Genomic DNA, 56,988 nt, shown 5'->3' with positions numbered 1-56,988 from the left:
CAGACCGCGGGCGCCGCCCGCCGGGACGACGGTGGTCTGCTGGACGGTCCAGCCGGGGGCGAGGGTGCCGGTCGCGGTGCCGGTGAGGGCGGGCGCGGCGGGGCCGTTCGCCTCGGCGGTGACGGGCTTGCCGGGGGCGGTGACGGTGGCCGGGACCTTGGGGGCCTTGGGCGTCTTGCCGCCCTTGGGGGCGCCGCCGGAGGTCGTCGTGTTCGCGGCGGCGCGGAGCTCGGCGGTGGGCCGGTCGGCCCGGCCGGGAGCGCCGGTCGCCGTGCCCGTGCCCGTCGGGGTGTACGAGGTGTAGAGGGTTTCGGCCACCTCGGAGGTGCTCGGTACCGGGCAGGCCAGGCCCGCCCGCTCGATCGGCAGGCGGGTGGGTGCCTTGGCGGCGGGGGCGGCGGGGCCGTCCGTGGTGGTGAGGGACGCGAAGCCGGTGACGGCGGCGAGCGCCGTCGCGACCGCGATCAGGGAGAGGGTCGTGCGCTTCACTGGTTGCTGCTCCCGTCGGGACGCTGCTCGGTCTCGTGACCCTGGGGGTGGGGGGAGCCGTAGCCGTACGGGTCGTACTGCTGCTGCTCGTACTGCTGCTGCGGGTCGTACTGCTGCTGGTCGTACTGCGGCTGCTGGTACTGCTGCGGGTCGTACTGCCGCTGCGACGGGTCGTACTGCTGCGGCTGCTGCTCGTAGCCCTGTTCGGTGTAGGGCTGCTGCTGGTCGTAGCCCTGCTGGGGGTACGCGTACGGCTGCTGCTGGTACGGGTCGGCCGCGTACTCCTGGTAGTAGCCCTGCTCGGCGTACGCCTGGGTCTGGGGCTGCTCCTGGGGCTGCTCCCGCGCCTCGGCGTACGCCGGGTCGTGGCCGCCGTCCCAGTCCTGGGGCTCGTACTGCTGCTGCGCCGGGACGGCGACGGGCTCCGGTCCGGTCCCGGCGGCCTCCGCGGCCTCGGACTCCGCCTCGGCGGCGGCGCGCAGACGGCGGGCCCGCCGGCCGTCGCCCTCGGTCGCCTGGGCGGGGATCGCGAGCTCCTCCTCGGGCAGGTCGTCGTCGATCTCGCGGCGCCTCCCGGGCAGGGCGAGGACGAGCAGGACGACGGCCATGCCGACCTGGGCCCAGATCCACACGGTGTGGGTGAACGGCTGGTCGTACGTGACGTCGAGGCGGCCGCCCTGGGCGGGGAGTTCGAAGCCCTGGGCCCAGCCGTCGACGGTGGTGCGGGTCAGGTCCTTGCCGTCGAGGGTGGCGGTCCAGCCCTCGTCGGCGCGGTCGGCGAGGCGCAGGACGCGGCCCGCGGGGCCGGCCGGGATGTCGGTGTGGGCCTCGACGGGGCCGGCGGCGACGGCGACCGGGGCCGGCCCCTCCGCGGCGTCCGCCGGCTTCTGCGCCGACCCGTCCGTCGTCCCGTCCGTCGTCCCCTCCGCCGTCTTCGCGGCCGGCGGGACGATCATGACGCGGGCGATCTCGCGGTCCACGCGCCAGAGCGCGCTGCCGTCGAGCTGGCTGAGGCGGCTGAGGCCGGGGGTGGAGTCGAGGACGCGGTGCATCTGGCGCGGGGCCCCGTCCCGTACCAGGACGTAGCGGATCGCGTAGCCGCTGAGCTCCTGGGTCTGGTCGGCGCCGGAGCCCGCGACCAGGTGGGCGACGACGTCGTCGAGACGCGGGTCGTCCTCGGCGCCTGCGGTCAGTTCGGCGTCGCCGAGGCGGGCGCCGGAGCCGCGGACCAGGGTGTAGGCGACGTCGCCGGGCGAGCTGCCGCCGAGGACGAGGGTGCGGGGCTGGTCGCGGGTGCCGCTCTCCTCGGCGACGAAGGCCGGGACCTGGACCGGGTCGCGCCGGGTCAGCGGGCCGTCGGCGCCGCCGATCATCCAGCCGACGGCGGCGACGGCGGGGCCGAGGGCGCAGGCGAGGGCGATGAGGGCGGCGACGGGCTGGCGCCAGCCGAAGCCGTGGGCGGCGACGCGGGTGCGGCCGCCCTCCGCGCCGATCATTCCGGCGGCGATGAGGGCGGCGCCGTAGACGAGGGTGGCGGGTCCGGCCCAGCCGGTGCCGCCCGCGCCGTTGGAGAGGACCGCGAGGAGGAGGCCGGCGAGGGCCGCGGCCCAGGCGGCGCCGACGGCGAGCTGCCGCTCCTCGCGCAGCAGTCCGGCCAGGGCGGCGAGGACGAGACCGGCCAGGAGGAGGCCGCCGGCGGTGCCGGGGCCGCCCGGGCTGGTGCCGAGCAGGTCGAGGGCGGTGGCCGTGCCCGTCCGGATGTCGAGGCCGGCCTCGCGCAGGAACGCGCCGGGGTCGGTGAGCAGCGTCAGCGACCAGGGGGCGAGGACGAGCAGCGGGGTGCCGACGACGGCGACGAAGCGCAGTCCGTACGCCGTGATGTCGGAGCGGCGGACGACGAGCACACCGAGTCCGAGGAGGACGGCGAGCGGCCAGACGACCGGGGTGAACGCGGTCGTGAAGGTGAGCAGGAAGGTGTACGCCCAGGTGGCGCGCCAGCTGCCCCGGTCGGGCCGGTTGAAGCCGTGCGCGGCGACGGCGGCGCGGGCCGCCAGCGGGAGCAGGATCGCGAGGACGGCGGTGCCGAGCCGGCCGGTGGCGAGCGCCCCGGTGACGGCGGGCAGGAAGGCGTACGCGATGGCGCCCCAGGCGCGCAGGAGGCGGGACTCGACGATGCCGCGGGCGGCGAAGTAGGCGGTGAAGCCGGCGAGCGGGACCGAGCAGACGAGCAGCACGGTCAGCGCGGTGGAGGTGGAGCCGAGGAAGAGCGCGGAGAGCGCGGCCAGGACGGCCAGGTAGGGCGGGGCGGTCTGGGTGCCGCCGGTGCCGAGGGCGTGCCAGGAGTCGGCGTACCGCGACCAGAGTTCGGAGACGGTGTCGGGCGCGGGCAGCAGGGCGCCGCCGGCGAGGGAGCCGCCGGCGAAGAGGTTGCGGCAGGCGACCAGGGAGATGAGGAGCAGGAGGCCGAAGAGGACCGGGCCGGGCTTGCGGGCGATCTTCTTGAGCCGGGCGAACTGCTCGATCTCCAGGTAGTCGGCGTCGTCGCCGCCGGGCCCGGATTCGACGACGCCGTGGCGGGAGCCGCCGGAGTCGGCCTCGTTGCCGCCGAAGTTGGCGGTGAACTGCTCGGCGGCGGCGCGGACGGTGGCGCCGGGCGGCGGGAACAGCGGGCGGAGTTCGCTCGCGGGGACGGCGGGGTTCTTGCGCCGCTTGCGGGCGGCGAGGATCTTCTCGGGGCGCAGCAGGGTGGCGAGGAGGCCCATGACCTCGTCGACGGCCTGGCCGGGGACCTTGCCGACGAGGTAGGCGAGGGTGCGGAGCAGGGTGCTGACCACCAGCCGTACGAGGACGTACGGGAGGGCGGCGCCGCGGGTGTTGGCCAGGAGGGTGTAGACGGCGCCGGCCTTGTCGACGCGATGCGGGTTGGCGGCGGTGCGGCCCGCGCAGTCGACGGTGCGGCGCTCGCGGGCGGAGGCCTCGGCGTGCCGCAGGACGGCGTCGGGGGCGATGAGGACGCGGTGGCCGGCGGAGTGGGCGCGCCAGCACAGGTCGACGTCGTCGCGCATCAGCGGCAGGCGCCGGTCGAAGCCGCCGAGCTCCTCGAAGACGTCGCGCCGGACGAGCATGCCGGCGGTGGAGACGGAGAGGACGGAGCGGACCTGGTCGTGCTGTCCCTGGTCCTGCTCGCGGCGGTCGAGTCCGGTCCAGCGGCGGCCGCTGCGGGCGATGGAGACGCCGGTCTCCAGGAGCTGCTTCCTGTCGTACCAGCCGCGCAGCTTGGGGCCGATGACGGCGGCGTCCGCGTCGGAGTCGGCGACGCGCAGGAGTTCGGCGAGGGCGCCGGGCTCGGGGGCGCAGTCGTCGTGGAGGAGCCAGAGCCACTGGACCGGTTCGCCGTGCGGCAGTTCGGGCAGGTCGTAGGCGTCGTCGTCCCAGGTCCGGCTGACGGGGTCCCAGCCGCTGGGGCGCTTCAGGTAGGGCAGGTCCTCGGGTCCGAGCTCGGGCGCGGTGCGGGACGCCTCCTCGACGGCGGCGCCGAAGCCGGTGCGGCGCGCGAGGTGCAGGACGCGGTCGGCGCCGATGGCGTCGGCGAGGAGCTGCGCCGAGTCGTCGGCGCTGCCGGTGTCGGCCGCGACCACGTTCTGCACGGGGCGTTCCTGGGCGAGCAGCCCGGCGAGGGCGTCCGGCAGCCAGCGGGCGCCGTCGTGGGTGACGAGCACGGCGGTGACGACGTGTCGCGGAAACTCAGGAGTTGAGGACATCGAGCTACGGGCCCTCCGGCCGGGGTCGCCCGCGGGGGGGCGTGGGGAGCGTCTCGGACGGAGGCCCACACTAACGGCTGCACGCGGAGCGGTCCGCCGCCCTGTGGACAGAGCGGGAGGAAGGGTTTCCGTACAAAGCAAGCAGAACGGTCCGCCGCCTGTGGCTGGAGCACAGGTGGCGGACCGTCCGCTGGTACCGGCTGTGGTGCTGCCTGTCTTGCCGCGTGTTCCGGTGGGCGCGCCCGCGGTGGGCGGGGCCCGGCAGGCCTCGCGCGGTTCAGACGGCGGCCTTCTTCAGGCGACGTCGCTCGCGCTCGGAGAGACCGCCCCAGATGCCGAACCGCTCGTCGTTCTGCAGCGCGTATTCGAGGCATTCGGAGCGGACCTCGCAGGCGAGGCAGACCTTCTTGGCCTCGCGGGTCGAGCCGCCCTTCTCGGGAAAGAAGGACTCGGGATCGGTCTGGGCGCACAGCGCGCGCTCCTGCCAGCCGAGTTCTTCGTCCGCGTCCTCGACCAGCAGTTCCTGGAACAACTCGGTCATGTGCGCCCCTCGTCTGTTCTGTGCGTCCCCGTGGTGTTGCCGTTGCGAACCCGGCCTGACGACACGAGTGAAATTACAAGTTTGTGCTCTGCGCGAGTCAAGCCGAGATCTGCTATTGGGCCTCGTATTCACTCTGCGGAACCAAGCGTATGCGGAAAGTGTTCAAATCACCAAAAACCGAGACACATGCCACCGGCCTGGGTGCACCGTGCGCCCCTCACAGGAAGGACGTCCGAGACTTGGATCTTGTTGCGATCCAGCCATGGAAGCGATCCGGATCACAGTCCGATCACGGACCGGCCGGAGCCAGGCAGTGACAGAGCGTGGTCGATCTCGCGGGCGCCGCCATGTTTACGGGCACGACTGAAGCGCCATCTGTCCTGGTCCGCGCCTGAGCAAACCTTTCTCCGCGCACGGTAACCGGATGAGGTGAAACATTACCCCCAAATCGGGCATTGAGTTGACAGTCGGGTGCCCTTCCGGCCACCTTTGGTGGCATGCCAGCGACCGCAGCGCTCTCCGCGACCCACAGCCGTGGGTTCCGCAGCGCTGTCCAGGCGCGCTGTTGCTGTTGCTGTCCCAGCTGTTGATGCCGTAGAGCTCCAGCTTTCTCCCAGCGTCACCCTGCGTCACTTGTGTCACCTCTTCTCCGTGACCCCCCACCGCTTCTGTTTCTGCTGAGGAACCTCCCCACCCATGAACATGGACAGCGACCTTCAGATCGCCGGCGACATCCTCGAGGTCCCGCACCTCCTTCAGCCCGAGCGCGCCCACCCCGTCACCGTGGCCGAGTTCGCCGGCCTCGCGCGCGCGATCGCCGACGACCGCTCCCAGTGGGCCCCGTACGTCGAGTACGACGCCACCACCCGCTGGTACCACCGGCTCCGCACCGGCCCCGGCTACGAGGTGTGGCTGCTCTCCTGGGTGCCCGGCCAGGGCAGCGGGCTCCACGACCACGGGGTCTCCTCCGGCGTACTGACCGTCCTGGAGGGCGAACTGACGGAGCGTACGGACCGGGGCGCGCGGACGCTCGCGCCGGGCGCGGAGCGGGTCTTCGCGCCGGGGTACGTCCACGAGGTCGCCAACGACTCCCTCGAACCGGCCGTCAGCCTGCACGTCTACTTCCCCGGCCTCACCGAGATGCCGATGCACGAGTCGCTCCAGGCGCAGTGCGCCCCACTCGCCCCGGGTGTCGCAGTGGCCTGAGAGACTGATGTGCATGCGCATTGTGGTTCTGGCCGGCGGCATCGGTGGTGCCCGTTTCCTTCGCGGCCTCAAGCAGGCCGCGCCTGACGCGGAGATCACGGTCATCGGCAACACCGGTGACGACATCCATCTCTTCGGGCTGAAGGTCTGTCCCGACCTGGACACGGTGATGTACACCCTCGGCGGTGGCATCAACGAGGAGCAGGGCTGGGGCCGCCGCGACGAGTCCTTCACCGTCAAGGAGGAGCTCGCGGCGTACGGCGTGGGGCCCGAGTGGTTCGGCCTCGGCGACCGGGACTTCGCGACCCACATCGTCCGGACCCAGATGCTCGGCGTGGGCTACCCGCTGAGCGCCGTCACCGAGGCGCTCTGCGACCGCTGGCAGCCGGGCGTGCGGCTCCTCCCCATGTCCGACGACCGCGTCGAGACGCATGTGGCGATCGAGGTCGACGGCGAGCGGCGCGCGGTCCACTTCCAGGAGTACTGGGTGAAGCTGCGCGCCTCCGTGGACGCGAAGGCGATCGTGCCGGTCGGGGCGGAGGCCGCGAAGCCCGCGCCCGGCGTCCTGGAGGCCATCGCCGGGGCGGACGTCATCCTCTTCCCGCCGTCCAACCCCGTCGTGAGCGTCGGGACGATCCTGGCCGTGCCCGGCATCCGGGACGCGATCGTCGCGGCCGAGGTGCCCGTCGTCGGCCTCTCCCCCATCGTCGGGGACGCGCCCGTGCGCGGCATGGCCGACAAGGTGCTCGCGGCCGTGGGCGTGGAATCCACGGCGGCGGCGGTCGCCCGGAACTACGGCTCCGAACTCGTCGACGGCTGGCTCGTCGACACCGTCGACGCGGGCGCGGTCGCGGACGTCGAGGCGGCGGGCATCCGCTGCCGGGCGGTCCCGCTGATGATGACCGACGTCGAGGCGACGGCCGCGATGGCACGGGAGGCCCTGGCGCTCGCGGAGGAGCTGCGGTGAGCGTGGCGTCCGTGGGGCCGGGGGCGCCGGAGGATGCCGGGAGTCCCTCGTACCGGGTCTGGGCGCTGCCCGGGCTTCCCGAGGTGACCGCCGGGGACGACCTGGCGAAGCTCATCGCCTCCGTCTCACCCGATCTCGTCGACGGGGACGTCCTCCTCGTCACCTCCAAGATCGTGAGCAAGGCCGAGGGGCGGGTGATCGCCGCCGACGACCGCGAGGAGGCCATCGACGCCGAGACGGTACGGGTGGTGGCGCGGCGCGGCGCCCTGCGGATCGTCGAGAACCGGCAGGGGCTCGTGATGGCCGCCGCCGGGGTCGACGCGTCCAACACCCCCGCCGGGACGGTGCTGCTGCTGCCCGAGGACCCCGACGCCTCGGCCCGGCGGATCCGTACGGGGCTGCGCGAGGCGCTCGGCGTCGACGTGGGCGTCGTCGTCACGGACACCTTCGGCCGGCCCTGGCGCAGCGGGCTCACCGACGTGGCGATCGGGGCGGCGGGGGTGCGGGTCCTGGACGACCTGCGCGGCGGGACCGACGCGTTCGGCAATCCGCTGAGCGCGACCGTGGTCGCCACCGCCGACGAACTCGCCGCCGCGGGCGACCTGGTCAAGGGCAAGGCGGCGGGTCTCCCCGTCGCCGTCGTCCGGGGCCTGCCGCACGTGGTGGCCGGGGACGAGGAGCCGGGGGCGCGGGCGCTGGTGCGCGGCGCCGCCGACGACATGTTCCGGCTCGGCACGTCGGAGGCCGTGCGGGAGGCGGTGACGCTGCGGCGGACCGTACGGGAGTTCGCCTCCGACCCGGTCGACCCGGGGGCGGTACGGCGGGCGGTCGCCGCGGCCGTGACGGCGCCGGCCCCGCACCACACCACGCCGTGGCGGTTCGTGCTCCTGGAGTCGGCCCGGTCGCGGGTGCGGCTGCTCGACGCGATGCGGGACGCCTGGATCGCGGACCTGCGGCGGGACGGCAAGTCCGAGGAGTCCATCGCCAAGCGGGTCCGGCGCGGGGACGTCCTGCGTCACGCGCCCTACCTCGCGGTGCCCTGCCTCGTCATGGACGGCGCCCACCACTACGGCGACCCGCGCCGGGACGCGGCGGAGCGCGAGATGTTCGTGGTGGCGGCGGGCGCGGGCGTCCAGAACTTCCTGGTGGCCCTCGCCGGTGAGCGGCTGGGCTCGGCATGGGTGTCCTCGACGATGTTCTGCCGGGACGTCGTACGGGAGGTCCTCGACCTGCCGGCCGGGTGGGACCCGCTGGGCGCGGTCGCGATCGGACATCCGGCGGGGGCGCCGAAGGAGCGGGCGGCGCGGTTGGCCTCGGAGTTCGTCGAGGTGCGCTGAGGGGGCGGGGCGGGTGTCTGGTGCTCGCCTTTCGTGCTCGCCTTTCGTGCTCGCCTTTCGTGCGGGCCGGCGGGGGGCTGTGGTGCGGGCCGGACGGCGGGCCTCGGGCCGTGGGCCCGGGCGCGGTGGGTCCCGCTAGAGCGCCGTGATGTCGCCCGGGGTCATCCGGGGCGCCCGGCGCGGGGGTACGCGGCCACTGAGGAGGATCAGGCGGGCCGCGCGGTGGCGTTGGCCCGCGTAGGGGGCCAGGAGCTCCAGCATCGCCTCGTCGTCGGTCGTGCGGTCCCCCGCCAGGGCCCAGCCGACGATGCCGGGCAGATGGAGGTCGCCGGTCGTGACCTCGTCGGGGGCGCCGTTGCTGCGCTGGACCGTCTCGGCGCTCGTCCACGGGCCGATGCCCGGGACCAGCTCCAGCCTCCGTCGGGCCGCCGCGGGATCCATGAGCGCGGCCTCCTCCAGGCGGGCCGCGACCCCGGCCGCGCGGACGATCGTGGCCGAGCGCTTGCCGTCGACGTTCGCGAGGTGCCACTCCCAGGACGGGATCCGCGTCCACGTCCGCGCCTCCGGCATCACGTGCATGCCCTCGGGGGCCGGGCCCGGCGCGGGCTCGCCGTACTTCCGTACGAGCAGCCGCCAGGACCGGTAGGCCTCGACCGCCGTCACCTTCTGCTCCAGGACCGACGGGATCAGCGACTCCAGGACCAGGCCCGTACGGGTCAGACGCAGGCCCACGCGGCGGCGGTGGGTCGCGAGGACCAGTTTGTGGCGGGGTACGAAGGCGGCCGGGTCGTCCTCGGCGCCGAGCAGCGCCGGGAGGCGGTCCAGGAGCCAGGTCGCGCCCGCGCCCCAGGCGTCGGCCGCGACCCGGCCGTCGCGGACGGCGACGCGGAGGGTGCCGGGGCCGTCGGGGGTACGGCTGGCCCGCCAGAAGGAGCCGTCCGGGGTGACGCGGAAGGTGGGGTCGGCGGGGCCGCGGCGGAGGGGGCCGAGGGTGAGGCCGAGGTCGACGGTGGGGTCCAGGCCTACGGCCGGGCCGGCAGCTGGGTCCAGGCCTGGTGCCTGGTCCGCTGCGTGGTCCGCTGCCGGGTGCGTCGCCGGGTGCGTGGACAGGTCCGCTGCCGGGTCCAGGGGGCTCTCCCGCCGGGGGACAGGGGTGTGGCCGCCGCGGACTGTGGTGCGGGTGGGGTTCGTGGGGGGTGTGAAGCGGCCGGCCATGGCTACGAGCGTAGCCGGGGCGCGGTGGGGGGTGCGGGCCGGTTACGAGCGTAGCCGGGGCTCGGCCGGGGGTGCGGGCCGCCGAGAGTGCGGGGCCTCGGGGTGGGCGTTTCGGGGAGCGGGCGGCGCCCTAAGGGGGTTGTGCCCACCCGTTCCGCCCTTGGCGGACGTATGCCCACAACCGGGGGGACCGCGTCGGCGGGCGTATGCCCGCGACCGGGGGGACGGGGTCGGCGGGCGGAGGCCACGGCCTGGGCGGCGGAGCCGCTGGTGGAGGCCCGGCGGGCGTATGCCCGCGACCGGGGGGACGGGGTCGGCGGGCGGAGGCCACGGTCCGGGGCGGCTGAGCGCTGGTGGAGGCCCGGCGGGCTTATGCCCGCGACTGGGGGACGGACGGAGGCGGCGGGCGGGTCCCAGGGGGCCGCCCGCCGGTGGGGTTACTGGTCCGAGGAGAAGCGGACCGTGCCTGCGGGGAGGGTCGCCTCGCACCAGATTCTGATGCCGTCCCGCAGTTCGTTGTCCGCGCCCACCTGCGCGCCGTCGCCGATGACCGCGCCGCTGAGGACCGTACGAGCGCCGATGCGGGCGCCCGCGCCGATCAGGGAGTCGGTGATCACCGCGCCCGGTTCGACGACCGCGCCCGCCAGGAGCGCGGAGCCCGAGATGCGGGCGCCCTCGCCGACCACCGCGTCCGCGCCGACGACCGTGCCGCCGGTCAGCTTGGCGTCCGGGGCGACGCGCGCCGACGGCAGCACCAGGCGGTCGCCGCAGCGGCCCGGTACGGCCGGGGACGGCGCGCGGCCGAGGACCAGGTCGGCGGAGCCGCGGACGAAGGCCTGCGGGGTGCCGAGATCCAGCCAGTAGGTGGAGTCGACCATGCCCTGGAGGTGGGCGCCGGACGCGAGGAGCTCCGGGAACGTCTCCCGCTCGACCGAGACCGGGCGGCCGGCCGGGATCGTGTCGATGACCGAGCGCCGGAACACGTACGCGCCGGCGTTGATCTGGTCGGTGACGATCTCCTCGGGTGTCTGCGGCTTCTCCAGGAAGGCCGTGACGCGGCCGGTGGCGTCCGTGGGGACCAGGCCGAAGGCGCGCGGGTCCTCGACCCGGGTGAGGTGGAGCGAGACGTCCGCGCCGGAGGAGGAGTGGGTGGCGACGAGGGCCTGGATGTCGAGGCCCGTGAGTATGTCCCCGTTGAAGATGAGGACCGGGTCGTCGGGCCCCGAGTGCAGCCGCGAGGCGACGTTGCGTATCGCGCCGCCGGTGCCCAGCGGCTCCTCCTCGGTCACGTACTCCAGGCTCAGGCCGAGCGCCGAGCCGTCACCGAAGTGCGGCTCGAAGACCTCGGCGAGATAGGAGGTGGCGAGCACGATGTGCTCGACGCCGGCGGCGCGGGCGCGGGCCAGCTGATGCGTCAGGAAGGGGACGCCCGCCGCCGGGACCATGGGCTTGGGCGTGTTGACCGTGAGGGGTCGCAGCCTCGTTCCCTTGCCACCGACCAGGAGGATCGCTTCTGTCACCTTGTCGTCTCTGCTTCCTGTTCGGGGCCCGTCAGCACGCCCGTCTCGGCCGTCCGTGCGATATGACCGGTCAGTTTAGGCCGATGGTTGCCCCGATGACCCCATCAGCTCCTTCCCTGGTACTTCGCCGAGCTCGTACGGGCCGTTCCGAGCTTCCCGTACAGCCGTGCTCCGGGGCACTCCGTCGCGAATCCGTCCCGGTGTCCGGCGATGGCGTTGAACTTGACGTTCTTGCCCTTCGCGTACAGGTTTCCGCCACCGGAGACCAGGGTCGCCGTTCCCTTCGGGTTCACCCCGTGCAGCCCGAGTTTCCAGGCCGTCAGCTTGGCGACGGCGGTCACCGCGGCGGCCGGCGGGTCGCTCTTGGTGAACGTACCGAGGACGGCGATGCCCATGCTGTTGGTGTTGAACCCGAGAGTGTGCGCGCCGAGGACGGGCTTGGCCACGCCCCCCGCACGGCCTTCGTAGATGTTTCCGCACTTGTCGACGGCGAAGTTGTAGCCGAAGTCCCGCCATCCACTGCTCTTGACGTGGTAGCGGTAGATACCGCGGAGGACGGACGGGGCCTGGGCGCAGGTGTAGTTGTTTCCGGTCACGCTGTGGTGCACGAAGGCGGCCTTGATGCTCTTGGTGTAGACGAAGCCCTTCTCGCGGATCGACTCGTCCGCGCCCCAGCCCTTACGGGTGATGATCTTCGGCTGGGGGCCGATGTACGGCTTCGCGGCCGCGGGTGCGGCGGGTGCCGCCGGGGCGGGGGCCAGGGCGGCCGGGGCGGCTTGGGCCGCCACCGGGGGCCGCACCTCCTCCGGCCTCGGCAGGTACGGGAGCGTGAGCTCCGTCGCAGCCTTCGACAGCGCCGGGATCCAGGCCGCTCCGAACGGGGCGAGCTGGGCGTTGACCCCGCTGGCCGCCGCCTCCGCCGCGCTCAGGCCGAGGAGGCCGAGGGCCCCGAACGCGCCGAGCGCTCCGAACGAGCCGGTGGGGACGAGTGAGGCGCCCGGGGCGGGCGGGGACGCTGCCGTGCGCGTCAGGGCGGCGGGTGCCGCACCCGGGCTCTCGGGCCGGGTCGCCCCTTCCAGGGGCGTACGCCGGGACACCGGCTCCAGAGCGGCGTCGGGGTCCGTTCCCGGGGCCTCGTCGGGGATCGTCTCGGCAGACCCGTCAGGGGCGGATTCCGGGGCCGTCTCGGGGGCCGTGTCCGGAACATCCGGAACGGCCTCGGGGGACGTCTCCGGGGTTGTCTCGGCGGACCCGTCCGGGGCCGATTCCGGCCTCTCCTCCGGTGTCTCCCCCGGAGTCGTCTCCGGCGTCGTCTCCGGAGTCGTCTCCAGCGCCCCGTCCGGGGTCGGCGGCGCCTCGCCCGGGTCGACGAGTTCCAGGCGCAGGCCTTCGGGGAGCGTCTCCTCCCCTCGTACCCGGATCTCCACGCCGTCCGAGTCACCCACCCACAGCGGGGCGGTGGAGCCCTTGAGCGCCCGTCCCGAGCCCTCCGCGGTGTCCGGGTCGGCGCCGTGTTCCTCGTTGTGGGTCTCGATGTCCTGCCACTCCGACCAGGCACCGCCGTCGGTGGCCCGGGTGCGGACCTGCACGGTGCCGTGGAGGACGGCCGTCGGGTCGTCCCACACGACGCCGACGAGCGAGAAGGGCCTGACGTCGCGACGGGCGAGGCCCTGCGCGGCGGAGTCGTCCGTCCCGCCGCCCCACGAGCGGTCGGCGCCGCTCAGTGGCTCCAGTGGCAGGGACTGGGTGGCGCCCGGCAGTTCGGGCGAGGGTGGCTGTGCGGTGGCCGCCGGTGGCAGTCCGAGCGCCGAGGGCACGTCCGCCGCCGCGGGTGCGGCGAGGGAGACCGGCAGGGCGAGGACCGCCGCACAGGTAACGGCGATCGAGGAGGCGAGTGAGGCACGCATAGGCCGATCGTGCGTAGCCCATGGCCGCTCCGCGCGTCGGGAACCGGCCCGGAAACTGACGTCGTGTCGGTCCGACCGGTGGACGGCGTCACCGGTACGGCGGACCCCGGGCGGGCGCCCGCGTACGCTGTCCGGCGTGAACGCCAGCGACCGCACCCCCGCCGACCTGCTGCGATCCGCGCTCGCCGCGGACCCCGCCCGCCCCTTGGTCACCTTCTACGACGACGCCACCGGTGAGCGGGTGGAATTGTCCGTCGCCACCTTCGCCAATTGGGTGGCCAAGACGGCGAACCTGCTCCAGGGCGAGTTGTCCGCCGCGCCCGGTGACCGGCTCGCGCTGCTGCTGCCCGCGCACTGGCAGACGGCGGTCTGGCTGCTCGCCTGTTCTTCCGTCGGGGTGACCGCGGAGGTCGGTGGCGACCCCGCGGACGCGGACCTCGTGGTCGCGGGGCCGGACACGTTGGAGGCGGGGCTCGCCTGTTCCGGGGAGCGGATCGCGCTCTCCCTCGCCCCGTTGGGCCGCCGGTTCGCGGCGGTGCCCGCCGGATACGCGGACTACGCGGTCGAGGTGCCGAGCCAGGGCGACCGGTTCGCCCCGTTCGTGCCGGTCGACCCGGAGGCGCCGGCGCTCGCCGTCGGCGGTACGGAGCGCAGCGGCGCGCGGCTCGTGGCGGAGGCCCGCGCCGACGCGGCCGCCCTCGGCCTCGCGCCCGGCGCCCGGCTGCTCTCCGGGCTCGGTTACGAGGGGTGGCAGGGGCTCTCCGCGGGTCTGTACGCGCCCCTGGCGGCCGGCGGCTCCGTGGTGCTCTGCCGGAACCTGGACCAGTTGTCCCCCGAGTCCCTCGCGAAGCGGGTGGAGAGCGAGCGGGTGACCGTCACCGCCGCCGTCTGAACCGCTCGGGAACCCGTTCGGCCCAGCACCGCGCCGAGTCCCCGGGCCCGCACGCCCCCGTCGGTACATGATCGGCCGGGGGGAGTCGACTCCTTCCGCACAACCATGCGTCGGGTTCGGCCGTCTCCTTCTACGACCGGCGGCCGCCCGGCGTGCCGCCGACGCCATGAAGGACGGACTCAGACGTGACGGACCGTGCGGGCACGCCCGCCGAACCGGATCCCCCGGCAACGGAGGGCGCGGCTCCCGGGGCTCCGGAGGGGCCGCGCCGACGCCACTGGCTGCGGTGGACGGCGCTCGGCGTCTCGATCGTGGTGCTGGTCGCGGCCGGGGTCGGCTGGTGGTTCTACCGCAAGCTGGACGGCAACATCACGACGGACACCACCGCCGCCGCCGAGCTCCAGGAGTACGAGAAGGAGCGTCCGGCGGCGGTCGTCTCGGCCGCCCGGAACATCCTGCTCATCGGCTCCGACACCCGGGCCGGCGCGGGGAACCGCGAGTACGGCAAGGACAAGGGCACCCAGCGCTCCGACACGACGATCCTGCTGCACCTGTCGGCGGGGAAGCGGAGCGCGATCGCCGTCTCCGTGCCCCGCGACCTGGTGGTGACGATCCCGAGCTGCCGCAAGCCGGACGGGACCCGCACCCGTGAGCAGTTCGCGCAGTTCAACTGGGCCTTCGAGTTCGGCGGCACGGCGTGCACGATCCGTACCGTCGAGAAGCTGACCGGGATCCGGGTGGACCACCACATGGTGATCGACTTCCGGGGCTTCAAGAAGATGGTGGACGCGGTCGACGGCGTGGAGGTCTGCCTCAAGGAGCCGGTGAACGACCCCGACGCGAAGCTGAAGCTGCCCGCGGGGCGCCAGACGCTCCACGGGGAGCAGGCCCTCGGTTTCGTACGCGCCCGGAAGTCGATCGGCAACGGCAGCGACACGGACCGCATCGACCGCCAGCAGCAGTTCCTCGGTGCCCTCGTCAACAAGGTCCAGAGCGACGGGGTGTTGCTGAACCCGACGAAGCTCTATCCGGTCCTGGACGCGGCCACCAAGGCGATCACGACGGACCCGGGGCTCGACTCGCTGCGGGACCTGTACGACCTGGCGCGCTCGCTGCGGGCCGTCCCGACGGAGAAGGTGCAGTTCCTCACGGTGCCGCGCCGCTCGTACCGATACGACGCGAACCGGGACGAACTGGTACAGCCGGCGGCGAGTCAACTCTTCAAGCAGCTACGGGAGGACCGGCCCGTCGTGGTCGCGCCGGACGAGGAGAAGGAGTCGGGGGCGGACGGGAAGCCCGACGACGCGGACACCCCGGCCCCCTCCGCGACCCCCACCTTCACGGGGCGGAACGCCGCGGAAGGGATGTGCTCCTGAAAGGGCCGTGGGGACGGTGAGTAAAGGGCACACCAAGGGGAGGGCGGAGAGCGATGAGGTTTGAGCAAATTGCCCGGTTGTAAGGGGCGTGGAATTTGTCACGCACGTCGCCCCACGCTGAACTGGGCGGATACTGTGACGCGATCCGGTGCACCCCGACCGCGTGGTCGCACTCACCAAGGATCGAACGACCGAGAGAGCGGCGCCCTGTGGGGGAGGCGCCTCGCGTGGCACCGACGGAGGACTCGAGTAACCGTGGACGCGCACAGCCGTGGACGGGCGGACGAGATCGACCCCGCCGACCAGTGGGTGCTCAACCCGCAGACGGGCAACTACGAACTGCGACTGGACCACTCCGCTGGGCAGTCACCGCAGAGGACGTCCGCGCCCCGTAGAGCCACCGTTCCCGCGCCCGCGCCCGCCGACACCCCCGTCGAGGCACCCGTCCCCGGCCAGCGCCGCAGGCGGGTCACCGAGGCGGGGGGCGACAAGCAGCAGCCGCCCGCGAGCCGCCGCAAGCGCAAGCAGGGCGCGTCGCGCAAGAAGAAGGTCCTGCTGTGGACCGGCGGCACGATGGCGTTCGTCCTCGTCGGGGGGGTGACCGGCGCGTACATGCTCTACAAGGAGCTCGACGGCAACATCGACGTCGTCGACGTCGCCGGCGCCGAGAGCAAGGGCTTCCGCAAGGGCGAGGCCTTCAACATCCTGATCATCGGCACCGACAAGCGGACCGGTGAGGGCAACAGCGGCTACGGCGACAAGAACAGCCCCGGCCACGCGGACACCACGATCCTCTTCCACGTCTCCGCGGACCGGACGAACGCCACGGCGGTCTCCATCCCGCGCGACCTGGTGACGACGATCCCCGAGTGCCAGACGAAGCAGCCCGGCGGCTCGCTCCTGACCATCCCCGGGCAGCAGAAGGCCCGCTTCAACGTGAGCCTCGGCCAGGACGGCCGCGACGCCGGCTGCACCATGCGCACGGTCAAGGAGCTGACCGGCCTGACCGTCGACCACTTCATGATGGTCGACTTCAACGCCGTCAAGGAGCTGACCACGGCCGTCGGCGGCGTGAAGGTCTGCGTCGAGAAGCCGGTGAACGACCGCAAGTCGCACCTGAAGCTGCCCGCCGGCGAGTCGGTCATCGCGGGGGAGCAGGCGCTCGCCTTCGTCCGTACCCGATCCAGCTTCGGCAACAAGAGCGACCTCGACCGGATCAAGATCCAGCAGCAGTTCCTGGGTTCCATGATCCGGGAGATGAAGTCGGACGAGACGCTCACCAGCCCGACGAAGCTGCTCGACCTCGCGAAGGCGGCGACGAACGCGCTCACCGTCGACAAGGGCATAGGGTCCCTCTCCAAGCTCCAGGACCTGGCCAAGGAGCTGTCCGGGATCGACACGAAGAACATCTCGTTCGCGACCCTCCCGGTCATCGACAACCCGGACGAGCCGAAGCCGATCACCGTGGTGCCGCACCCGACGCAGGCACCGCAGCTCTTCGCCGCGCTGCAGGCCGACACCTCGCTCACCGCGGTGAAGAAGAAGACGCAGGACGCCAAGAACGCCCAGGCGCAGGCCCAGGCCAAGCTTCTCCAGGGCGCCCGGGCCGAGGCCGCCGACGTGCGCGTCGACGTGTTCAACGGCAGCGGCATCACGGGCGCGGCCCAGTCGACCATCGTCTGGCTGCAGAACGACCAGGGCGTGAGCCGCTCCACCAACAAGAGCAACGCCCCCGAGAAGGCGGCGAAGACGACGCTCACCTACGCACCGAACCAGGCCGATCAGGCCCGCACGCTCGCGGACATGATGGGTCTGGCCGCCACGGCTCTCAAGCCGGGCACGCAGGACGCCGGGGAACGCGAGCCCATGACGCTCGTCCTCGGTGCCGACTTCAAGGGCGCGGGGGTGCCCATCAACGGTCCGACGAAGGCGCCGGACGTCGAGAAGGTAGAAGCTGACAAGCAGGTGTGCGCCAAGTAACCCCGGAAAAACGGGACTTGGCGCGCTCCTGACTGACGAGGGGACCTGGGGTGGGACAGAACAGCGTGCGTGGGGAGGGAACGCGGGGAAGCGTTCCGCGCGCCCGTCAACTGGGCTGGGACGACGACCTGTACGACGCCGGTGAGGCGACCGGCGCCGGGGCGGACGACGCTCCCGAGGGGACGGGGGCCGCCGAGGCCACGACCCGCGCCGAGCGCCGGCGCGGCGCCGGGAACAGCGGGGGCGGCGGCGGTGACGGCGCCTCCGACGGGCCGTCCGGCAGCCGCCGGGGCGGCTCGCGCCGCCGCGCCAAGAAGGCGGGCAAGCGCAAGGTGCTCCGCTGGGTCGCGATCACGATGTCGGTCCTGATACTCGGCACGGCCGGCGCCGGATACCTGTACTACGAGCACCTCAACGGCAACATCCGCAGCGGCGGGCGCGCGGGCGGCGAGAGCGGCGTGAAGAAGGCCCCGCCGAACGCGCTGGGCGACACCCCGCTGAACATCCTGCTGATCGGCTCCGACAGCCGGGAGGACGAGAAGAACATCGCCCTGGGCGGCGGCCGGAACGACAAGGACCGCAAGCCGCTCGCCGACGTGCAGATGCTGCTGCACGTCTCGGCGGACCGCGAGAACGCCTCGATCATCTCCATCCCGCGCGACACGGTCGTCCCCATCCCCGCGTGCAAGGACAAGGACGGCACGTCGTACGCGGCCACGGCCAACCGGCCGATCAACGAGAGCCTCCAGCGCGGCGGCCCCGGCTGCACCCTCACCACCTGGGAGAGCCTCACCGGCGTCTACATCGACCATTGGCTGATGGTCGACTTCGCCGGTGTCGTGTCGATGGCCGACGAGGTCGGCGGCGTCCCCGTCTGCGTCAAGACCGGTGTGTGGGACAGGTCGAACGGCATCGTCAAGGGCGGCTCCGGCCTGAAGCTGAAGGCCGGCACCACCGAGATCCAGGGCGAGCAGGCCCTCCAGTGGCTGCGCACCCGGCACGCGTTCGGCAGCGACCAGAACCGCGCCAAGGCCCAGCACATGTACATGAACGGGATGATGGAGAAGCTCCAGAGCCAGAACGCCTGGACCGACACCGGACGGCTCACGGGTCTGGCCGAGACGGCCACGAAGGCCCTCCAGGTCTCGGACGAGCTGAAGACGGTGGCGAAGCTCTTCGACCTGTCGATGCAGCTGAAGAACGTCAAGCTGGACCGCCTCACGACGGCCACGGTCCCGACCAGCCCGTACGCGCCGAACCCCAAGGCCTGGCTCCAGCTGGTCCCGTCCGCCGCCGACAAGATGTGGTCGATGCTCCGGGACGACGTCGCCTTCGACAAGAACGGCGACAAGGCCGGCACCAAGCCGAAGCCCTCCGCGAAGCCGAAGACGCCCGCCGAGGCACCCGGTTCCTTCGCCGTGACGGTCGTCAACGGCACCGACGGCGGCGGCGAGCCGCCCGTCGAGGGCCGTGCCGGCACGGTGGTCGAGACACTCAAGGGCAAGGGCTTCACCCAGGCCGGTTCCTCCAAGGAGGGCGGCGGCCGCAAGGACACCATCGTGGCCTACCCCAAGGCGGACGGCGACCAGGGCAAGGCGAACGCCCAGTCCGTGGCGAAGTCGCTCGGTCTGCCCGACTCGGCCGTCCGGGCCGATGCCAAGGCGGAGAACATCACCCTCGTCGTCGGCGCGGACTGGCGCGAGGGCACCGTCTACAAGAGGCCGACGGCGATCGCGGGCGATCTGCCCGAGGGCGCCGACGACAAGGCGACCTGCATGGACGTCTACTCCGTCTACAAGTGGGACGGGAAGAGCTGACCCCCTCCCCCGCCTACGAGAACGGCGGCCGGGCCCCGAAAGGGGCCCGGCCGCCGTTCTCGTAGGGGACGTGTCAGACCGTCTCGGACTCGCCCGCCCGCACGGCCGGGCGGCGGCTCGCGATGACCTTCTTCGCCAGGGAGCGGGGGCTGGTGAGGAAGCCGTACCCCCACGACATGTGCATCGTCGCCAGGGCCACCGGGATCTGGAGGCGGGCCTTGAGCGGCAGGCCCTTGCCCGCCGGGACCGAGCCGGCCGCGATCGCGGCGAGGTAGCCGGCCGGGATCACGAAGCCGAGGGGGGTGAGGACCGCGCCCACGACCACACCGGCGGCGATGGCGCAGACGGCGGTCGGCGGGGCCAGGTAGCGGAGGTTGATGGAGCCGGGGTGGTAGCGGGCCACCACGTGGCGCCAACGGCCGTAGTCCTTGTACTGCTTGGCGAGCGCCCGGACGCTGGGCCGCGGGCGGTACTGGACGCGCAGCTCCGGCGAGAACCAGATCTGGCCGCCGGCCTCGCGGATGCGGAAGTTCAGCTCCCAGTCCTGGGCGCGGATGAACTCCACGTTGTAGCCGTCCTGCTGCTCCAGCGCCTCGCGGCGGAAGACACCCAGGTACACGGTCTCGGCCGGGCCCGCCTCGCCGCCCGTGTGGAAGGCCGCGTTGCCGACGCCGATCTTCGAGGTCATCGCGGCGGCGACCGCGTCCTCCCAGGCGTTCTCGCCCTCGGCGTGCATGACACCGCCGACGTTCTGCGCGCCGGTCTCCTCAAGGAGCCGAACGGCGGTGGCGATGTAGTTCGGGGAGAGCATGCCGTGGCCGTCGACGCGCACCACGATCGGGTGGCGTGAGGCCTTGATCGCCGCGTTGAGGGCGGCGGGCGTGCGGCCCGTGGGGTTCGGCACGGTCTTGACGCGAGCACGAGGAGAGGAAGCGGTCTCACGGACGAGCTCGGCGGCGATCTCGTCGGTGCGGTCCGTGGACGGGCCGAGCGCGATCACCACCTCCATCTCGCCGTCGTACTCCTGCTCCAGGATGTGACGAACCGAGGTGCGCAGATACCGCTCCTCGTTGAGGACCGGCATGATCACGGAGACGGGGGGCGTGGCGTTCATTGCCCGCCACGTTACCGCGAATGGGGGACAGCGGTGCGCGCCGCACGGGTGGTGCACCCTTGCGCTGATCGTATGGGCCTACCGTGCTCACGGTTCCCTTTGTCACACCCGCGGAGGTGTCCGTCCGTGCCCACACCGCCCCGCACGCCCCGTCCCCGGCCCGTCGCCCGAGCCGCGCCGGTCCGCCGGCGGCGCAGGCGCCCCCGGTGGGGGATGCGGATGGCGACGGCGCTCTCCGTGACCGTCCTGGCGGCGGGCGGGATCGGGCACGCCGTGGTGACCGGCCTCGACACCGGCATCACCCGCGTCGACCCCTTCAAGGACATGAAGAACCGGCCGCAGGCCGGCAACGGCATGAACGTCCTCGTCGTCGGCACCGACGGCCGGGACCGGATCACCCCCGAGGAGAAGGCCAAATACCGGCTGGGCGGCGCGCCCTGCCGCTGCACCGACACGGTGATGCTCGTCCACATCTCGGAGGACCGGGAGCGGGCGAGCGTGGTGAGCCTGCCCCGGGACTCGTACGCCGAGATGCCCGAGCACACCGACCTCGTCAGCGGCAAGAGGCACCAGGCGCACCCGGTGAAGCTGAACGCGGCGTACGCCGAGGGCGGGCCCTCGCTGACCGTACGCACCGTCGAGTCGATGACCGGCGTCAAGATCGACCACTACCTGGAGGTCGACTTCACCAGCTTCATGCGGACCGTCGACGCGGTCGGCGGGGTGCAGATCTGTACGACCCGGCCCGTGAAGGACACGTACACCGGGCTCGACCTGCCGGCCGGCACCCATGAGCTCGACGGTGGCCAGGCCCTCCAGTACGTCCGTTCCCGGCACATCGACGGGGCCGCCGACCTCGGGCGGATGCAGCGGCAGCAGCGGTTCCTCGCGGCGCTGATCGAGCGGATGACGAGCGGCGGGGTGCTGTTCAACCCGGTGCGGTTCCGTGAGGTCGCGACGACGATGCTGAGCTCCGTCCGGGCCGACGAGGACTTCGGTACGGATCAGCTGCTCGCCCTCTCGAAGGCGATGCGGGGCTTCACGCCGGCGTCGTCGGAGTTCGTGTCCGTGCCCATCGGGGACATGAGCTTCCCCGTGAAGGGGATCGGGTCGACGGTGAAGTGGGACGCGGCGAAGGCGCAGAAGCTGTTCAAGGCGCTGCGGGAGGACCGGCCGCTGGCACCGCCGCGGGCCGCCGCCTCGTCGGCGAAGGCCCCGAAGGCCGTGGTCGTGGACGTGCCGCCGCGCACGGTGCGGGTGCAGGTCTACAACGGGACCCGGACCGACGGGCTGGGCCGGAGGGTCGACGACGCGCTGCGCGGGACCGGCTTCGACACCACCCGGGCGCCGAAGACCGGGACCGGGAAGGAGCAGGCGCGGACGGTCGTGGAGTACGACCCGCGCTGGGACCGCTCGGCCAGGACCCTCGCGGCGGCGCTGCCGGGGGCGGAGCTGCGGGCGGTCGCGAAGCGGGGCGGGGTGATGCGGGTGATCGCGGGGGCGGACTACAAGGGCGTCACGGCGGTCCGGGGCGAGGACGCGGGACGGGCGGGGCCGTTCGTGGCGGTGACCGGGGACCGGGTGGTGTGCCCTTAGGCCGTGTCCGGGCGTCGCGGGCCCCGGGCCCCTCGGTGGGGGCCCGGGTCGGTCAGTCCTGGTAGCCCTCCGCCACCCGGCGTTCGCGGAGTTCCTTGATGGCCTGGCGGCGGGCCAGGCGGTGGGTGCGGCGGATCTGGGCCTCCTGGTGGCGGCGCTTGTCCTTCTCCGTCTCCGGGACGACCTGCGGGACCGGGCGCGGCTTGCCGTCCGCGTCGACGGCCGCGAAGACCAGGTACGCGGAGCCGACCTGTGTCGCGGGCGTGGACTCGTTCCAGCGCTCCGCCATGACCCGTACGCCGACCTCCATGGAGGACCGGCCGGTCCAGTTGACCTGGGCCTTCACGTGCAGCAGGTCCCCGACCCTGACCGGCTCCAGGAAGACCATCTCGTCCATCGAGGCGGTGACCGCCGGGCCGCCCGAGTGCCGGCCCGCGACGGCGCCGGCCGCGTCGTCGACCAGCTTCATGATCACGCCGCCGTGCACCGTACCCAGGAGGTTGGTGTCGTGGCTGGTCATGATGTGGCTGAGGGTGGTGCGGGAGGCGGAGGTGGGCTTTCCCGGGATATCGCCCTGATCTGTCATGCCCTCCACCATATGCCGGGTCCTGTCGCCGTCGCCGTTCGGTCCGCTTTGCATCAGCTTGGCAACAGCACCGGTCCGATGTTCCACCCGGACTGTCGCCCGTAAAGCCCTGCCCGGCACACTGGTCCGCATGAATGACTGGCCCGAAGACGGCGGCTACGGCCGTGGCAACGCGAACCCCCGGCCCGAGGGTCCTCGCCGGATGAGCCATGTGCAGCGCCCGCAGGTTCCGCAGCAGCCGCCCCGCCAGGCGCAGGGCCAGGGCTACAACCCGGACTTCACGCAGGCACAGGGGTCGGGTTACGACTCCGGTTACAGCTCGGGCCAGGTCTACGGCGGCCCTCAGGGCGGCGGGAACGGCACCGTGCCGCCGCAGTACTCCCCGGGCCCCGGCTCCGGCGGCCCCGGCCGTCCCGCCCCGGACTGGCGCAAGCGGATCAAGGTCGGCTCGATCGTCCTCGTCGTCGGCGTCCTCGCCTGGGGCATCGGCACCTACGCCTGGGCGAGCTCCCAGATGCGCAACGAGGTCGACCTCTCCAAGGTCATCGAGCGGCCGGCCGAGGGCGACTGCACGACGTACCTGATCGTCGGCTCGGACAGCCGTGAGGGCATGTCCGCCGAGGAGAAGAAGAAGCTGCACACGGGCTCCGCCGAGGGCAAGCGGACCGACTCGATGATGATCCTCGCGGCCTGCTCCAGCGGGAACACGATGGTCTCGCTCCCCCGTGACTCCTGGGTGACGATCCCGAGCTTCGTCGGCTCCGAGTCGGGCAAGTCGTACCCGGCCCGTGGCGGCTCCAAGCTGAACGCGGCGTACGCGATGGACGGTCCCGAGCTGCTCGTGCGGACCGTGGAGTTCAACACCGGGCTGCGCATCGACCACTACGCGGAGATCGGCTTCGCCGGCTTCGCGAACATCGTGGACGCGCTCGGCGGCGTCGAGCTGAAGATCGACAAGGGCTTCAAGGACAAGAAGTCCGGCGCCGACTTCCAGGCCGGCACGCAGACCCTCGACGGCGAGCAGGCCCTGGCCTTCGTCCGGACCCGGTACGCCTTCGCCGAGTCGGACCTGGCGCGGACGAAGAACCAGCAGAAGTTCCTCTCCGCCCTGGCCAACCAGGCGGCGACGCCGGGCACGATCCTCAACCCGTTCGCGCTGTACCCGACGCTGGGCGCCGGTCTGGACACGCTGGTCGTGGACAAGGACATGTCGCTGTACGACCTCGGGAAGATGTTCTTCGCCATGAAGGGCATCAGCGGCGGCGACGGCAAGTCCATGAACATCCCGATCGCGGGCAAGGCGCCGCAGAACTCGCTGAAGTGGGACATGCCGAAGGTGAAGCAGCTGGTCGAGCAGATCAAGAACGACGAGAAGGTCACCGTCGAGTCGCGCTGACCGCCGGACGTACGGACGAGAGGGCGCCTTCCCGGTGGGGAGGGCGCCCTCTCTCCTGTACGAGGAAGGGGGCGCGGGCCCTGTGTCCTACGGGAGGTTGCGGGCCATGACGATGCGCTGGACCTGGTTGGTGCCTTCGTAGATCTGGGTGATCTTGGCGTCGCGCATCATGCGCTCGACGGGGTAGTCGCGGGTGTAGCCGTAGCCGCCGAGGAGCTGGACGGCGTCGACGGTGACCTCCATGGCGATGTCGGAGGCGAAGCACTTGGCGGCGGCGCCGAAGAAGGTGAGGTCCTGCTTGTCGGCTCCGGCGGAGACGCGTTCGGAGCGGGCGGCGGCGGCGTAGGTGAGCTGGCGGGCGGCTTCGAGCTTCATGGCCATGTCGGCGAGCATGAACTGGACGCCCTGGAAGTCGGCGATGGGCTTGCCGAACTGCTTGCGTTCCTGGACGTAGCCCTTGGCGTAGTCGAGGGCGCCCTGGGCGATGCCGACGGCCTGGGCGGCGATGGTGACGCGGGTGTGGTCGAGGGTCTTCATGGCGGTGGCGAAGCCGGTGCCCTCGGCGCCGATCATGCGGCTCGCGGGGATGCGGACGTTGTCGAGGTAGACCTCGCGGGTGGGGGAGCCCTTGATGCCGAGCTTCTTCTCCGGGGCGCCGAAGGAGACGCCTTCGTCGGACTTCTCCACGACGAAGGCGGAGATGCCCCGGGAGCGCTTGTCGGGGTCGGTGACGGCCATCACGGTGTAGTACTCCGAGACGCCGGCGTTGGTGATCCAGCGCTTGACGCCGTTGAGGACCCAGAAGTCGCCGTCGCGCACCGCGCGGGTCTTCATGCCGGCGGCGTCGGAGCCGGCGTCGGGCTCGGACAGGGCGTAGGAGAACATCGCGTCGCCCTTGGCGAGCGGGCCGAGGTAGCGGTGCTTGAGCTCCTCGGAGCCGGACAGGATCACCGGGAGCGAGCCCAGCTTGTTGACGGCGGGGATCAGCGAGGAGGAGCCGCACGCGCGGGCGACCTCCTCGATCACGATCACCGTCGCGAGGGCGTCCGCGCCCGCGCCGCCGTAGGCCTCGGGGACGTGCACGGCGTGCAGGTCGTTGGCGACCAGCGCGTCCAGGGCCTCCTGCGGGAAACGGCCCTCCTCGTCCACCGCCGCGGCGAACGGCGCGATCTTCGCCTCCGCGAGAGCACGGACCGACTCCCGGAGCATGTCGTGCTCCTCGGAGGGCCGGTACAGGTCGAAATCAGCAGATGTCTCGTTCTTCGTCGACGCCACCGTCAGTCACTCCCACGCTTGCTAACTACCGTTAAGTAACCCAAAGGGTAGGGCGTGCCCCAGCCTCCGACCAGTGCACGACTATGCTCGGGCGGGCATTCCGCCCGACGTTCACTGGAGACCCGCATGGCCCTGAAGATCACCGTGATCGGTACCGGCTACCTCGGCGCCACCCACGCCGCGGCCATGGCGGAACTCGGCTTCGAGGTCCTGGGGCTCGACGTCGTCCCCGAGAAGATCGAGTTGCTGTCCTCCGGCCGGGTCCCGATGTACGAACCGGGCCTGGAGGAACTCCTCGCGAAGCACGTCGCCGGCATCGAGGGATCGAGCGGGCGGCTGCGCTTCACGACCTCCTGGGAGGAGGTCGGCGCCTTCGGCGACGTCCACTTCGTCTGCGTGAACACCCCGCAGAAGCACGGCGAGTACGCCTGTGACATGAGCTACGTGGACGCCGCCTTCACCTCCCTCGCCGGGGTCGTACGCGAAGGGGCCCTGGTCGTCGGCAAGTCGACCGTGCCCGTCGGTTCGGCCGAGCGGCTCGCTGGCGTGCTGCCGGAGGGCGTCGAGCTCGCCTGGAACCCCGAGTTCCTGCGGGAGGGCTTCGCCGTGCGGGACACCCTGAGCCCGGACCGGATCGTCGTCGGCGTCCGGGGCGAGCGGGCCGAGAAGATGCTGCGCGAGGTGTACGCCGTCCCGGTCGGCGCGGGCTCGCCGTTCGTGGTGACCGACTTCCCGACGGCCGAGCTGGTCAAGACGGCCGCGAACTCCTTCCTCGCCACGAAGATCTCCTTCATCAACGCGATGGCCGAGGTCTGCGAGGCCGCCGGCGGCGACGTCGCCAAGCTGGCCGAGGCCATCGGCCACGACGACCGGATCGGCGCCAAGTTCCTGCGGGCCGGCATCGGCTTCGGCGGCGGCTGCCTGCCCAAGGACATCCGCGCCTTCATGGCCCGCGCCGGTGAGCTGGGCGCCGACCAGGCTCTGACCTTCCTGCGCGAGATCGACTCGATCAACATGCGGCGGCGCGGCCAGATGGTGGAGATGACACGGGAGGTCCTCGGCGGGAACTCCTTCCTCGGCCGCCGGGTCGCCGTCCTCGGCGCCACCTTCAAGCCCGACTCGGACGACGTCCGCGACTCCCCCGCCCTGAACGTGGCCGGCCAGATACACCTCCAGGGCGGCCAGGTGACCGTCTACGACCCGAAGGGCATGGACAACGCCCGGCGCGTCTTCCCGACCCTGGGATACGCGGACTCGGCGCGCGAGGCGCTGCGCGGCGCGGACGTGGTGCTGCACCTGACCGAGTGGCGCGAGTTCCGTGAGCTCGACCCGGCGGAGCTCGCCGAGGTGGTCTCCTCGCCGGTGATCCTCGACGGCCGCAACGCGCTGGACGCGGAGCGCTGGCGGGCGGCCGGCTGGACGTACCGGGCGATGGGAAGGCCGCGTGCCTGAGCCGCGGGCGTAGGGGGCAGGGGGCGCCTTCCGGCGCCCCCTGGTGGTCAGGCCGCCGCCGGCCTGATGCGGTTCGTCCGCGCCAGGAACTCCGTCTCCCGCAGCGCCCGCGTCAGGTTGCCGTGCGCGAGGCCGACCAGCTCCTGGGCCGGCCAGTCCCGGCGGAGCAGCTCCGCGAAGAGCGGGACGTGGCCGAGGGCCGGGGCGGTGGTGTGGGAGACGCCGACACAGTGCGGGCCGGCCTCCGCCCGCACCCGGTCGAGGACGTCGGCGACGGCGGCCGGGTCGTCGGTCACCGTGACCATGAGGACGGCGCCGTTCTCCCCGAGGAGGCCGAGGACGTCGTCGGGGAGGCCCTCCGGGGCCGCCCGGGTCAGCAGGGCGGGGGCGCGGGTGACCGCGAGGGTGCGGCGGACCGTGTCCTGGTCGGCGCCGGAGAGGTCCACGGCCAGGCCGATGCGGTTCATCTCCCGTACCGCCTCGCGGGCGAAGCGGTCGAAGCGGGTGAGGTTCACGGCCCGTACGCCCAGGGCGTGGTAGGCCCGCAGGGTGGCGGCGCTGCCGCCGAGCGCGGTCCAGCTGACCGGGCCGAGCAGAGCGGCGACGCGGCCGCAGTTGCGGGCGTGGGCCATCTCGGAGGTGGTGTGCGCGAGGCGCAGGTCCTCCGGGCAGGCGGCGACGAGCGCGCGGACGGCGTCGATGCGCCGCAGGGTCCCGACGACCCCCTCGTCGGTGTCGACGTGGAGCGACCAGAACTGGGCTCCGGCCTCCGCAGCCCGGACGGGCGGGAGGTCCTCGGGGTCGAGGGACCGGGGCAGTTCGGTGTGTCCCTCGGTGACGGGCTGGGCGGCCAGGATGGCGCGGGCGCGGGAGGTCTCGTCGAGCGGCGGGGGCGGCTCGGGAGGGACTGGCTCGCCGGTGGCGGCAGCGGGGACGGTGGAGAGGTGGGGATGGTCGTCTAGCAGGTCCGCCATGGTCTTACTCCAACTCGGTGATGCAGTACCGCCCCGCGAATGCGGCGGGGCAGTACCGTCCACCGTGCCACCGGCCCCGTGCGGGGGCGCGGCGGGCTACGCCGTCCGGGTGAGGCGCGCGGCCCCGTGCGGGGCGCGGCGGAGTACGCCGTCCGGTGCGGCGCGCGCGGGCCCGTACGGGTCTTCAGGCCCCCGGGGAGACCGGGGAGTCCAGCGTCTCGATCGTCGCGTTCGACGGCGCCGTACGGCCCGTCAGATCGCGCGAGACCGCCTCCGCGTCGCGGAGCGCGCGGACCGCGTTGGACCAGGTCAGCTTGGCGAGGTCCGGGTGCGACCAGCCGCGGTGCAGGAGCTCCGCGATCAGGTTGGGGTAGCCGGCGACGTCGTCGAGCCCGGCCGGGGTGAAGGCCGTGCCGTCGTAGTCCCCGCCGATGCCGATGTGGTCGATGCCGGCGGCCTCGCGCATGTGGTCGAGGTGGTCGGCGACCGTGGCCGCGGTGGCGATCGGGCGCGGGTTCTCCGCCTCGAAGGCCCGGTGCAGCTTCATCGCCTCGGCGGTGGTGTCGAGGTGGTGGAAGCCGTGCGCCCGCAGGTTCTCGTCGGCCCGCGCGGTCCAGTCGACGGCGGCGGGGAGGATGAACTTGGGCACGAAGGTGGCCATGGCGACGCCGCCGTTGGCGGGGAGCCGCTCCAGGACGTCGTCCGGCACGTTCCTCGGGTGGTCGCAGACCGCCAGGGCCGAGGAGTGCGAGAAGATCACCGGCGCCGCGGAGGCGTCGAGCGCGTCCCGCATGGTGGTGGCGGCGACGTGCGAGAGGTCCACCAGCATGCCGCAGCGGTTCATCTCGCGGACGACCTGCCGGCCGAAGGCGGAGAGCCCGCCGACGCCGGGCGCGTCGGTCGCCGAGTCCGCCCAGTCGTTGTTGTCGTTGTGGGTGAGCGTCATGTAGCGCACGCCGAGGGTGTGCAGGGCGCGCAGGGTGGCGAGGGAGTTGTTGATCGAGTGGCCGCCCTCTGCGCCCTTGAGGGAGGCGATGCGGCCCTCCGCGCGGGCCGCCTCCATGGCGTCCGCCGTCAGGGCGGGGGCGAGGTCGCCCGCGTACCGCGCCAGGAGCTGGTCGACGATGTCGATCTGCTCCAGGGTGGCGCTGACCGCGTTGTCGCCGGTCAGCTCGCAGGGCACGTACACCGACCAGAACTGGGCGCCGACGCCGCCCGCCCGCAGCCGGGCGAGGTCGGTGTGGAGCGCGCCGGTCTGGTCCGCGCCGATGTCCATGCGGTCCAGGTCGTAGCGGACGTGCTCGCGCAGCGCCCACGGCAGGTCGTTGTGACCGTCCACGACGGGGTGGGCGGCGAGCAGGTCGCGTGCCTCGGCGAGACGCTCGGCGGCGCTCACCTGGCGAAGCCGAAGGACTCGGCGCCCTCGACCTTGGCCCGCAGCCGCTGGCCCTTCTCGGTCGCCTGGTCGTTCAGCTCCTGCTGGAACCCACGCATCCGGCCGAGCAGCTCGGGGTCGTGCGCGGCGAGGATCCGGGCCGCGAGGAGGCCCGCGTTGCGGGCGCCGCCGACGGAGACCGTGGCGACGGGCACACCGGCGGGCATCTGCACGATGGAGAGCAGCGAGTCCATGCCGTCGAGGTACTTCAGCGGCACCGGCACGCCGATGACGGGGAGCGGCGTGACGGAGGCGAGCATGCCGGGCAGGTGGGCGGCGCCGCCCGCGCCCGCGATGATCGTCCTGAGGCCGCGGCCCGCGGCCTCCTCGCCGTACGCGATCATCTCGCGGGGCATCCGGTGGGCGGAGACGACGTCGACCTCGTACGGGATCCCGAACTCGTCCAGGGCCTGCGCGGCGGCCTCCATGACGGGCCAGTCGGAGTCGGATCCCATGACGATGCCGACGACGGGGGCGGTGGCGGTGGCGGGGCTCGTGCTGCTCACTCGGTGATCGTTCCTCGCAGGTAGCCGGCGGCGTGACGGGCGCGCTCCAGCACGTCGTCCAGGTCGTCGCCGTAGGTGTTGACGTGTCCCACCTTGCGGCCGGGCTTCACGTCCTTGCCGTACATGTGGATCTTGAGCTGGGGGTCCCTGGCCATGCAGTGCAGGTACGCGGAGTACATGTCCGGGTAGTCGCCGCCCAGGACGTTGCACATCACGGTCCACGGCGCGCGCGGGCGCGGGTCGCCGAGGGGCAGGTCGAGGACCGCGCGGACGTGGTTGGCGAACTGCGAGGTGATCGCGCCGTCCTGGGTCCAGTGGCCGGAGTTGTGCGGGCGCATCGCCAGTTCGTTGACGAGGATGCGGCCGTCCGTGGTCTGGAAGAGCTCGACGGCGAGGTGGCCGACGACCCCCAGCTCCTTGGCGATCCGCAGCGCCAGCTCCTGCGCCTGGCCGGCGAGCTCGTCGTCGAGGTCCGGCGCGGGCGCGATCACCGTGTCGCAGACCCCGTCGACCTGACGGGACTCGACCACCGGGTAGGCGACGGCCTGGCCGTGCGGGGAGCGGACGATGTTCGCGGCGAGCTCGCGCGCGAAGTCGACCTTCTCCTCGGCGAGGACCGGGACGCCGGCGCGGAAGGGGTCGCGGGCGTCCTCGGGCGTACGGACGAACCAGACGCCCTTGCCGTCGTAGCCGCCGCGCACGGTCTTGAGGATGATCGGGTAGCCCCCGACCTCGGCGGCGAAGGCCGCCGCGTCCTCGGGGTCCGCCACGATGCGGTGCCGGGGGCTCGGCACGCCGATCTCGTCGAGCTTCGCGCGCATCACCCCCTTGTCCTGGGCGTGCACCAGCGCGTCGGGCCCCGGGCGGACGGGGATGCCGTCCGCTTCCAGGGCCCGCAGATGCTCGGTGGGGACGTGCTCGTGATCGAAGGTGATCACGTCACATCCGCGCGCGAAGTCACGCAGCGTAGCCAGGTCGCGATAGTCGCCGATGACGACCTCGCTCACCACCTGGGCCGCCGAGTCCTGCGGGGTGTCACTGAGGAGCTTGAACCTGATGCCGAGGGGGATGCCCGCCTCGTGGGTCATACGGGCGAGCTGACCGCCACCGACCATGCCGACTACCGGAAACGTCACCCTCTTAGGGTATCCGCACCATCCGGGAACACTCGTCCGGCTGTCGTTTGCCACAAGGACACCGCAGGTGGGGGCCGGGTTCTCGGATGGTTTACGTGCTACCCGGGCGGGTGACAGGTCGCCTGGTTAGCATGGTTGGGTTGACGTCGCCCGGACGTCATCCGGACGGACGGGACAGAGCCATCACCATGAGTGAACCCGGCGCGCTGCGCACGCGACTCGACCGGCTCGTCCGGGAGGTCGCCAAGTTCGGGGTAGTGGGCGGTCTGGGCGTCCTGGTCAACCTCGGCGTCTTCAACCTGGTCCGCGGCACCACGGACATCCCGATGGTCCGGGCCAGCCTGATCGCCACGGTGGTCGCGATCGCCTTCAACTACGTGGGGTTCCGTTACTTCACGTACAGCGACCGGGACAAGTCCGGCCGCACGAAGGAGATGTCGCTCTTCCTGCTGTTCAGCATCGTCGGCATGATCATCGAGAACGGCATCCTCTACGCGGCGACGTACGGCTTCGGCTGGGACGGCCCGCTGGCCAGCAACGTCTTCAAGTTCTTCGGGATCGGGGTCGGGACGCTGTTCCGCTTCTGGTCCTACCGCAGCTGGGTCTTCCGCACGCTCCCCGCGAAGGAGGCGGTGCAGACCGCCGAATCGTTCCTGGAGCAGGCCCCGCGGCAGGCGACCCGCCGCCAGCCCGACCGCGTCTGAGTTCGGGGCCGCTTCCGGCCCCCGTCCGTGCCAGAGCCCCCGGCCCCGCCGGGGGCTCTGGCACGTCCCGGGGCTCTGGCACGTCCTGGGGCTCTGGCACGTCCTGGGGCTCTGGCACGTCCTGGGGCCGTAGTGCGTCACCGTACGGGGCGCTCCGACCGGGGCGGGCGCGTCACCGTACGGGGCGCTCCGACGGCTCGTCCGAGAGGCTCCTGACCTCGCGGCTCAGGAAGAGCGCGAAGACCGGCGGCTGCTGCTGGAGCAGCTCCAGGCGGCCGCCGTCCGCCTCCGCGAGGTCGCGGGCGACCGCGAGGCCGATGCCCGTGGAGCTGCGGCCGCTGACCGCCCGCTCGAAGATCCGCGCGCCGAGGTCGGCCGGGACGCCCGGGCCCTCGTCGGTGACCTCGATCACCGACTGGTTGCCGGTGACCCGGGTCCGCAGGGCGACCGTGCCGCCGCCGTGCATGAGCGAGTTCTCGATCAGGGCCGCGAGGACCTGGGCGACCGCGCCCGGGGTGCCGACGGCCCGCATCCCCTGCTTGCCCGAGTGGACGATGGCCCGCCCCGCGCTGCGGTAGGCCGGCCGCCACTCCTCGATCTGCTGCTTGACGACCTCGTCGAGGTCGAAGGCGACGGCGGAGCCGGTCCGGGGGTCGCGGGAGTTCGTCAGCAGCCGCTCGACGACGTCGGTGAGCCGCTCGACCTGGGTGAGCGCGATCGTCGCCTCCTCCCTGACCGAGTCCAGGTCGTCGGCGAGGGCGACCTCCTCCAGCCGCATGGAGAGGGCCGTGAGGGGCGTACGGAGCTGGTGCGAGGCGTCGGCCGCGAGCCGGCGCTCGGCGGTGAGCATCCGGGCGATCCGCTCGGCGGAGGCGTCCAGGACGTCGGCGACCCGGTCCAGCTCGGGGACCCCGTACCGCTTGTGCCGGGGGCGCGGGTCGCCGGAGCCGAGGCGCTCGGCGGTCTCGGCGAGGTCGGTGAGCGGGGACGTGAGCTTGTTGGCCTGCCGTACGGCGAGGAGGACGGCGGCGATGACGGCGAGCAGCGCCACCGCGCCGATGATCATCAGGGTGCGGCCGACCTCGGCGGTGACGGCCGAGCGGGACTCCTCCACGACGACGGTCTCGCCGCGCTCGCCCTCGGCGACGCCGCGGGTGACGTTCCCCTCGGGGCGGGTGCCGATCTCGATCGTGTCGCGGCCGGGGATGTGGATCTGCGCGTACCGCTTGGCGCCGCTCTGCTGGGAGAGGATGTCCGGGTTGACCGGTTCACCGCCGATGAGACGGCTGTCGACGATGGAGACGATCCGCAGCGCCTCCAGGTCCACGCTCTCCTGGGCGCTGCTGGAGATCGTGCGGGTCTCGACGATGACGAGGGAGACGCCGAAGACGGCGATGACGACGAGCACCACGGCGAGCGTGGAGTTGATGAGACGGCGGCGCACGGTGACTCTCGTTCTCTCCTGGGGCCGGCTCTGCCCGAAGCGGCCGCGTGGGCTCTGCCCGGGGGACCCGCGTCGGCTCTGCCCGAAGCGGCCGCGTCAGCTCTTCTCGAAGCGGAAGCCGACGCCTCGGACGGTGGCGATGTAGCGCGGGTTCGCCGCGTCGTCACCGAGCTTCTTGCGCAGCCAGGAGATGTGCATGTCGAGGGTCTTGGTGGAGGACCACCAGGTGGTGTCCCAGACCTCGCGCATCAGCTGGTCGCGGGTGACGACCCGGCCGGCGTCCCGGACCAGGACGCGGAGGAGGTCGAACTCCTTCGCCGTGAGCTGGAGCTCCTCGTCGCCCATCCAGGCGCGGTGCGACTCGACGTCGATCCGCACGCCGTGGGTCGAGGGGGCGACGGCGGGCTCGGTGGAGCCGCGCCGGAGCAGGGCCCGGACCCGGGCGAGGAGTTCGGCGAGCCGGAAGGGCTTGGTGACGTAGTCGTCGGCGCCCGCGTCGAGTCCGACGACGGTGTCGACCTCGTCGGCCCGCGCGGTGAGCACCAGGATCGGGACCGCGTGGCCCTCGGCGCGCAGCCGCCGGGCGACCTCGAGGCCGTCCATGCCGGGCAGGCCCAGGTCGAGCACGACCAGGTCCACTCCGCCCTGGAGTCCGGCGTCGAGGGCGGTGGGGCCGTCCTCGCGGACCTCGACCTCGTACCCCTCTCTCCGCAGGGCGCGGGCCAGCGGTTCCGAGATGGAGGCGTCGTCCTCGGCGAGCAGTACACGGGTCATGGGGTGATGGTAGTCCGCACGGGTGGGCGACCGGGGCATGATCCGAGTGCATGGAGTGACCCCTGGGGATCTTGCGGGTATCGCGCGCATGACCTTCGAATACGCTTCCGTGGTTGCAATTTCACCTGTGATCCATCTCTCAAGTCCTTCCATATCCGCCACTGTCGTGTCGTATGGTGGCGAGACGTCTGACGCGGTAATCGGGGACCTTTGGCCAGCTTCGCGGGCCAAGGTCCTCTTTCTGCGTGAGGTCGGCCCAGCCGACCCTTGAGGACAGTGAATGACCTGTGGGCCGGGTTCCGGGACGCGAAGACGCGTATCCCGGGGCGTGGATCCCGGCGGGCTCCGACCAAGGATCCGCCGGTGCCGGCCTCCCCCACCGGGCGCTCCACGCTCACAAGGCGCGCGTCCCGACAGAGCAAGGATCGACATGGCGTCCAGCCTGACGACGGCTTCCGCCGGAACCCCCGGTTCCGAGAAGACGTTCTTCGGCCACCCCCGCGGCCTGGCCACCCTCTTCATGACCGAGATGTGGGAGCGCTTCTCCTACTACGGCATGCGGGCACTTCTCGTTCTGTACCTGGTCTCCGGCGGCGCGGACGCCGCGACCGGCAGCCAGGGTGGCGGCCTCGCCATGACCGCGGCGACGGCGACGGCGATCTACTCCGTCTACGTGTCGATGGTCTACCTGATGGCCATGCCGGGCGGCTGGTTCGGCGACCGCGTCTGGGGCGCCCGCAAGACCGTCACCATCGCCGCCTTCGTGATCATGGCGGGCCACGCCTCGCTCGCGCTCCCCGGCCAGGCGATGTTCTTCGTCGGCCTGGCGCTGGTCGCCGCCGGCTCGGGTCTCCTCAAGGCCAACATCTCCACGATGGTCGGCCACCTCTACGACGGCCCGGACGACCCGCGCCGTGACGGTGGCTTCACCCTCTTCTACGTCGGCATCAACCTCGGTGCCTTCGTGGCGCCGTTCGTGGTCGGCACCGTCGGCGAGAAGGTCAACTGGCACCTCGGCTTCGCGCTCGCCGCGCTGGGCATGGGTCTGGGCCTGGTCCAGTTCCTCATGGGCACCAAGAGCCTCAGCCCGAAGAGCAACATCGTCCCGAACCCGCTCTCCCCCGAGGAGCGCAAGGGCATCCTGGTCAAGGCCACCCTGGTCACCGTCCTCGTCGCCGCCTTCTACGGCGTCGTGGTGGCCCTGGGCATGTACACCCTGAACTGGGCGCTGGTCCCGATCACCCTCGCGGGTCTGATCATCCCGGTCGCCGTCCTGGTCCGCATCAAGCGCGACAAGGACCTCGACAAGACCGAGCAGTCGAAGATGACCGGCTACATCTGGTTCTTCGTCGCCGCCGCCGTCTTCTGGATGATCTACGACCAGGGTGGCTCGACGCTGTCGCTCTTCGCGGACGACAAGACCGCGGACACCGTCTTCGGCTTCGGCTTCCCGGCCACCTGGTACCAGTCGCTGAACCCGCTCTTCGTGATGGCGCTCGCCCCGGTCTTCGCGTGGCTGTGGCTGTGGCTGGCCCGCAAGAACCAGGAGCCGAACACCATCGTGAAGTTCGCGATGGGTCTGGTCCTCGTCGGCGCGTCCTTCTTCGTCTTCATCGTCCCGATGAACATGGCGGGCGGCGGCGACAAGGTCTCCCCGATGTGGCTGGTCTCGATCTACATGATCCAGACCATCGGTGAGCTCTGCCTCTCCCCGGTCGGCCTCTCCGTCACGACGAAGATGGCGCCGCAGAAGTACGCGTCCCAGATGATGGGTGTCTGGTTCCTCGCCGTCACCGCGGGCGACTGCACCACGGGTCTGCTCTCGCTGGCCGGTGTCGACCTCAACGGCACGGGGATCATCGCCATGGAGGCCTCGTTGGCCGTCCTGGCCGGCTTCGCGATCTACATGTACCGCAAGAAGGTCCAGGGGCTCATGGGCGGCGTCCACTGACCCCTGCACCACGGGCCTGCCTCACGGGCCTGGCGTACGCACGGAGGGCCGCCGCACCGCATCGGTGCGGCGGCCCTCCGCCGTCTCCCGGAGCGTCAGCGCCTCAGCCGCGCCCACGGGGTGAAGGTGAACACAGCGCCGCCGAGGAGGATCACCGTTCCCGCGACGAGGGCGAGGGCGCGCAGGGCGCCGTCGGCCTCGGCGCCGGTCTCGGCGAGGTTCCCGCCGTCGGAGCCGCCGGAACCGCTCGCGCCGCCGGAGCCCGTCGTGCCCGTGCCGCCGTCGGAGCCGCCCGACGCGCCCCCGGCCTGCTTGCTCGTGTCCAGTTCGAGGGAGACGTCGGCAGCGCCCTTGACCTGGCACGGGATCTGCATCTCGGAGCTGCCGAGCGTCACCGTGATGGTGAGCGTCCCGGGGCTGAGGGTCGACTTGCCGGTCGCGCCGGGCTTGTACGTGCCCTTCATGTCCGGCAGGTTCACCGGGTCGCCCAGCTTCAGGTCGGTGGGGTTCGGAGGGCCGGTGACCTTCACCGTGCCGCTGTCGGCTCCGCCGATCCTCACGGCCATGGAGCCCTTGAGCGCCCCCTTGGGAAGGGCCGCGGGGCTGTTCATGACGCCCTTGGCGGTCTTCACGGTGAGCTCGTAGGAGGCGCCGTTCTTCTTGGCGTCGATGGTCACCTTGCCGTTGATGGCGTCGGGGCCGGGGGCCTGGCAGCCGAAGGCGACCGCCACCTCCTTGCCCGGGAAGTCGGTCCGGCCGCCCGAGCCGCCGCCGGAGCCGGAGGATCCGCCCGAGGCGGAGCCGGAGCCCGAACCGGAGGATCCTCCGGTGCCGCCGGAGGAGGAGGTCGCGGAGCCGCCGGTGTTGTTCGAGCCTCCGCCGGTGGCGCCCCCGGTGGCCGTGGAACCGCCGGACGACGCCGTACCGCCGGAGGTCGTGGTCGTACCGCCCGACGTCGTGGTCGTACCACCGGACGTCGTCGTACCGCCGGAGGTCGTGGTCGTACCGCCGGAGCTCGTGCCTCCCTCCGCCGTCACCTTGATCGTCGCGGCGACCGGCACCGTCTCCTTGGGCGCGCACTTCGTGTCCGTCGACAGCGGCTTGGACACGTTGATCGTGTACTTGTCGGGCGTGAGGGTGATCTCGCCCGCCTTGTCCAGCTTCAGCTTCCCCTTCATCTCGGGCAGCGGCATCGGACTGTTCTTGGGGACCGGCGGGTTCTGCCGCGGTCCCTCCATCGCGACGGTGCCGGTCGCCGCGCCGCCCAGGGTGAGGACGCCGGTCGGCTTGACCGTGTTCGCTCCGAGGTCGAGCACGTCGGGGTTCTTCGACGCGGCCTGGACCGTCTTCCACACGATCTCGACCTCGTCGCCGACCGTGGCCTCCGCCGGTGCGGTGATCAGCACCTTCGTCGTGCCCTGCACGGGCGGAAGTCCGGAGATGGACGGCGGGATGCACTCCGTCCTGTACGAGACCTCGGCGGCCTGGGCGGGGCCGGCGGAAATCAGGATCCCCGCGCCGCCGAGCATCAGCGCGACTCCGGCCGCGCTCATCCTCCGTTGCGTACTCACGCATGTCCCTTCGTCGTCGGGCTGCTCTCTGGGGCTGACGGTGCGGAGTCAGGACTGAACCACGGCAGGACCGCGGTCGGTTCGTCGTCCCCCGGGTCCCGCCGGGCGGGCTCGGGGGCACGGGTGCGCAGACGGGCCAGGGGGCGGGGCCGCGGCCCCGGTGCCGGTCCCCGTCGGGGTCCTCGTCCGGCGGGGCCCGTCGCCGGGCGGGTGCGGTCCACCACGGCCATGCCGATCCGGAAGAGCGCCGCCGGCACGACGATCGCTAGCAGCAGCCAGAAGAGCGTCACGCCCCACGGCCGGCCGACCCCCCACGGCTGCTCGACCAGGACCTTGCCCGCGTACCGCACGGAGACCTGGTAGTCGCCGTGCGCGCCCGCGCTGAGTTCGACGGGAAGCCGGACGAGGGCCTTCCCGCCGGGTTGGACGGTGCCGCGCCACCGGCGCTCCTCGTACCGCGGCGCGAAGACGCCGTGGCTGGTGCCGACCTGGAAGACGGGGTCCTTGACGGGGCCCGAGCCGAGGTTGCCGACGGTGAAGACGATCTCCCGGGAGGGCGGTGCCCCGAACCAGGTCAGCAGCGAGCCGGAGCCGTCGAGGCGTACGGCGGCGAGGACGGCGAGCCGTCCGTCGCCGGAGGCCTCGGGGAGCGGGGCGGTGGGGTGGCCGGCGACGGTGAACTCCCGGTCCACGGCGTCCTGCTGACCGGTGACCCCGGCCACGTGCACGACGCAGGGGCAGGGCTTGGGCGGCTCGGCGACCGGGAGCTTCGCGCTGAACCCGCCCCTGGCGTCGACGGTGGCGGCCCTGCCCTCGGTGTTGGCGCAGGAGTTGGTGCCGCCGATGACGCCCTTGCCGGGGGCGGCCTGGCCGCAGATCAGGAGCATGAGCAGCGCGCCCGGTTTCCAGCCACTGCCGCTGACGGTGATCTCGCCGCCCTTGCCGCCCTCCGCCCGCGAGAGTTCGACGGCGGGGCCGGGGGCCGCCGCCGTGGGGGCGGCGGGCAGCAGGCCGAGGGCGAGCGCGCAGAGCAGGGCCGCGGCCGCGCGCGCCCACCTCGTCGTCCCGTGTCGTGTCATGGTGTCGCTCCCCCCGGGGCTCGCTGCGTACGGGACCTCGCGCGCCACCGCAGCGCGTGTCCGCAGCCGGCCGCCGCCGCCAGGAGCAGGCCGGCCGCCGCGGTGAGCGCCGGGCCGGAGGCGAAGGAGGCCTCGGCCCGGCCGGTGGCGGGTGCGGCGCCCGGAGCGGTGGCGGTGAGCCGGACGGTGACGGAGTCGAGGGCGGGCGGGTCGGGCCAGGGTTCGGTCCGGGTGGCCCGCTCGCCGGGCCCGAGGGTGAGCGGCAGGGGGCGGCCCGGCCGGTCGAGGAGGGTGCCGAGGACCCCCTCGGCGTGGACCGCGAGGTGCGGGGCGAGGACCGTGGTGCCCCGGTTGACCAGGGTGTACCTGAGGGCGCCGGTCGCGGTGTCGAGGTGGACGTCCTCGACGGTGAGGGCGGCGAGCCTCGGGCCGCTGACCCTGAGTCGCAGGTCGACGCGGACCTCGCGGCCGGCCGCCGTGGCCCGTACCGCTCCCCGGTGTTCGCCGGGCGGGGTGTCGGCGGTGAGGGTCACGGCGAAGGGCACGTCCGCCCGGGTCCTGGCGGGCACGGTCACGGTTGGCGCGGCGAAGGAGACGGGCGCGCCCTGTCCGCTGAGCCGCACGGTGAGCGGCTTCGTTCCCGGGTTGGTGACCGACAGGGTGTCCTGGAGGACGCTGCCCGCGGGGCCCTCCAGATAGGCGTACGGCCGTCCGGCGGCGGGCGCCGCCGTCCAGCCCTGGGCGCCGGGGGGCGCCGCCGCGACCGCGCCGAGGAGGGCGGTCGCGGCGGCCAGGAGCCCGGTGCGCGCCGCCGCCCGCATCAGCGTGCCGTGCGCCGCGTGAGCCAGAGGACTCCGGCGGCGCCGGTCAGCAGGACGGTGCCGCCGAGGGTGCCGAGGGCGACGGCGGAGTCGAGCGGGCCGGTCCTGGGCAGTTCGGCGGGCGGGGTCTCCTCGCCGCCGGAGGACGGCGGCGGGGTGTCGGAGCCGCCGGAGACGCCGGTCACCTCCAGCGCGAGGGCGGGCCCGGGGTTGTTCTTCGGGGTGCAGACGGCCGCGTCCATGCCGAGGGCGTGGACGGTGAGCGTTCCCGCCGTGAAGGTGACCTTGCCGTTCTTCTTCGGGGTGTACGTGCCGGTGAGGGTGCCGATCTTGATGGGGGTGTCGGGCGGGATGGCGGCCGTGTTCGGGGTCCCCTTGACCTTGACGGTGCCCGAGTCGGCGCCGCCGAGGACGAGTTCGGCGCGCGGGGTCATGACGCCCTTGGGGAGTTCGACGGGGCTGTCGGAGACCCCCTTCTCGAACGACATGGTGATCGTGTACGCGCTGCCGTCCCTGACGGCCTTGATGTCGACGGGCGAGACGGCGCCCTTGGGGCCGATCTTCGTCTCGCAGGCGTAGTTCACGTCGACGACGGCCGCCTGGGCGGCCGGGGCGGCGGCCAGGACGACCGCGCCCGTCACCGCGGCCGCGAGCGCGGCGGCCGTTCTCCTCCGGTCGGTCACCTTGGACACCCCGAACACCCCTCACCGCGACATAACTGACGGTCTTTCAGATTGGGCGTCAAGGTACGCCTGAGCCCTTGCGGAGGGAAGAAGAGGGACGGTGAAAGTCCTGGGACGACTCCGGCACCGCCCCGCGCGGGCGCGGCGAGCGGGGCGCGAGGGCGCGGAGAAGCGGCGGCGAGGGCGCGGCGAGCGGGCCTCGAAGGTGAGGGTCAGCGGGCCGCGAGGGCGCGGCGAGCGGGCCGCGAACGTGCGGCGAGCGCTTCTACGCGTGCGCGTGCGCGGTGACGCGGGTTACGAAGGTGCGGCAAGCGGCCCTCCGCGTGCGCGGCCTACGCGTGCGCGGCCTACACGTACACGGCGAGCGGCCTACGCGTGCGCGGCGAGCGCTCTACGCGGGTGAGGCGAGTTCGGCCCAGACCGTCTTGCCCGGGGCGCCGGGGGTGCGCTCGATGCCCCAGTCGAGGCAGAGCCGCTGGACGATGAACATGCCGTGGCCGCCGGGGCGGCCGGAGCGGTGCGGGGTGCGGGGCGCGGGGGCGCCGGCGCCCCGGTCGGTGACTTCGAGGCGCAGGACCTTGGGCAGGCGCAGGACGCGGAGGCGCTCGGCGCCCTCGGCGTGCAGACAGGCGTTGGTGACGAGTTCGGAGACGACGAGCAGGACGTCCTCCGCGGCGGCCCTGCGGTCGGCGGTGGCGGCCGGCAGCCAGCCCCAGTCGTGGAGCGCGGAGCGCGTGAAGTCGCGGGCGAGCGGCACCGTACCGCTGCTCTCGCCGAGGGCGAGCATACGGACGTCGGAAGCTTGGTCCATCAGCGCTTCACCTCACCGATCGACGGGACAGGGGCAGGACGTGCGGGCGGTGCGGTGGCCCCGGGCCGGGAGCCGGGGCCGGGCGGGGCTCAGCCGGGAAGGGCTGTGGCGAGTGTCTCGTGCACGGTGAAGACGGCCTCCGCGCCCGTGATGTGGAACACCCGGGCCACGGCGGGCCGCATCGCCACCAGATGGACCCCGCCGCCGACGGCGTCCGCCCGCAGCCGGGCACCGAGGAGCACGTTGAGTCCGGTCGAGTCGCAGAACTCCAGGCCGGAGCAGTCGACGACCAGCCGTGACCGGCCCGCGTCGAGCGCGTCGTCCAGGGGGGTGCGGAGCAGTTCGGCGGTGTGGTGATCGAGCTCACCCACCGGCGCGAGGAGTTCACTCTCCTCCACGGTCCGCACCTCGACCCGCAGCCGCGCGGGCGGCGCGCTGCCGATGTTCTCGCGGTCCATGGCCGTGCCTCTTTCGCTCTCGCGTGCCGACTGACGTGCCTGGAACCCTACAAGCGAGGGGGCCTCCCGCGCACATATGGCTTACCCCGTAACGGGACAAAACGGATTGTCGATACTTGCGAGCCCCGGTGCCGACCAGGTAGGGCTAGGAGGGAACACCCGATACGACCGGCTTCGGAGGCGCCGCAAACCGCAGCGGAAGCACCACGAAGGAGACCCATGTCACCCCGGCTCGACGCCCCGCGTACCCCCGACGCGCCGTCGGCAGCAGTCCCCCTCGACCATCTGCCCACCCAACCCGCCGGCCATGCCACCCGACTTCCGGGCGAGCTCGCCGACCAGCTCACCGGCCGGCCCCTCGACCGCATCGGACCGGTCGACGCACGGGCCCTGTCGAAGCAGCTCTTCGCCCGCCTCGCGGAGCTCGAAGAGGGCACCCACGACCACGCGTACGTCCGTAACACCCTCGTCGAGCTCAACCTGGCCCTCGTCAGGTTCGCCGCCGCCCGCTTCGGCACGCGCAGCGAACCGATGGAGGACATCGTCCAGGTCGGCACCATCGGCCTCATCAAGGCCATCGACCGCTTCGAGCTCGCCCGCGGCGTCGAGTTCCCCACGTTCGCGATGCCCACGATCATCGGCGAGATCAAGCGGTTCTTCCGCGACACCTCGTGGTCGGTACACGTGCCCCGCCGGCTCCAGGAGCTGCGGCTCGACCTGGCCAGGGCCGGTGACGCGCTCGCCCAGCGCCTCGACCGCGCCCCGACCGTCGCCGAGCTCGCCGAGGAGCTCGGCATCGCCCCGGAGGAGGTCGTCGAGGGCATGGCGGCGAGCAACGCGTACACCGCGAGCTCGCTCGACGCGCAGCCCGACGAGGAGGAGGGCGGCGAGACCGCGCTCGCCGACCGGCTGGGCTACGAGGACCACGGCCTGACCGGCATCGAGTACATCGCCTCCCTGAAGCCGATGATCGCCTCGCTGCCCTCCCGCGAGCGGCACATCCTCTCCCTCCGCTTCGTCTCCGGCATGACCCAGTCGGAGATCGGCACGGAGCTCGGCATCTCGCAGATGCACGTGTCCCGGCTGCTCGGCCGGACGCTCGCCAGGCTGCGCCGGGGCCTGACTCTGGAGGAATGACCTCCACCACCTCCCCCGAGCCGACAAAATGGCTGCGGAAAGGGCCCGTTCACGGTCTTCGGACCCGGGACGGGCCCTTCCGCACGACCGGAGGGCCTTGTTGACGCGCCGTCCGGATTGGGCCACATTGGCCCGGGGGTTCAGGGGGGAATTTCACATGGTCTCTGCGTACGCGGAACTGGAAGAGCGCATGCGCGGCAGGCTCGGGGGCAGGGAGTGCCTCTACGTGCCGTCGTGCCGCTTCGGTCTCTATCTCGCGCTGCGCCACTGGTGCGTACCCGGCGGCCGGGTGCTGATGTCCCCGGTCAACGACGACGTCATCTTCTTCGTCGTCCTCGCCGCCGGGCTCCGCCCCGTGCAGGCACCGCTCGACCCCCGCGACGGGTCGATCGACACGGCCGCCGTGCCCGAGTCCGTCTGGCAGGGGCTCTCCGCCGTCCTCACGACCAATCTGTACGGCAACCCCGACCCGGCACCGGAGCTCCGGGCCCACTGCGACCGGCTCGGCATCCCGCTGATCGAGGACGCGGCCCACGCGATCGGCTCCACCGTCGACGGACGCCCGGTCGGCACGTACGGCGAGGCGTCCGTCTTCAGCCTCTCGAAGCACACCGCCGCCAAGACGGGCGGCTTCCTCGCCCTCGCCGATCCGGCGCTGCGCGACGAACTCGCCGCCGCCCGGGACGCGCTGCTGCACCCGACCCGCGCCACCGCCGAACTCGCCTACCTGGTCAGGCCGTACGCCGAGGCCACCGCCCGCCGGCTGCGCCTGGTCGGGGCCGCGCGCGCCGCCGTACGGCTGCTCGGCCTGGAGGAACGGGAGGAGATACGGATGCCGCTCCGCGCCGACGCGCTGGAGCGGGCCCTCCCGGCGGCGCCCGCGCTCGAACCCTTCCACTCCTGGGTCCGCGTCGACATGCACGACTACCGGCTGCGGCCCGGCACCGGCAGGCTCCGCCGCACCACCCGCAGATTCGCCCGGCTCGACGGCGTCCTCGACGCCCACCGGGCCGGCACCGCCCGGCTGTCGGCGGCGGAGTACGGCACGCCGAAGGTCACGGCGACCTCCCCCGAGCCGGTCCAGCCGCTCTTCCGGGTGCCGCTGCTCGTCACGGACCGGGACGCGGCCGCCGCCGCCCTCGCCCGGCGCGGAATCACCACCGGCTACCTCTACGACCCGCCGCTCGACAGCTACGCGGGCGGGGTCTTCACCGACCTCTCCCCCGCGCCGGAGCCGGCCGCCTGGTTCGCCCGGCACGCCCTGCCCGTGGACCCGCGCCGCGCGGACGAGGTCCTCGCCGTCCTGCGCGGCGCCGGCATCCGCCCGGCGCAGCCCTCGGAGGCCCTCGGTGGCGCCCGGTGACCGACACCGTACGGCTGCGCGGGCAGGAGCGGGGTCCGGAGGCGGACCCCGCGGCAGGCGGGACGCCCGCGCCCACGGAGGCGAGGAACGGCGGCGGGGACGACGGCGAGGGCTCCGGCGCGAAGGACCGTGACAGCGGCGGCTCCGGCGACGGCCACGGTTCCGGACCCGCCTCCGGCCACGCCGCCGACTCCGGGTCCGACCCGGGGTCAGACTCTGGGCCAGACTCCGGGTCCGACCCCGGCGAGAACTCCATGTTCCGCAACGCCTACGCCCTGATGCTCTCCACCGGCGTCTCCGCCGCCCTCGGCCTCGGCTTCTGGCTGATCGCCGCCCGCTACTACTCGGAGGAGGCCGTCGGCCAGGGCTCCGCCGCCATCGCCGCCCAGCGCCTGCTCGCCTCCCTCACCGCCACCACCATGATCGGCGCGGTCGTCCGGTACGTACCCCGGGCAGGCCGCGCCACCGGGCCGCTCGTCCTGCGCATGTACCTGGTCAGCACCGTGGTGGTCGCCGTCGCCTGCGGCGTCTTCCTGCTCACCATCGACTGGTGGGGGCCCTCGTACGCCCCGCTCGGCACCCTGTCCGCCGGGATCTTCTTCACCGCCTCCTGCGTCGGCTGGGCGCTGCTCACCCTCCAGGACGGCGTCCTCACCGGACTGAGACGGGCCATCTGGGTCCCCGTCGGCAACGCGGTCTTCTCGCTCGGCAAGCTCGTCCTGCTCGTGCTGCTCGCCGCCGCCCTGCCGGTGCTCGGCGTCTTCGTCTCCTGGTCGGCGGCGATCGCCCTCTCCGTGATCCCGCTCGCCTGGCTCGTCTTCCGGCGGCTCATCCCCCGCCAGGCCCGCGCCGACCGGGACCGCGAACCGCCCAGCCTGCGCGAGATCGGCCGGTTCATGGCCGGCGACTCCGTCGGCGCGCTCTTCAGCCTCGCCATGATCAACCTGCTGCCGGTGATGGTCGCCGTCCGCTTCGACGCCGCCCACAACGCCTTCTTCTACACGGCCTACACCGTCGGCGGCACGATGGAGTTCATGGCCATCAACATGGCCTCCTCGCTCACCGCCCACGCCTCCCACAGCCCCGAGTCCCTCGCCGAGGGGGTCAGGGGCGCGCTGCGCCGCATGGCGCTGCTGCTCGTCCCGGTCGTCCTCGTCCTCGTCGTGCTCGCACCGGTGATCCTGGCGCCGTTCGGCCCGGAGTACGCCGAGCACGGCACGACCGTACTCCGGCTGCTCGCCGCCGCCGCGCTCCCCCGGGTCGCGGTGGAGCTGTACATCGGCGTGCTGCGCGTCCAGGGGCGTACGGGCGTGCTCGCCGTCCTCCAGGGCGCGATGTGCGTCCTGGTCCTGGGCAGCGCGGCCCTGCTCCTCGGGCCCGTGGGGATCTCGGGCGCCGGATTCGCCGTCCTCGCCTCGATGACGCTGATGGCGGCGGTGTCGGCGCCGGGTCTGCGGGCCGCGCTCAAGGGGCGCGCACCGGTGGAGCGGCCCCGGGCGGCCGAGCGGGCGAAGCCGCGCGCGGAGGACGGGTACGGCACCAACTGGGCGCGGGAGAGCGCCTATCTGCGCGGGGCGCACGAATCGATGACGCCGGCCTTCGGCATCCCCGTCTTCGTACCCAGGGAACCGGGTGACGGCCCCGCGGGCCGGCCGGCGCCCCCGCCCGCCACGGCCGCGGCGGCGTCGGCCGCACGGCCGGGGGCGACGGACGGCGCGGACGGCTCGGACCGGTGGACGACCTGGCTGTGGCTGCTGCTCGGCCTGGCGGCCGGGCTCTTCTGGTTCCCGCTCGCCCACTCCGGCGAGCTGGACGTGGCCCGGCTCTCCGGGACCGGTCTGCTCGCCGCCCTGCCGCCGGTCACGCTCCTCGCCGGGCTGCTGCTCGTCGCCCTCCAGGGCGCCGCCGTCGGGCTCCGCGTCTTCCGGCCCGCGTTCGCCGGGACGGTGGTGCTGGCCACCTTCCTCGCGCTGCACACGGCGCCGCCGCTGCTCGGCCTGCGGCCGGCCGAGGCGGCCGGTCCCGGCGCCGCGCTCCTGGGCGAAGGGGTGGAGCGGGCCGTGGCGCCCGTCGCGCTCCAGGCGCTGTGTCTGCTGCTCGCGGCCGTGCTGCTGCGGGTGGTCGGGGTGGGCGCGCGGGTCACGGCCGGTGTGGTGTGGGTGCTGGTCTGGGCGGGATGGGCGGGGCAGCAGGCCTTCGCCACCGCCCCGCTGCCGCTCTTCCTGGGCCTGGCCGGGGGGACGATGGCGGTGTGCGCCTTCCGCGGCCTGACGTCGGGCCGCGGAAGGCCCTGAGCCGCGCCGGACGGGTCAGCGGTTCGGTACGTCCTGCCGGAAGTACGGGTCCTGGCCCGCGGTGCGGTAGCCCTCCAGACCGGGACCGGAGTCGATGGTCAGGTCGCAGCCGGGGCCGGGGACCGCGCGGTTCCAGTGCACGTACGCCTTCGCCTTCGGCAGGGTCGGTGCCACCTTCGGGATCGCGGTGTACCAGTCGCGCTGCCGTTCCGGCTTCTTCGGGTCGGGTGCGGTGGAGAACTCGGAGAGCATGATCGGCTTGTCGGCGGAGATGTTCTTCCGCATCCAGTCGTAGCTGGGGCGCTGGCTCTTGTCGAAGTCGAGCCAGTTCGGCGACTTGTGGCAGAGGTAGTAGTTGTACTGGTCCATGCCGATCCAGTCGACGTACGAGTCGCCGGGGTAGAGCCGCTTCATCAGGTCGGCGTTGCCGAGGTAGCCGGAGACCGTCCACACCCACACCACGTTGGTGACGCCCAGTTTCTCGAACCGCTCGCGGACGTGGCGGTAGGCGGCGACGTACTCCTCCGGGGTCCCGGCGCCCTCCGGGATGCGGAAGTCGGCCTCCTGGTCGAAGGAGAAGAAGACCCGCTTGCCGTACTCCTTGACGCGCAGGGCCTGCGGGTCGATGACGGAGGCGTCGTACCTCCCGGCGGCGATGTTCTTCCAGCCGAGCTGCTTCTCGGTCCAGTCGGCGTGGTGCTTCTCCGTCCACACCGTCGACTCCCAGGCCAGCATGAGCAGCCGCTCGCGGCCGAGTTCGCGTTCGTCGGGGGTGAGCAGTTCGCCGTCGGCCTTGCTCCCGGACATGTCGTGGTACGTGTAGACGAGGTCGAGCTTGCGGCCGATCTTCTTCTCGAAGGCGTACACGGGCCGGGTGAGCGAGCTGTCCTCGTCGTACGGGATGTACGCGCCCCACCAGGCCCCGCACGGGGCGACGAGGGTGGCGTCGGGGGTGCAGCGGTCGTCGTCGCCCTCGGCGAGGGTCGACCAGACCCCTATCCCGGCGGTCAGCGCCCCGACGGCGGCGAGGGCGACCGCGAGACGGGTCCAGGGACCGCCCCTGGAGTGGCGGCCGGTCATCCGCCCCCACCGGTCCTTCGTTTGCGCAGCAGGGAGGGCCGGGTGCCCTCGCGCTCGACGGCGCCGCGCGTGGCGGCCGGCAGCGGCACCCCGGGCAGGAGGGCGGCGCCGCTCACGAAGACGGCGAGGACGACCAGGAAGACGGTGAGCGAGAACGCCTTCGTCAGGAACAGGGTGGTCGCGACGAGGGTGGCCACGGAGAGGCTGACGGGCGCGGCGAGCGCCAGGGCCTCCAGGCGGGCGCCGGGGCGCAGGCCCATCGGCTGCGGGAGGAGCAGGGCGAGGCCGGGCGCGAGGACGACGAAGGCGAGGACGGGGATCCAGCGCAGCGGGGAGCCGCCGGGGAACGCGGTCGCGGCGAGGGCGACCCATCCGGAGGCCGCGAGGGCGGCTCTGCGCTGGACTCGCGGGGTCAGGCGTGGGTGGGCCATGGCGTACCTACTCCTCGGGCGTGTGGTCTGCGGCGGGTGGGCTGCGGCGTGCGGTGGCGACAGGGGCGCTCGGCGGGTGTCCGCCCGTCGGCGGCGGGATCGGCGGCGGTGCGGCCACCGGTGGTGGGCCGGTCAGCCGCCGGTGGTGGGCCGGTAGCGGAGGACGACGCCGTACGTGTTCTCCTCGACGACCTGGAAGAGGGGGGACTTCTCGAGCGCGCTCCTGAGGGTGTCGAAGCCGCCCTCAGGGAGGTAGCCCTCGCCGATGACGGCCTCGCCCTGGGTGCGGGTGAGGATCACGTACGCGGGGCGGTCCGCCGGGATGCCGCCGGCGAGGTACCCGGCCGGGTCCTTCAGCATGCGGAGGTTCTCGTCGACCTCCTGCTCGGTGAAGAACCAGCGCTCGTACCGGTCGTAGCGGTAGTACGCGTCGGGGAAGGCGCCGGTCGCGGCGAGGATCAGGGACCCCTCGGGCGCCTGGTCGAAGGCGCGGCGGGTGAGCGCGGTCTCGCCGGGCGGCGCGTAGTGCATGCCCTCCTTGCCGTAGTACGAGGGCAGGAAGCCCGCGAGCATGGCGACGAGGGTGACGGGCAGGGCGACGGCGGTCGCGCGGCGGGCGATCACGGCGGCGCGGCTGGTGGCCCCGGCGGCGGGGACGAGCGCGGCGGCGGCGAAGAAGGCGGAGCCGGGCAGTCCGAAGAGGTAGACCCGGAAGATCATCTCGCCGCCGTAGTCGTTGACGGCGAACATCGGCAGCGGGGCGGCGGCGGCGAGCACCAGCGGCAGGGCGCTGCGGACGAGCTTGCGGCGCAGGATCACGGCGGCGCAGGCGAGGCCGCCGAGGGCGAGGACCATCAGGATGTTGGCGCTGCCGACGAGCTCGGGGCCGGGGCCGGTGGGGTCGCCCGCGAAGCCGGGGCGGGAGTTGCCGAGCAGGTCGCCGGCCTTCTCCTTCAGGGTGCCGAGGGTCTCCAGGAAGAGCTCCCGGCCCATGGTGAGGTTCCAGACGAGGGCGACGAGGCCGGCGGTGACGAGGAGCCCGATGTTGCGGTAGCGGCGGGTGAGGCAGAGGGCGAAGAGCGTCGCGCACAGCATGATCGGGGTCAGCTGGTGGCTGGCGTTGATGGTCGCGATGACCGGCAGCAGGATCAGGACGGCGATCGCCCGCTGGCGGGTGGTGGTGGGCGGCGGCACGGCCGGGGCCGCCGGATCGAGCATGCTCCGGTCGCGCAGTGTGCCGGCGGAGCCGGGGAGCACGAAGTGCCGGACGACGACGGCGAAGACGGTGAGGTAGAGCAGGTACGAGAAGCCCTGCGGCGAGAGGTAGTCCTGGCCCACCCAGTTCGCCAGCTGGAAGATCCACACGCCGGTCCACACGAGCCGCCAGTCGTCGCTGAACGTGCGGTAGACGAGTATCAGGACGGGAACGGTGAGCAGACCGAGCGCGACCGGGGCCCAGTTGATGAAGGAGGCGGCGGCGTCGACGCCGAAGGCGCGGACGAGGGCCGCGTCGAGGGAGAAGAAGCCGGGCCACTGGTCGTAGGCGGACATCCCGCCGGAGAGTTCGGTCCCGGGGCGGACGGTGCCCTGGTCGAGCAGCCTGCTGATGATCGCGTCGTGCTTGGACGCCCAGGCGTAGCGCACGTTGTCGTAGAGGATCGCGGGCGGCGCCTTGAGGGCGAACAGCATGGCCGCGCAGTAGGTGGCGGGCCAGAGCGGCGCGGTGCCGGCCCGGCGCAGGGTGAGGACGAAGCCGCAGGTCAGGATGGTGAGAGCGGCGTAGAAGGTGAGGGGGAAGCGGTCGAGGAGGCCGAACTCCGCGATGTTCCGGAAGTCGATCCGGGGCAGGGCCCAGAACCAGAGCGCGGCCGCGACGAGCAGCGGTGCCAGGTTGAGCGCGTCCGGGGAGCGGAGCGCGGAGGTGAGACGGGCCGCGCTCGGGGCGCGCGCGGGCGCGGGCTCCTTGACCTCCCGCCCCGACCCGACCCCACGGTCGGCCACCGGTGCGGGCACCTCATGCTGCACGGCCTCTCCCCCCACGAACTGCCCCTTTCGGCGAAGTACAGGAAGGTACTCCGGTTTTGTTCACACATTCAACACCCGGATCGGTCGCCGGAGTTGTCCATCATCGCGGGGGTTCTCAGCCGGCGAACCCGGGCCCCTTGAGCAGGGTGCGGGTCCTGCGGTACATCCGCCAGCCGATGGTGGGCAGCGAGTCCGGGTAGGGCGCGGCCTTCGCCCCGTGCCCCTCCATCCACCGCTCGACGTCGGCGACGGTGTGGCTCCGGCGCAGGATGAGACGCGCGATGCGGAAGACCTCGTCCTTCTCGGAGCTGAGCGCGTGCCGGACGGCGACCGCCGAGGTGTACCCGGCGGCAGCGGCGGCCCGCCGGACGGCCGGGCTGTTGTAGCCGTGCGGGTATGCGAGGTGCCGCACCCCGTGCCCGAGGACGTCCTCAAGGGCCACCTTCGAATCGCGCAGTTCGCGCCGCAGGGCGTTCGGCGCGAGGGTGTCGAGCTGCGGGTGGGTGACGGTGTGGCCGCCGACCTCCATGCCGTACTGCTCCAGGCGCGGCGCCTGCGCGAGGGTCATCATCGGCGCGGGCGGCAGCAGACAGGGCCGGCCGGGGGTGATCGCGCCCGTGGTGAGGTACGCGGTGGACGGCAGGCCGCGGGAGGCGAGCGCCTCGGCGGTCGGCCCGACGAGGTCGGCGAAGCCGTCGTCGAAGGTGAGGACGACGGGCCGGGGCGGCAGCGGGGTACCGGCCGCGAGGTGCCCGACGAGGGTGCCCACCGTCATCGCGGTACGGCCGCTGGCGACGATCGCGTCGAGCTGGGAGGCGAACTCCCGCGGCGAGACGGTGAATTCGGCGATCCAGGCCGGCGGGTCCTCCATCACGGCGTGGTAGAGGAGCACGGGTATCCGGGTGCCGACGGGTACGCGGGAACGGCCGGGCGTCCGCGAGCGGAGGGACGTCCGGGAGGGGCCGGGGGTCCGGGAGGGGCCGGGCGGGTTCGTCATCGGGCCGCCCTCCCCCGCCGGGACCGCGCGCGGGCCTTCGCGTATCCGATCGGGCCGTAGAGCATGCCGCGTCGCTCCAGTCGGGAGAGGCTGCGAGGCCAGGGATGGTGGTGGGTGCCGTGCTCGCCGGGGACGGCGCCGCCCTCGGGGGACTCGCCGCGCTGGGCGGTCATGGTCCGGGCGTGGGCGAGGCCGCGCGGAAGCCGGGCGAGGAGCGCGGGCAGCAGACGGGGGCGGCGGACCAGGGTCGCGGTGAGGTACGCGGTGAGGCCGGCGCCGTAGCCGTACGCCTGGTTCCGCAGGTCCTGCCAGGTGTCGCGGTGGTGGTGCCAGACGAGGGCCTCGGCGGTGTAGCGGAGACGGAAGCCGGCGGAGAGGACGGCGACGAAGGCGTACAGGTCGTCGCCGCCCCTCGCCGCGGTCCCGGTGCCGGTCGCCGGGTCGAAGCCGCCGGCCGTGCGGAGCGCCTCGGTCCGGAAGGCCATGTTGGCGCCGGAGCCGAAGCTGCCCGCGGTGAACGGGAAGAGCGGCTCGTCGGCGGGCGGCAGCGCCGGGTCGTACACCCGGGGCGCGAAGCCCTTGGCGAAACCGCCGTGCGACTCCAGGAGGATCTGGGCGGGGGTGCGCAGCCGGGCGGGCAGGATCAGTCCGGTGACGCAGCCGAGGCCGGGGTCGGCGGCGAAGGGCTCGGTGAGCGCGGTCAGCCAGTGCGGGTCGGCGATCACGTCGTCGTCGGTGAAGGCGACGACGGCTCCCCCGGCGGCGGCGAGGCCGGTGTTGTGGGCGGTGGCGAGACCGGGGGTGTCCTCCCGGACGTACCGGACGCGGTCGGTGTACTTCCGGGTGACGAGCGCGTGGGTGTCGGTGGTGAGCGGCGCGTTGTCGACGACGACGAGCTCGAAGTCCGGGTGGTCCTGGGCGAGGAGCGAGTCGAGGGCCCGGGCGAGCTGCTCGGGCCGCTCACGGGTCGCGACGACGACGGAGGTGCGGGGCGGGGCGGGGCGGGTCTCCGCGCGGCCCTCCGGCCTTTCGGCGGCGAGGCGTTCGGCGTCGGCGCGCTCGGCGGCGGGACGCTCGGCTCCGGCGCTTTCGGCGACGGCGCGCTCGGCGGCGAGGTGTTCGGCGGCGGTGCGGGGTGTCCCGGCCGCCGCGAGCCGCGGCCGGGCGAGGGCGGCGAGCACCTCGGCGGGGTCCTCGCCCTCGGCGTAGGCGCCCACGACGGTGGCGGCGGGCCGGCCCCGGAGCCGTACGAGCGCGTAGACGTCACCGGGCACGACGGGCGGCCCGCCGGGCGCGGGCCGGAAGCCGAGGACGGGCCCGTCGGGCGCGTCGAGATCGAGCTCGGCGACCGAGATGGGCCGGGGGACGGGGAGGCTCATCGAGGGGTGCTCCACGGAGGGACGGGGGCGGAGGGGACGGAAGAGGCGGACGTGACCGCCCGGGGGCGGGCGGTGGACGCCGTCGGCGTCTGCGGCCGGTTGGCGGCCGGGGCGGCCGCCCCCGTCCGGGGACGGGCGGGAGGCTCCACGGGCGCCTGTGGCCGGTTGAGGGTCGCGACGGCGACCGTCCGGGGACGGGCGGCGGGCTCCACGGGTACCCGCGGCCGGTTGACGGACGTGACCGCCGCCGCGCGGGCCCGGGCGGCGGGCGACGTGGTCGCCCACCCGCTGACGAGGGCGGCCAGGGCGGCGAAGGGGGCCCGCACCGGCTCCCCGGCGCGGCTAACGGGAGCCCCGCAGGGCCGCGACGCGGTTGAGGACGGTACGGCCCCGGGCAGCGAGCTCCGGACGGCCGCGCACGAAACGGTGGAAGCGACGCGAGGGCTCACGGCCCAGCCAGTGCAGCGCGGCCCGGACACCCGGGCGGACGACGGCCCCCTCGTACACCGTCAGCTCCCCGGTCTTCAGGGCGTCCTTGTACTCGGCGTCCCCGCGCCCCAGGTCGAGCATCCCGATCCCGGCGGCGGCCGCCGCCTCGGCCATCCGGAGATGGAGGACGAGCCCGGGCGAGAACTTGGCGAACTCGGGGTCGTACGCGGGGAACCAGCAGGACAGCACGGTCGCCGACCGCAGCCCGAAGTGCGCGGCGACGGGCCGCTCGCCCACGTAGAGCACGGAGAGGACACCGGAGCAGCCGGGCGTGCGGAGCTCGTGGAGGCGGCGGACCAGGGTGGTGATCCAGTCCTTCGAGAAACGGTCCCGGCGGCCGGTCCTGCGGTACTGGGCGGACTTCCACTCCATGAGCGTGCGCAGGGCCGCCGGGTCGCGCTCGTCGAAGACGAAACGCACCTCTCCGCCGGCCTGCCGGCCGAGCCGGCGCTCCTTGGCGAGGGTGGTCCTCAGGAACTTGGGCGACTGGACGCGCAGCAGGGCCTCGTAGGCCGGGTACCCCTCGCCGACGTCGATCACGGGCGAGGCGAAGGACTCGACGGCAGCGCCCTCGAAGACGGGCTGCCCGTCCTCCAGGTTGTCGAACTCCCAGCCGGCGAGCCCGCAGTGGCGCAGCAGGGCGCGCGCGCTCGGCCGCAGTCCGGACCGCAGGACGGCGCCCTGGCTGTCGGATACACCGAAGCCGATGGCCCGTCCCTGGCCCAGCGGGCCCTTCTCGTACGGGAAGAAGCCGACCGGCTCCTCCCCCTCCCACCACACCGCGACGCGCGAACGGGGCCGCACGGCGGCGACGGCCCGGGCGAACTCGGGCTCCATGAACGGGTTCGCGGGCGCGCCGGTCCTGGCCCGCAGCTCACGCCACGCCTCGACCTCCCGCGCGGTCAGCTCCCCCGGCCTCACGACCCGCATGCGGACAGCGCTCACCTTGCCGACCCCCCGGTCTTCCCCCCTGAGTCCTGCCAGGACAGGACGGTACCCGTCCGGAACCCGCAGAGACAGGGATACTCGGTCTTTCCGTGACCAACCCGTGAAGGAGTGGACACGGTGGGAGAGTACTGGTGATCAAGGGGGCCGTGGGGTGGACGAGTGGGAGATCGTCGGGCGGGGCAGGACGGCGGACGTGTACGCGCTGCCCGGCGACGGGGCACGGGTCCTGCGCCGGTACCGGGACGGCGACGACGCGACCCGCGAGGCGGAGCTCATGACGCGGCTCGCGCACCAGGGCTATCCGGTCCCGGCGGTCCTGCGCGCGGAGGGTCCCGACCTGGTGATGGAGCGCCTCGCGGGCCCGTCGCTCCTGGACGCGCTGCTCACCGGCGCGGTGGAGCCGGAGCCGGCGGGCGCGCTGCTCGCGGAGCTCCTGGCGAGGCTGCACGCACTGCCGGGAACGCCGCCGGCCCACCTGGACCTGCACCCCGGCAATGTGCTCCTGACGGACCGTGGCCCCGTCGTCATCGACTGGCAGACGGCGGAGGAGGGCCACCCGGCGGGCCTGGACCACGCGATGTCGGCCCTGATGCTCGCGGAGGTCGCGGTCTCCCCGGCCCCGTACGCCCCGGGCGCCCGCGCGGGCCTGACCGCGCTCCTCGCGGCCACGACCACCCCGGTCCTCCCCCACCTGGGGCCGGCGCGGACCCGCCGCGCGGCGAACCCGTGCGTGACGGCGGAGGAGCGGGCGGCGCTGGGCGCGGCGGAAGCGCTGGTGAGGGAGCTGGCGCCGGTGGCGGACGCGGACGGGGCCCCCGCGGCCCGCTGAAACCGGTGGCCACGGCCACCGGCCCGTCGGTACGGTCGGGCTCCCGGCGGACCGCACCCGCGATCGCCATCACCTGGAGAGCGAGCGAACCGCGATGACCGGCCGACGACCGACGACGACCCTGTGGCGCCCCACCGGCCCGGTCGAGCTGGAGCTCGTACGGAAGCTCGGCCACCGCGCCTGGCCGCCCCGCCTGCCGGAGCAGCCGATCTTCTACCCGGTCCTCGACGAGGAGTACGCGATCAGGATCGCCCGGGACTGGAACGTCAAGCACGACGGCGCCGGCTTCGTCACCCGCTTCGAGGTCGACACGGAGTTCCTCCGCAGGTACCCGGTCCAGCAGGCCGGCGGGCGGACGATCCTCGAACTGTGGGTGCCAGCCGAGGAGCTGGACGAGTTCAACGCGCACATCGTCGGCGAGATCCGGGTCGTCCACGAGTTCCGCTGACGCGTCGCTCTAGGGTGCGGGGCATGACCGTGCGCCGCGCCGTGCCCAACCTCCGTACCGACTCCCCGGAGGAGAACCGCGCCTTCTACGGGCTGCTCGGGTTCGAGGTGGTCATGGACCACGGCTGGATCGCGACGCTCGCTCCGCCCGCCGCGCCGACCGCCCAGGTCAGCCTCATGACCCACGACCTGACCGCCCCGGTCACGCCCGACCTCAGCGTGGAGGTCGACGACGTGGACGCCGCCTACGAGACGGTCCGTGCCTCCGGGGCGGAGATCGTCCACCCCCTGACCGACGAGCCCTGGGGCGTCCGCCGCTTCTTCGTCCGCGACCCGGACGGCCGGGTGGTCAACGTGCTGAGCCACCGCTCCTAGACCCTGGTCGACCAGGCACCCCCTGGGCGCGGCGCTTCCCATCCGCGCGGTAGACGCCCGGATGGGCTCCCTACCCCTCGCAGGTCGTGCGGGTCCCGTCGTCGGGCCCCCTCCGTGCTCAGACCACGCGCACGCCCGCCCGCCACACCCGCGACACCAGCGGGACGCCCGGGCGGTACGCCAGGTGGACGTGGGACGGGGCGTCCAGCACGGCGAGGTCGGCGCGGGCGCCTACCGTCAGGCGGCCCACGTCCGTGCGGCGCAGGGCCGCCGCGCCGCCGGCGGTGGCCGACCAGACCGCCTCGTCCGGGGTCATCCCCATGTCCCGTACCGCGAGCGCGACGCAGAACGGGACCGAGGAGGTGAAGGAGGAGCCCGGGTTGCAGTCCGTCGACAGGGCCACCGTGACGCCCGCGTCCAGGAGCCGGCGCGCGTCCGGCCACCGCGCCCGGGTGGAGAACTCCGCGCCCGGGAGGAGCGTGGCGACCGTCGAGCCGCTCGCGAGCGCGTCGACGTCCGCGTCGGTCAGGTGGGTGCAGTGGTCCGCGCTCGCCGCGTCCAGCTCCACCGCGAGCTGGACGCCGGGGCCGTACGTGAGCTGGTTGGCGTGCACCCGGGGGTGGAGGCCCTTCGCCCTGCCCGCGGTGAGGATCGCGCGGGCCTGGTCGCCGTCGAAGGCGCCCTGCTCGCAGAAGACGTCGATCCAGCGGGCGTACGGGGCGCAGGCGTCGAGCATCTCGCCGGTGACGAGTTCCACGTACGCGGCCGGGTCGTCGGCGTACTCCGGGGGGACGATGTGCGCGCCGAGGTAGGTGACCTCGTCGGTGTGCTCGGCGGCGATGCGCAGGGCGCGGGCCTCGTCCTCGACGGTGAGGCCGTAGCCGGACTTGGTCTCGAAGGTGGTGGTGCCCTGGGTGAGGGCCTCGCGCAGGTAGCGGGCCACGTTCGCCGACAGCTCCGCGTCGGTCGCCGCGCGCGTCGCCGCGACCGTGGTGCGGATGCCGGCCGCCTGGTACGGCCGGCCGGACATGCGGGCGTTGAACTCGGCCGTGCGGTCGCCCGCGAAGACGAGGTGCGAGTGGGAGTCGACGAAGCCGGGGATCACGGCCCGGCCGCCGGCGTCGACCCGGTTGTCAGTGGCCGGTGCTTTGCTGGATTCACCGACCCAGACGACGCGGTCGCCGTCGATGACGACGGCCGCGTCCTGGATCAGGCCGAGAGGGGTTCCATCACCGAGGGAGGGGTCGTTGGTGACGAGACTGGCGATGTTGACGATGGCGGTGGCGGCCGTCGCCACGGCGCTGTTCGCGCTCGTGGGTGCGGAGGTCGCCGCCGGGTTGTTCATCGCCTCGGGGCCGGTGTTCATGGTGGGAGGTGTCTCCTTCAGCCGCGCAGGGCGGCGATCGAGTCCGCGAGGGCCTGGGCGGCGTCCGGCACGGAGGAGTGGGTCCCGTCCCGTACGACATGGCGTCCGCCCACGACCGTGTGCCGGACGTCCGCGGCCGACGCCGCGAATACCGCGGTCTCGGCTGCCAGACGCGGTACCGGTCCCGCTGTCCTGACCGAGTCGAGCGCGATCGTCGTGAGGTCGGCGGGGGCGCCGGTCTCCAGGACGCCCGCGTCGGGGCGGCCGAGGGCGGCGTGGCCGTCGGCCGTGGCCGCGCGGAGCAGCGCCGCCGCCGTCCAGTGGCCGCGGGTGCGGGTGCGCAGGCGCTCGTCGAGCTCCATGGCCCGGGCCTCTTCGAAGAGGTCGATGACGGCGTGGCTGTCACTGCCGAGGGAGAGCGGGGAGCCGGCGCGCTGGAGGGCGACCGCCGGGCCGATGCCGTCGGCGAGGTCCCGTTCGGTCGTCGGGCACATGCAGGTGCCGGTGGACGTCGAGCCGATGAGCGCGATGTCCGTGTCCGTCAGGTGGGTGTTGTGGACGCCGGTCGTCCGGGCGCCGAGGACGCCGTGGTCGGCGAGGAGCTGGGTCGGGGTGCGGCCGTGGGCGGCGAGGCAGGCGTCGTTCTCGGCGGTCTGCTCCGAGAGGTGGACGTGGAGGGGGGCGTCCCTGTCCCGCGCCCAGCCGGCCACCGTGGCGAGCTGGTCGGCGGGGACGGCCCGTACGGAGTGGATCGCCGCCCCGACGCGTACGCCGTCGCGTTCCCTGAGGGCCGACACCCGCTCGGCCCACCGGTCTGCGGTGCCGTCGGTGAAGCGGAGCTGGTGGTGGTCGGGGGCGGCGCCGAAGCCGGAGGAGAGGTACGCGGTGTCGAGGAGGGTGATGCGGATGCCGGCCTCGCCCGCGGCCGCGATCAGGGCCTCGCCCATGGCGTTGGGGTCGTCGTAGGGGGTGCCGCCGGGCGCGTGGTGGAGGTAGTGGAACTCACCGACGGAGGTGATGCCCGCGAGCGCCATCTCCGCGTACACGGCGCGGG

General features: G+C 73.1%; 47 protein-coding genes (2 of these 47 running past the window's edge). 18 read left to right on the top strand and 29 right to left on the bottom strand.

Annotation, left to right across the window (positions count from 1 at the left end; all coding sequences use genetic code 11):
• The 3 genes from ACRRSS_RS03605 to ACRRSS_RS03595 all read right to left on the bottom strand — a co-directional run.
• Positions 1–489, bottom strand: the start of a protein-coding gene (locus ACRRSS_RS03605; RefSeq protein WP_435969767.1) for a DUF5719 family protein. Its footprint begins 1,038 nt before the window's first position; 489 of the gene's 1,527 nt are visible here — the first part of the coding sequence; the start codon lies at positions 487–489; its stop codon lies beyond the left edge, outside the window.
• On the bottom strand, positions 486–4,250 hold the full coding sequence (locus tag ACRRSS_RS03600) for a glycosyltransferase family 2 protein (RefSeq protein ID WP_435969766.1): 3,765 nt from the start codon (positions 4,248–4,250) through the stop codon (positions 486–488). The genes ACRRSS_RS03605 and ACRRSS_RS03600 overlap by 4 nt, the downstream gene beginning before the upstream one ends.
• A 277-nt stretch (positions 4,251–4,527) precedes the next feature.
• Positions 4,528–4,791, bottom strand: coding sequence for a WhiB family transcriptional regulator (locus tag ACRRSS_RS03595; protein ID WP_015033978.1), 264 nt, complete (start codon positions 4,789–4,791; stop codon positions 4,528–4,530).
• Positions 4,792–5,487: 696 nt separating this feature from the next.
• Between ACRRSS_RS03595 and ACRRSS_RS03590 the strand changes: the two genes are divergently transcribed.
• From ACRRSS_RS03590 to ACRRSS_RS03580, 3 genes are read left to right on the top strand one after another with little or no spacing between them, the layout of a single operon-like run.
• Positions 5,488–5,997: a cysteine dioxygenase gene (locus ACRRSS_RS03590; RefSeq protein WP_435969765.1), complete on the top strand. Its 510-nt coding sequence runs from the start codon at positions 5,488–5,490 to the stop codon at positions 5,995–5,997.
• Between the two features lie 13 nt (positions 5,998–6,010).
• Positions 6,011–6,964: a 2-phospho-L-lactate transferase gene (gene cofD / locus ACRRSS_RS03585; protein WP_435969764.1), complete on the top strand. Its 954-nt coding sequence runs from the start codon at positions 6,011–6,013 to the stop codon at positions 6,962–6,964.
• Positions 6,965–6,966: 2 nt separating this feature from the next.
• Complete coding sequence (locus tag ACRRSS_RS03580; protein ID WP_435975243.1) at positions 6,967–8,301, top strand: coenzyme F420-0:L-glutamate ligase; 1,335 nt, start codon at positions 6,967–6,969, stop codon at positions 8,299–8,301.
• Between the two features lie 135 nt (positions 8,302–8,436).
• Here ACRRSS_RS03580 and ACRRSS_RS03575 read toward each other — a convergent pair whose 3' ends face one another.
• The 3 genes from ACRRSS_RS03575 to ACRRSS_RS03565 form a co-directional block, all read right to left on the bottom strand.
• A complete protein-coding gene (locus ACRRSS_RS03575; protein WP_435969763.1) occupies positions 8,437–9,516 on the bottom strand; it encodes a DNA-3-methyladenine glycosylase family protein in 1,080 nt (359 codons plus the stop codon).
• Between the two features lie 437 nt (positions 9,517–9,953).
• On the bottom strand, positions 9,954–11,036 hold the full coding sequence (locus tag ACRRSS_RS03570; protein WP_435969762.1) for a sugar phosphate nucleotidyltransferase: 1,083 nt from the start codon (positions 11,034–11,036) through the stop codon (positions 9,954–9,956).
• Between the two features lie 104 nt (positions 11,037–11,140).
• Complete coding sequence (locus ACRRSS_RS03565; RefSeq protein ID WP_435969761.1) at positions 11,141–12,943, bottom strand: N-acetylmuramoyl-L-alanine amidase; 1,803 nt, start codon at positions 12,941–12,943, stop codon at positions 11,141–11,143.
• Between the two features lie 136 nt (positions 12,944–13,079).
• Between ACRRSS_RS03565 and ACRRSS_RS03560 the strand changes: the two genes are divergently transcribed.
• The 4 genes from ACRRSS_RS03560 to ACRRSS_RS03545 all read left to right on the top strand — a co-directional run bounded on the left by ACRRSS_RS03560 (position 13,080) and on the right by ACRRSS_RS03545 (position 19,008).
• Positions 13,080–13,835, top strand: a complete 756-nt coding sequence (locus tag ACRRSS_RS03560) for a TIGR03089 family protein (RefSeq protein WP_435969760.1) — start codon at positions 13,080–13,082, stop codon at positions 13,833–13,835.
• 185 nt (positions 13,836–14,020) lie between these two features.
• Complete coding sequence (locus tag ACRRSS_RS03555) at positions 14,021–15,211, top strand: LCP family glycopolymer transferase (protein WP_435969759.1); 1,191 nt, start codon at positions 14,021–14,023, stop codon at positions 15,209–15,211.
• Between the two features lie 255 nt (positions 15,212–15,466).
• On the top strand, positions 15,467–17,191 hold the full coding sequence (locus ACRRSS_RS03550) for an LCP family glycopolymer transferase (RefSeq protein WP_435969758.1): 1,725 nt from the start codon (positions 15,467–15,469) through the stop codon (positions 17,189–17,191).
• A 356-nt stretch (positions 17,192–17,547) separates the two neighbouring features.
• Complete coding sequence (locus ACRRSS_RS03545; RefSeq protein ID WP_435975242.1) at positions 17,548–19,008, top strand: LCP family protein; 1,461 nt, start codon at positions 17,548–17,550, stop codon at positions 19,006–19,008.
• A 73-nt stretch (positions 19,009–19,081) separates the two neighbouring features.
• Here the strand turns inward: ACRRSS_RS03545 and ACRRSS_RS03540 are convergent, their stop codons facing one another.
• Positions 19,082–20,122 carry a glycosyltransferase family 2 protein gene (locus ACRRSS_RS03540; protein ID WP_435969757.1) on the bottom strand — a complete coding sequence of 347 codons (1,041 nt, stop codon included), beginning with the start codon at positions 20,120–20,122 and terminating at the stop codon, positions 19,082–19,084.
• Positions 20,123–20,194: 72 nt separating this feature from the next.
• On the opposite strand from ACRRSS_RS03540, the gene ACRRSS_RS03535 reads away from it, so the two are divergent.
• Positions 20,195–21,718 carry an LCP family protein gene (locus ACRRSS_RS03535; protein ID WP_435969756.1) on the top strand — a complete coding sequence of 508 codons (1,524 nt, stop codon included), beginning with the start codon at positions 20,195–20,197 and terminating at the stop codon, positions 21,716–21,718.
• A gap of 52 nt (positions 21,719–21,770) precedes the next feature.
• Here the strand turns inward: ACRRSS_RS03535 and ACRRSS_RS03530 are convergent, their stop codons facing one another.
• Entirely contained in the window at positions 21,771–22,304 is a 534-nt protein-coding gene (locus ACRRSS_RS03530) for an acyl-CoA thioesterase (RefSeq protein ID WP_435969755.1), read from the bottom strand.
• Positions 22,305–22,434: 130 nt separating this feature from the next.
• On the opposite strand from ACRRSS_RS03530, the gene ACRRSS_RS03525 reads away from it, so the two are divergent.
• Positions 22,435–23,700 (top strand): LCP family protein, encoded by a 1,266-nt coding sequence (locus ACRRSS_RS03525; RefSeq protein ID WP_435969754.1) that lies wholly within the window; start codon positions 22,435–22,437, stop codon positions 23,698–23,700.
• 87 nt (positions 23,701–23,787) lie between these two features.
• Here the strand turns inward: ACRRSS_RS03525 and ACRRSS_RS03520 are convergent, their stop codons facing one another.
• Positions 23,788–24,975, bottom strand: coding sequence for an acyl-CoA dehydrogenase family protein (locus ACRRSS_RS03520; RefSeq protein WP_435969753.1), 1,188 nt, complete (start codon positions 24,973–24,975; stop codon positions 23,788–23,790).
• 126 nt (positions 24,976–25,101) lie between these two features.
• On the opposite strand from ACRRSS_RS03520, the gene ACRRSS_RS03515 reads away from it, so the two are divergent.
• Positions 25,102–26,427 carry a UDP-glucose dehydrogenase family protein gene (locus tag ACRRSS_RS03515; protein ID WP_435969752.1) on the top strand — a complete coding sequence of 442 codons (1,326 nt, stop codon included), beginning with the start codon at positions 25,102–25,104 and terminating at the stop codon, positions 26,425–26,427.
• A 47-nt stretch (positions 26,428–26,474) separates the two neighbouring features.
• Here ACRRSS_RS03515 and ACRRSS_RS03510 read toward each other — a convergent pair whose 3' ends face one another.
• The 4 genes from ACRRSS_RS03510 to ACRRSS_RS03495 all read right to left on the bottom strand — a co-directional run bounded on the left by ACRRSS_RS03510 (position 26,475) and on the right by ACRRSS_RS03495 (position 30,478).
• Positions 26,475–27,401 (bottom strand): membrane dipeptidase, encoded by a 927-nt coding sequence (locus tag ACRRSS_RS03510; protein WP_435969751.1) that lies wholly within the window; start codon positions 27,399–27,401, stop codon positions 26,475–26,477.
• Between the two features lie 184 nt (positions 27,402–27,585).
• Positions 27,586–28,797 (bottom strand): dipeptidase, encoded by a 1,212-nt coding sequence (locus ACRRSS_RS03505; protein ID WP_351910584.1) that lies wholly within the window; start codon positions 28,795–28,797, stop codon positions 27,586–27,588.
• Positions 28,794–29,291 carry a 5-(carboxyamino)imidazole ribonucleotide mutase gene (gene purE / locus ACRRSS_RS03500; RefSeq protein WP_435975241.1) on the bottom strand — a complete coding sequence of 166 codons (498 nt, stop codon included), beginning with the start codon at positions 29,289–29,291 and terminating at the stop codon, positions 28,794–28,796. Before purE ends, ACRRSS_RS03505 begins: the two co-directional genes overlap by 4 nt.
• A 47-nt stretch (positions 29,292–29,338) precedes the next feature.
• On the bottom strand, positions 29,339–30,478 hold the full coding sequence (locus tag ACRRSS_RS03495; protein WP_435969750.1) for a 5-(carboxyamino)imidazole ribonucleotide synthase: 1,140 nt from the start codon (positions 30,476–30,478) through the stop codon (positions 29,339–29,341).
• A gap of 188 nt (positions 30,479–30,666) precedes the next feature.
• Here ACRRSS_RS03495 and ACRRSS_RS03490 point away from each other — a divergent pair, with 188 nt between their 5' ends.
• Positions 30,667–31,182, top strand: a complete 516-nt coding sequence (locus ACRRSS_RS03490) for a GtrA family protein (RefSeq protein ID WP_435969749.1) — start codon at positions 30,667–30,669, stop codon at positions 31,180–31,182.
• A 172-nt stretch (positions 31,183–31,354) separates the two neighbouring features.
• Here the strand turns inward: ACRRSS_RS03490 and ACRRSS_RS03485 are convergent, their stop codons facing one another.
• Complete coding sequence (locus tag ACRRSS_RS03485; protein WP_435969748.1) at positions 31,355–32,626, bottom strand: ATP-binding protein; 1,272 nt, start codon at positions 32,624–32,626, stop codon at positions 31,355–31,357.
• A gap of 96 nt (positions 32,627–32,722) precedes the next feature.
• Complete coding sequence (locus ACRRSS_RS03480) at positions 32,723–33,400, bottom strand: response regulator transcription factor (RefSeq protein ID WP_435969747.1); 678 nt, start codon at positions 33,398–33,400, stop codon at positions 32,723–32,725.
• A gap of 430 nt (positions 33,401–33,830) precedes the next feature.
• Here ACRRSS_RS03480 and ACRRSS_RS03475 point away from each other — a divergent pair, with 430 nt between their 5' ends.
• Complete coding sequence (locus ACRRSS_RS03475) at positions 33,831–35,351, top strand: peptide MFS transporter (RefSeq protein ID WP_435969746.1); 1,521 nt, start codon at positions 33,831–33,833, stop codon at positions 35,349–35,351.
• Positions 35,352–35,446: 95 nt separating this feature from the next.
• Here ACRRSS_RS03475 and ACRRSS_RS03470 read toward each other — a convergent pair whose 3' ends face one another.
• The 6 genes from ACRRSS_RS03470 to ACRRSS_RS03445 all read right to left on the bottom strand — a co-directional run bounded on the left by ACRRSS_RS03470 (position 35,447) and on the right by ACRRSS_RS03445 (position 40,774).
• Positions 35,447–36,904 (bottom strand): hypothetical protein, encoded by a 1,458-nt coding sequence (locus ACRRSS_RS03470; protein WP_435969745.1) that lies wholly within the window; start codon positions 36,902–36,904, stop codon positions 35,447–35,449.
• A 14-nt stretch (positions 36,905–36,918) separates the two neighbouring features.
• Positions 36,919–38,001 carry a hypothetical protein gene (locus ACRRSS_RS03465; RefSeq protein ID WP_435969744.1) on the bottom strand — a complete coding sequence of 361 codons (1,083 nt, stop codon included), beginning with the start codon at positions 37,999–38,001 and terminating at the stop codon, positions 36,919–36,921.
• Positions 37,998–38,822 (bottom strand): COG1470 family protein, encoded by an 825-nt coding sequence (locus ACRRSS_RS03460; RefSeq protein WP_435969743.1) that lies wholly within the window; start codon positions 38,820–38,822, stop codon positions 37,998–38,000. The genes ACRRSS_RS03465 and ACRRSS_RS03460 overlap by 4 nt, the downstream gene beginning before the upstream one ends.
• Positions 38,822–39,505 carry a peptidase gene (locus ACRRSS_RS03455; RefSeq protein ID WP_435975240.1) on the bottom strand — a complete coding sequence of 228 codons (684 nt, stop codon included), beginning with the start codon at positions 39,503–39,505 and terminating at the stop codon, positions 38,822–38,824. The genes ACRRSS_RS03460 and ACRRSS_RS03455 overlap by 1 nt, the downstream gene beginning before the upstream one ends.
• Before the next feature lie 391 nt (positions 39,506–39,896).
• Positions 39,897–40,316, bottom strand: coding sequence for an ATP-binding protein (locus ACRRSS_RS03450; protein WP_351908591.1), 420 nt, complete (start codon positions 40,314–40,316; stop codon positions 39,897–39,899).
• Between the two features lie 89 nt (positions 40,317–40,405).
• Complete coding sequence (locus tag ACRRSS_RS03445; RefSeq protein WP_435969742.1) at positions 40,406–40,774, bottom strand: STAS domain-containing protein; 369 nt, start codon at positions 40,772–40,774, stop codon at positions 40,406–40,408.
• A gap of 219 nt (positions 40,775–40,993) precedes the next feature.
• Here ACRRSS_RS03445 and ACRRSS_RS03440 point away from each other — a divergent pair, with 219 nt between their 5' ends.
• From ACRRSS_RS03440 to ACRRSS_RS03430, 3 genes are all read left to right on the top strand, one after another.
• A complete protein-coding gene (locus ACRRSS_RS03440) occupies positions 40,994–41,911 on the top strand; it encodes an RNA polymerase sigma factor SigF (protein ID WP_435969741.1) in 918 nt (305 codons plus the stop codon).
• 157 nt (positions 41,912–42,068) lie between these two features.
• Complete coding sequence (locus ACRRSS_RS03435) at positions 42,069–43,274, top strand: DegT/DnrJ/EryC1/StrS family aminotransferase (RefSeq protein ID WP_435969740.1); 1,206 nt, start codon at positions 42,069–42,071, stop codon at positions 43,272–43,274.
• Positions 43,271–45,568 (top strand): lipopolysaccharide biosynthesis protein, encoded by a 2,298-nt coding sequence (locus ACRRSS_RS03430; RefSeq protein WP_435969739.1) that lies wholly within the window; start codon positions 43,271–43,273, stop codon positions 45,566–45,568. Before ACRRSS_RS03435 ends, ACRRSS_RS03430 begins: the two co-directional genes overlap by 4 nt.
• A 15-nt stretch (positions 45,569–45,583) precedes the next feature.
• Here the strand turns inward: ACRRSS_RS03430 and ACRRSS_RS03425 are convergent, their stop codons facing one another.
• The 6 genes from ACRRSS_RS03425 to ACRRSS_RS03400 form a co-directional block, all read right to left on the bottom strand.
• Complete coding sequence (locus ACRRSS_RS03425) at positions 45,584–46,648, bottom strand: glycosyl hydrolase (RefSeq protein WP_435969738.1); 1,065 nt, start codon at positions 46,646–46,648, stop codon at positions 45,584–45,586.
• Positions 46,645–47,079, bottom strand: a complete 435-nt coding sequence (locus tag ACRRSS_RS03420; protein ID WP_435969737.1) for a hypothetical protein — start codon at positions 47,077–47,079, stop codon at positions 46,645–46,647. The genes ACRRSS_RS03425 and ACRRSS_RS03420 overlap by 4 nt, the downstream gene beginning before the upstream one ends.
• Before the next feature lie 132 nt (positions 47,080–47,211).
• Positions 47,212–49,104, bottom strand: a complete 1,893-nt coding sequence (locus ACRRSS_RS03415; RefSeq protein ID WP_435969736.1) for a hypothetical protein — start codon at positions 49,102–49,104, stop codon at positions 47,212–47,214.
• Between the two features lie 115 nt (positions 49,105–49,219).
• The gene (locus ACRRSS_RS03410) at positions 49,220–49,996 is read right to left on the bottom strand and encodes a polysaccharide deacetylase family protein (protein WP_435975239.1); all 777 of its coding nucleotides are present in this window, start codon (positions 49,994–49,996) and stop codon (positions 49,220–49,222) included.
• 101 nt (positions 49,997–50,097) lie between these two features.
• A complete protein-coding gene (locus tag ACRRSS_RS03405; RefSeq protein ID WP_435969735.1) occupies positions 50,098–51,480 on the bottom strand; it encodes a glycosyltransferase in 1,383 nt (460 codons plus the stop codon).
• A gap of 342 nt (positions 51,481–51,822) precedes the next feature.
• Positions 51,823–52,899 (bottom strand): GNAT family N-acetyltransferase, encoded by a 1,077-nt coding sequence (locus ACRRSS_RS03400; protein ID WP_435969734.1) that lies wholly within the window; start codon positions 52,897–52,899, stop codon positions 51,823–51,825.
• 169 nt (positions 52,900–53,068) lie between these two features.
• Here ACRRSS_RS03400 and ACRRSS_RS03395 point away from each other — a divergent pair, with 169 nt between their 5' ends.
• The 3 genes from ACRRSS_RS03395 to ACRRSS_RS03385 all read left to right on the top strand — a co-directional run bounded on the left by ACRRSS_RS03395 (position 53,069) and on the right by ACRRSS_RS03385 (position 54,568).
• Positions 53,069–53,746 (top strand): phosphotransferase, encoded by a 678-nt coding sequence (locus ACRRSS_RS03395; RefSeq protein ID WP_435969733.1) that lies wholly within the window; start codon positions 53,069–53,071, stop codon positions 53,744–53,746.
• Between the two features lie 94 nt (positions 53,747–53,840).
• Positions 53,841–54,194, top strand: coding sequence for a hypothetical protein (locus tag ACRRSS_RS03390; RefSeq protein ID WP_435969732.1), 354 nt, complete (start codon positions 53,841–53,843; stop codon positions 54,192–54,194).
• 23 nt (positions 54,195–54,217) lie between these two features.
• Entirely contained in the window at positions 54,218–54,568 is a 351-nt protein-coding gene (locus ACRRSS_RS03385) for a VOC family protein (RefSeq protein WP_435969731.1), read from the top strand.
• Between the two features lie 118 nt (positions 54,569–54,686).
• On the opposite strand, the gene hutI is transcribed toward ACRRSS_RS03385, so the two are convergent.
• On the bottom strand, positions 54,687–55,934 hold the full coding sequence (gene hutI / locus ACRRSS_RS03380) for an imidazolonepropionase (RefSeq protein WP_435969730.1): 1,248 nt from the start codon (positions 55,932–55,934) through the stop codon (positions 54,687–54,689).
• Positions 55,935–55,951: 17 nt separating this feature from the next.
• A protein-coding gene (locus ACRRSS_RS03375) for a formimidoylglutamate deiminase (RefSeq protein ID WP_435969729.1) crosses the window boundary here: on the bottom strand, positions 55,952–56,988 show its 3' portion. The gene runs 304 nt beyond the window's last position; only the last 1,037 of its 1,341 coding nucleotides appear in the window; its start codon lies off the right edge, out of view; it ends in the stop codon at positions 55,952–55,954.

Source organism: Streptomyces sp. Qhu_M48 (assembly GCF_051305195.1).
Taxonomy (GTDB): domain Bacteria; phylum Actinomycetota; class Actinomycetes; order Streptomycetales; family Streptomycetaceae; genus Streptomyces.
The sequence above is the reverse complement of the archived record's forward strand: the minus strand, read 5'-3'. Positions and strand labels throughout refer to the sequence as shown.

Excerpts from the sequence above, each read along its gene's own strand:
- ACRRSS_RS03600 (WP_435969766.1), bottom strand. The coding sequence starts at position 4,250 with ATGTCCTCAACTCCTGAGTTTCCGCGACACGTCGTCACCGCCGTGCTC.
- ACRRSS_RS03595 (WP_015033978.1), bottom strand. The coding sequence starts at position 4,791 with ATGACCGAGTTGTTCCAGGAACTGCTGGTCGAGGACGCGGACGAAGAA.
- ACRRSS_RS03590 (WP_435969765.1), top strand. The coding sequence starts at position 5,488 with ATGAACATGGACAGCGACCTTCAGATCGCCGGCGACATCCTCGAGGTC.
- cofD (WP_435969764.1), top strand. The coding sequence starts at position 6,011 with ATGCGCATTGTGGTTCTGGCCGGCGGCATCGGTGGTGCCCGTTTCCTT.
- ACRRSS_RS03575 (WP_435969763.1), bottom strand. The coding sequence starts at position 9,516 with ATGGCCGGCCGCTTCACACCCCCCACGAACCCCACCCGCACCACAGTC.
- ACRRSS_RS03565 (WP_435969761.1), bottom strand. The coding sequence starts at position 12,943 with ATGCGTGCCTCACTCGCCTCCTCGATCGCCGTTACCTGTGCGGCGGTC.
- ACRRSS_RS03545 (WP_435975242.1), top strand. The coding sequence starts at position 17,548 with ATGTCGGTCCTGATACTCGGCACGGCCGGCGCCGGATACCTGTACTAC.
- ACRRSS_RS03540 (WP_435969757.1), bottom strand. The coding sequence starts at position 20,122 with ATGAACGCCACGCCCCCCGTCTCCGTGATCATGCCGGTCCTCAACGAG.
- ACRRSS_RS03535 (WP_435969756.1), top strand. The coding sequence starts at position 20,195 with ATGGGCCTACCGTGCTCACGGTTCCCTTTGTCACACCCGCGGAGGTGT.
- ACRRSS_RS03530 (WP_435969755.1), bottom strand. The coding sequence starts at position 22,304 with ATGACAGATCAGGGCGATATCCCGGGAAAGCCCACCTCCGCCTCCCGC.
- ACRRSS_RS03525 (WP_435969754.1), top strand. The coding sequence starts at position 22,435 with ATGAATGACTGGCCCGAAGACGGCGGCTACGGCCGTGGCAACGCGAAC.
- ACRRSS_RS03515 (WP_435969752.1), top strand. The coding sequence starts at position 25,102 with ATGGCCCTGAAGATCACCGTGATCGGTACCGGCTACCTCGGCGCCACC.
- ACRRSS_RS03510 (WP_435969751.1), bottom strand. The coding sequence starts at position 27,401 with ATGGCGGACCTGCTAGACGACCATCCCCACCTCTCCACCGTCCCCGCT.
- purE (WP_435975241.1), bottom strand. The coding sequence starts at position 29,291 with ATGGGATCCGACTCCGACTGGCCCGTCATGGAGGCCGCCGCGCAGGCC.
- ACRRSS_RS03490 (WP_435969749.1), top strand. The coding sequence starts at position 30,667 with ATGAGTGAACCCGGCGCGCTGCGCACGCGACTCGACCGGCTCGTCCGG.
- ACRRSS_RS03480 (WP_435969747.1), bottom strand. The coding sequence starts at position 33,400 with ATGACCCGTGTACTGCTCGCCGAGGACGACGCCTCCATCTCGGAACCG.
- ACRRSS_RS03475 (WP_435969746.1), top strand. The coding sequence starts at position 33,831 with ATGGCGTCCAGCCTGACGACGGCTTCCGCCGGAACCCCCGGTTCCGAG.
- ACRRSS_RS03470 (WP_435969745.1), bottom strand. The coding sequence starts at position 36,904 with ATGAGCGCGGCCGGAGTCGCGCTGATGCTCGGCGGCGCGGGGATCCTG.
- ACRRSS_RS03465 (WP_435969744.1), bottom strand. The coding sequence starts at position 38,001 with ATGACACGACACGGGACGACGAGGTGGGCGCGCGCGGCCGCGGCCCTG.
- ACRRSS_RS03460 (WP_435969743.1), bottom strand. The coding sequence starts at position 38,822 with ATGCGGGCGGCGGCGCGCACCGGGCTCCTGGCCGCCGCGACCGCCCTC.
- ACRRSS_RS03450 (WP_351908591.1), bottom strand. The coding sequence starts at position 40,316 with ATGGACCAAGCTTCCGACGTCCGTATGCTCGCCCTCGGCGAGAGCAGC.
- ACRRSS_RS03445 (WP_435969742.1), bottom strand. The coding sequence starts at position 40,774 with ATGGACCGCGAGAACATCGGCAGCGCGCCGCCCGCGCGGCTGCGGGTC.
- ACRRSS_RS03440 (WP_435969741.1), top strand. The coding sequence starts at position 40,994 with ATGTCACCCCGGCTCGACGCCCCGCGTACCCCCGACGCGCCGTCGGCA.
- ACRRSS_RS03435 (WP_435969740.1), top strand. The coding sequence starts at position 42,069 with ATGGTCTCTGCGTACGCGGAACTGGAAGAGCGCATGCGCGGCAGGCTC.
- ACRRSS_RS03425 (WP_435969738.1), bottom strand. The coding sequence starts at position 46,648 with ATGACCGGCCGCCACTCCAGGGGCGGTCCCTGGACCCGTCTCGCGGTC.
- ACRRSS_RS03420 (WP_435969737.1), bottom strand. The coding sequence starts at position 47,079 with ATGGCCCACCCACGCCTGACCCCGCGAGTCCAGCGCAGAGCCGCCCTC.
- ACRRSS_RS03405 (WP_435969735.1), bottom strand. The coding sequence starts at position 51,480 with ATGAGCCTCCCCGTCCCCCGGCCCATCTCGGTCGCCGAGCTCGATCTC.
- ACRRSS_RS03400 (WP_435969734.1), bottom strand. The coding sequence starts at position 52,899 with ATGCGGGTCGTGAGGCCGGGGGAGCTGACCGCGCGGGAGGTCGAGGCG.
- ACRRSS_RS03390 (WP_435969732.1), top strand. The coding sequence starts at position 53,841 with ATGACCGGCCGACGACCGACGACGACCCTGTGGCGCCCCACCGGCCCG.
- ACRRSS_RS03385 (WP_435969731.1), top strand. The coding sequence starts at position 54,218 with ATGACCGTGCGCCGCGCCGTGCCCAACCTCCGTACCGACTCCCCGGAG.
- hutI (WP_435969730.1), bottom strand. The coding sequence starts at position 55,934 with ATGAACACCGGCCCCGAGGCGATGAACAACCCGGCGGCGACCTCCGCA.